Genomic DNA, 56,645 nt, shown 5'->3' with positions numbered 1-56,645 from the left:
AAGATCCCGGTCCGCGCCAAGACCGGAACCGCCGAGGTCTACGGCAAGCAGACGACGTCCTGGCTCGCGTCGTACACCGACCGGTACGCCGTGGTGATGATGATCAGCCAGGCCGGCACCGGCTCGGGCGCCTCCGGCGAGGCCGTCCGCCACATCTACGAAACTCTCTACAACATCAAGCCGCCCGCCCCACCGGCCACGAAGAAGACCCCATGAGCGCGCCGAAGGTGACCGCATGAGCCTCCTCACCATGCGCCCGGTCCGCTCCCGCACCGACCGCCGAGGCGCCCTCTGGCAAGCCGACTGGGTCCTGGTCCTCGGCGTACTGGCTCTGGCGTTCCTGGGCGCACTCCTCGTCTGGTCGGCCACCTACCAACGCACGTCCCTCACCGACGGCCACCCGAGGGCCTACCTCTTCCGCCACGCCCTCAACTTCGCCATCGGCGCAGTACTAGCAGTAGGCGCCGCAGTAACCGACCACCGCCGCCTGAGAATCCTCGCGCCCCTGCTCTACGTAGCGTCCCTCCTGGGCCTCATCCTCGTCCTGGTCCCAGGCGTAGGCGCCGTCATCAACGGCTCCCGCTCCTGGATCCAACTCCCCGGCATGTCGGTCCAACCCAGCGAGTTCGCCAAGCTGGCCGTCATCGTCGGCATGGCCCTGCTCATCGCCGAAAAAGGCGAAACCAACCACCGCGAAAACGCCCGCACCATCGACGTAGCCCAAGCCATCGCAGTCGCAGCAGTCCCAGTTCTCCTGGTCATGCTCCAACCAGACCTGGGCACAGTGATGGTCCTCGGCTCCATCGTCTTCGGCATCATCGCGGTCTCAGGCGTCCCCAAACGCTGGATGCTGGGCCTGGTCACAGCAGCGGTATTGATCGCGACCCTGGCCATCCAGTTCAACGTCCTGAAGGAATACCAACTAGCCCGCTTCACCGCCTTCGCCGACCCCTCCCAGGACCCCCAAGGCATCGGCTACAACGTCAACCAGGCCCGCATCGCCATCGGCAACGGCGGCGTCTTCGGCCAAGGCCTCTTCCACGGCTCCCAAACCCAGAACGCCTTCGTCCCCGAACAACACACCGACTTCGTCTTCACCGTCGCCGGCGAGGAGTTGGGCCTGATCGGCGCCGGCGCCATCATCGCCCTCTTCGCCCTCATCCTCTGGCGAGGCCTCAGAATCGCCGTCAACGCCAGAGACGCCTTCGACCGCCTGGTAGCCACCGGCATCGTCTGCTGGTTCGCCTTCCAGGCCTTCGAAAACATCGGCATGACCCTAGGCATCATGCCGGTAACAGGCCTACCACTCCCGTTCGTGTCGTACGGCGGTTCGTCAATGTTCGCAGGCCTGCTAGCCATAGGCCTGCTGCAAAACATTCACCTACGAACACACGAGATCTAACCCAAGCCACAACCGGTCAGCCAACAGCCAACCCCAGCCACGGCAGGCCCACCACCGAAGCCAAAGGTGTGTAGGGCTTTGGCCCACCCCAAGGTGACGCCTGCTGACTTCTCGCCCAAACAGCGCGCCTGTACCTGGTCAGCGGTGGGAGGTAGGCGAGAAGTTCACAGGTGGCACCTACCCGCACCCAACAGCAAACCCGCAGCCGGCGCCGCGAGGCTGGAACCACCCGCACCCGACCTACGTACGCCAACCCCCGCCGGTCAGCCGAAAAGCCACCCCAGCCCCCGCCGGTCACCCCACCAGCAACCTCAACCCCCGCCGGTCAGCCGAAAAGCAACCCCAGCCCCAGCCGTTCGTCGTACCGCGAACTCTCAGCGCCGCTTGAACCACCGCCGCCGCGGCTCCGGAACCGCGAGCTCGAACGACCCAGTCAAAAACACATTCGCACTGACGATCGCCCCCGGCAGCGGAGCCGCCACCCCCGCAGGAAAACACACCTCAACCTCAAACCCAGCAGTCACCACACGAGCAACCACAAAGTCCTGCCCGGTCAGCATCGTCGTCCGCCGCTCCGCGTACCGCACCCTGCCGTTCAGCAGACCCATCGGCTGCACCGCCGCCTCACCCCCGAACATCCCACTAGGTATGAACGACTCAGCAGCCATCCGAGGCGGCCACACCCACTCAGGCTCATAGTGCTCAGGCCGCGGCCCAGCATCCCCATCGGACAGCAGACTCGCATCCGAGCCCGCGAAAGCCTCAGCATCCGCAAAGATCCGCACCTCCGGAGCCAGCCCAACAACACAAGCAAGCCCAGCGTGCGTCCCCTCGCCCAGCAGCGCCAACTCCTCGACCTCGATCGCCAACCGAGTGACCGTCTCCCCACCCTCAACCACATCAGCAACCGCAGCCTCCCCACCCGCCCGCCGCAGCTCACCCAGCCGAACCACCCGCTCCCCACCGAACGAAGGCGTCACCTGCAAGATCCCGCGCTTCCTAACCGTCAGCACCAGCCGAGCCCCCGACGGGTCCTCCCACCGCCGCACCTCCAGCCCGTCCTCAGCACGCCCGACCACCGCAGCCTGCGACCCGATCCGATCGACGAGATCCGCGAACGCTTCCGGCGAATCCACCCCGAGCCCAAGGCAGTCCAAGTTCGAAGCCATGACCACGACCCTGCCAGCCACCACCCACGAACCTCCACGGCGCCACGATCAAACACCTGTTTTTTCCCGGAACTGTCACGTCCGGCCGCGCTGTCTTGTCTTCATCACGTACGCCGAACCCCCTTCCCGGCGTACGCCGGTACGCCGGTCCCCTCTGGCGTACCCCGGCCCGCCGGTCCCGGCGCCCACGGTCACGCCCCAGGCGGCACCCAGGCGCCGGGCCACCGACGACGTACCGCGAACCCGTCTCCTCGACGTACCGCGGTACGCCGCTCCTCCGGCGAGCCACCCGCCGCCGGTGCTCGGCGAGCTGACCCCGCCGGTGCGGCGGCCCCAGCTCGACCGGCGGCGGGCCCCCAAACCCAACCGCCCACCATCCGACGCTGCCCAGCGCCACGCGGATCACCGCCGCCCATCACACCGTGACGCGACCACCAGGCCCTGCTCACCGCTGCGGCAGCGGCATCACCGTGGTGCGCCGATGATGCTCGAACACCACCGAGCTCCGGATGTCCCCGATCTCCTGCCGTTTGGCCAGTTGCAGCACCAGGTCGCGCAGCGCCTGCGTGTCCTTCACCGCGACGTGCGCGAGGAAGTCCGACGCCCCCGACACCATGAACATCGCCAGCGTCTGCGGCAGGCTCTGCACGTAGTCCTGGAACGCGGTCGCGACGGCCATCGCCTGCGGGCGCAGCTTGATCGAGATGATCGCCTGCGTCGACCGGTCGATCGCCGCCAGGTCGACCGCGGCGTGGTACCCGCTGATCACCCCGCGCTCACGCAGCCCGCGGATCCGCTCCAGGCAGGTCGACGGCGCGATCCCGAGCTCGGCGGCCATGTCGCGGTTGGTGCGGCGTGCGTCGTTCTGCAGGATCCGCAGCAGCGCCGTATCAAGTTCGTCCATACCGACCAGTGTGCCGCCTGCGCCGAACATCGTTCGGTTTCCCAGCGAGTACGGCGTACGCCTGGCTAGCGTTGGCGCCGATCTGTTGGGTAGGTGAAAGGGACGGCGGCATGCTGGCGAACAAGATGGTGGTCGTGCTCGCGGCCGAAGCTCCGGTCGGGGTCGCGCTGAACACGGCGGCGCTGCTCGGCGTCGCGCTCGGCCACCATCACGACGGCGTCGTGGGCCCACCGGCGGGAGATGCCTCCGGGGCGGTGCACGAGGGGATGAGCGCTCACCCGATCCCGGTGCTGCGCGCATCGGGGGAGCAGCTCCGCGAGCTCCGCGCTCAGGCCGCCGCGCGCGAGGACATCACGGTCCATGACATGAACCAGGTCGCGCAGCGCTCGCGGACGTACGAGCAGTACACGGCGACGCTGAGCGGGACGAAGCCGGAGGACCTGGAGTACCTCGGCCTCGGGCTGTACGGCCCACGCGCGGCAGTCGACTCGCTGACGGGCGCCCTCGCGCTCTACCGCTAGCCAAGAGCCGGCTTTGAGCACCGCTCAGCCACCAAACGGGCGCGGCGACGGCTGAGCCGTGCTCAAAGTCGCGATTCAGATGGTCAGGTGGATCTCGCCGACCGGCTGACCGCCGCCGAGGACGGGGACGTGGCGCAGCTGCTCCGCGGCTGACACGTCGGCGCCGCACTTCTCCAGCAGGGTGAGCGCGAGGGCGGTGGTCGCGCGCGGGTTGCCGTCGATGACCTTCACGGCGACCGCGTGGCCGTCGGGGGTGGACATGCCGATGACGCCTTCGGCGCCGCCCTTGGCCAGTACGCCGGGCAGCAGCCGCATCGTGTCGGTGTTGAGGTGCCCGCGGCCGCCGACGTACTCGGGGTGTTCGCGCATCGCGGTGGCGACCTGGTGGTCGGGGGTGCCCGGGGCGGCGGTGGCCAGCAGGCTGAAGGCGCGGGCGAGGCCGGTCAGGGGCATGCCGAGCAGGGGAGCACCGCAGCCGTCGACGGTGACGATGCCGGTGGTTGCCTCGGTCAACCGTTCGATCTCGCGCTGGACGGCTTGCTGGACGGGGGAGGTGGGATCGAGGTAACCGGAGGTCGCGCTACCCAGCGCGACCGCACCGAGCAGCATCGCCGCATGCTTGCCCGAACAGTTCATCCGTACGGCGTCCGGCGCGACCCCCTCGGCGATCAGCCGGAAGCGAGTCTCCTCGTCCTCCGGCCGATCCACTGGGCAACCCAACGCAGACCGATCGAGCCCAGCGGCCGCCAGAATGCGATCGACCACCGCAACATGCCGGTCCTCGCCCGTGTGGCTCCCCGCAGCGATCGCCGTCGCCGGCCCGTCCAGCACAGCCCCGGCCACGAGCGTCCCGACCGCCTGCAGCGGCTTGGCGGTCGACCGCGGCAGGATCACCGCATCAACGTCGCCCGCGGCGAACAGCGTCGTACCAGCTGGTGACAGCGCGACCGCCATCCCGAAATGCCGACTCTCGACGAACCCGTTGCGAACGACAGTGGCGAGCTCGACGACACCGCTCAGACCTGGGACACCCTCAGACATGCCGCGAAAGCTAGCACCGCCCCTAAGGTGAACAGCATGCGGCTCAACCACCAGACGACCGGCCCCGACGACGCGCCCGTAGTGCTGCTGGCCTCGTCGCTGGGCACCGACCACGCGATGTGGGCGCCTCAGGCCGACACCCTCGCCAGGACCCACAAGGTGATCGCCTTCGACCACCGCGGCCACGGCGCCTCCGATGCGCCGCCCGGCCCGTACACGATCGACGACCTCGGCAACGACGTGCTAGAGCTGCTCGACGCCACGCAGACCGAGCAGGCGTCGTACGTCGGAATCTCGCTCGGCGGCGCGGTCGGCCTCTGGCTGGCCCAGAACGCCCCCGACCGCTTCCACCGCTTCGCACTCCTCTGCCCACCGGTCAACCCGGCGGCGAACGCCCAGACCTGGATCGACCGCGCCGCCCAGGTCCGCAAGGACGGCACTCAGGCGATCACCGAGGCGACCCTCGGTCGCTGGTTCCTGCCCGAGTACGCCGAGGCGCACGCCGACGAGGTCGAGACGATCCGCGGCCAGCTGCTCAACACCAGCGACGAGGGCTACGCCGCCTGCTGCGAGGCCCTCAGCACCCTCGACCTCGCCCCGAAACTGGCCGACATCACCGCGCCGACCCTGATCGTCACCGCCGAGCAGGACGCGTCCGTCCCGCCCGAGACCGTCATCCCGCTCGCGAGCACGATCCCCGGCGCCCACCTCGAGATCCTCGAGAACGCCGCCCACCTGGTCACCTACTCGCATCCGGAGAGGATCAACTCCCTCCTCCTCACACACCTGACCTGAGCGCTGCCTCCACGCCCGATATCCACAGCCTGCAACCGCCGGATGCGGGCCCAACCGGCCCCCGGCGTTAGGCTGGACGTGTTCTGTTCCCGTACGGAAGTGTCCTGATGACTGTCGAGTCGTTGTTCCCGCGCCTGGAGCCGGTGCTGCCGGGTGTGCAGAAGCCGATCCAGTACGTCGGTGGTGAGCTGAATTCGGTCAGTAAGGACTGGGACACGGCGAGTGTGCGCTGGGCGCTGATGTACCCGGACGCCTACGAGGTCGCGCTGCCGAACCAGGGTGTGCAGATCCTGTACGAGGTGCTGAACGAGCGCGAGCACATCCTCGCCGAGCGGACCTACTCGGTCTGGCCGGACATGGAGGCGGTGATGCGGGAGCACGGCATCCCGCAGTTCACGCTGGACAGCCACCGGCCGGTGCGGGCCTTCGACGTGTTCGGGCTGTCGTTCTCGACCGAGCTCGGGTACACGAACATGCTGACCGCGCTCGACCTGGCCGGGATCCCGCTGTACGCCGTCGACCGCACCGAGGACGACCCGATCGTGCTCGCCGGCGGCCACGCCGCGTTCAACCCCGAGCCGATCGCGGACTTCATCGACGCGGCGGTGCTCGGCGACGGTGAGGAGATCGTGCTCGCGGTCTCCGAGGTGATCCGGGAGTGGAAGGACGAGGGCCGCCCGGGCGGTCGCGACGAGGTGCTGCTGCGGCTGGCCAAGTCCGGCGGCGTCTACATCCCGAAGTTCTTCACCGTCGAGTACCTGCCCGACGGCCGGATCCAGCGCGTCGCCCCGAACAAGCCGGGTGTGCCGTGGCGGACGGCGAAGCACACGGTGATGGACCTCGACGCCTGGCCGTACCCGAAGAAGCCGCTGGTCCCGCTCGCCGAGACCGTGCACGAGCGCTACTCGGTGGAGATCTTCCGCGGCTGCACGCGCGGCTGCCGGTTCTGCCAGGCGGGCATGATCACCCGCCCGGTGCGCGAGCGCAGCATCACCACGATCGGCGACATGGTCGAGAACGGGCTCAAGCAGTCCGGGTTCGAGGAGGTCGGGCTGCTCAGCCTGAGCTCGGCCGACCACAGCGAGATCGCGGACGTCGCGAAGGGCCTCGGCGACCGGTACGAGGGCTCGAACGTCTCGCTGTCGTTGCCTTCGACAAGGGTCGACGCGTTCAACATCACGCTGGCCAACGAGTTCTCCCGCAACGGCCGGCGCAGCGGTCTGACCTTCGCCCCCGAGGGCGGCTCGGACCGGATGCGCAAGGTGATCAACAAGATGGTCAGCGAGGAGGACCTGATCCGCACCGTCGCGGCGGCGTACAGCCACGGCTGGCGGCAGGTGAAGCTGTACTTCATGTGCGGCCTCCCGACCGAGACCGACGAGGACGTGCTGGCGATCGCGGACCTGGCCAAGCGGGTGATCGCGACCGGCCGCGAGGTCTCCGGGCGCAACGACATCCGCTGCACGGTGTCGATCGGCGGGTTCGTGCCGAAGCCGCACACCCCGTTCCAGTGGGCGTCGCAGCTCGGCGTCGAGGAGACCGACGCGCGGCTGGCCAAGCTCGGCGCGGCGATCCGGTCGGACAAGAAGTACGCGAAGGCGATCGGTTTCCGGTACCACGACGGCAAGCCCGGCATCATCGAGGGCCTGCTGTCGCGCGGCGACCGCCGGGTCGGCCGGATCATCGAGGCGGTCTGGCGCGACGGCGGCCGCTTCGACGGGTGGAGCGAGCACTTCTCGTACGAGCGCTGGCTGGACTGCGCCGACAAGGCCCTGGCCGGCGAACCGGTCGACCTGGCCTGGTTCACCACGCGTGAGCGTGAGTACGCCGAGGTGCTGCCCTGGGACCACCTGGACTCCGGGCTGGACCGCGACTGGCTGTGGGAGGACTGGCAGGACGCGCTCGAGGAGGACGGCGCGATCGAGGTCGAGGACTGCCGCTGGACCCCGTGCTTCGACTGCGGGGTGTGCCCGCAGATGGGCACCGAGATCCAGATCGGCCCCACGGGCAAGAAGCTGCTCCCGCTGTCAGTCGTGTAGGCGGTAGATCGTCTCGCTGAGCGTCAGCTGCTCGGCGCTCGCCAGCACCAACCCATCGATGGTCGCGGGATCCACATAGGGGTTGGGGATCCCGAGGGTCCGCATGCCGGCTGCGGCCGCCGCCGCAACGCCGTGCGGGGTGTCCTCGACGGCCAGCGCAGCGCGGCCGGTCAGCGGCGCTCCCTCACCCACACCCTCGCCGAGCCGGGCCAGCGCGAGTTGGTACACCGCCGGATCCGGCTTGTGCTCATCGACCTCATCCCCGGTCGCCACCACGTCGAACAGCTCCAGCGCCCCCACCCGCTCCAGATGCCCAACCACCCACTCCCGCGCCGAGCTACTGGCGATCCCCACCCGAAGCCCCAACTCCCGGGCCTCCAGCAACCACTCCCGGATCCCCGGCCGGAAATCCATCGACGCATGCAGCCGATCCCGATGAGCAGTCCGCCGCGCATGACTCGCCGCCCGGTCGAACCCCGGCACCAGCGCCGCCAGCCGCTCGTACCGCGACTCGCTCATGTCACCCCCGTGCCCCGGCCAGAAATCATCACCGAGATCGAGCGACAGCCCGTGGTACGCCCACTCCGCCTGCCAGCTCTCGACCATCGTCGTCTCGGTGTCCATCAGCAGCCCGTCGAAGTCGAACACCACCGCCTCGATCTCCACCTCGGTCAGCAACCGCAGCCCCAACCGATGGATCTCGCGTGCGGTCAGCCCACAATGCGTCAGATAAGCCCGTACGCCGCCGTACCGCGAATCCACGTGCTCGAGCGCCGCGAAGATCGTCGAAGGCAACGACCGCCACACCACCCCCGCCGCTTCCCGTTCATCAGCAGGCAGCGCCGCGGTCCGCTCCAACGTCCCCAAGTTCGCCTCACTCAACGCGAAGTCGGCAGCGATGACCTCCCGCGGTACGCCGGCCACCTCCTGCAGCAACGCGACCAGCAGCCCGGTCCGATCCTTCCCCGACCGGCAGTGCACCACCACCGGCACCCCCAACGGCACCGCCGCGACAGCCCGATAAGCCTGCAGGATCTGCCCGACGTTCCGATCGAGACTCCCGCGATAGATGTCCGCCATCAACGGCTCGTCCTCAGCCACCCGCAACTTCTCCGCCACGGGATCGATCCACGGAATCCGCCGATACACTGCAGAGCCGTCCAACGGGTGCGCCTCGGTCATCTCCCAGTCCGACCGAAGATCCAGCACCAATCCAGCATCAACACCCCGGAACTCAGTCCACCCACGATCGTCCAACCGATGCAACGAGTCGCTCCGAATCAGCCCACCCACCGTGGTCCCGCCGTACCGCGTCGGCAACCCGGCGAGGTCCCGCGTGTTGAGGCATCCGCTCCAGCTGAGGTCCGTCACCCCTCAAAGGCTATGACACCGCCGAGAGGACCCCTCTCTCGGCGGTGCGGCAGGATCACCGGCGTTCGGCGATCACCAGCTGGAACTTCTCGAACGTCAGATGCACCGTGTTGTGCGAAGCATCGACCGTCCCCAGCGATGCCCCGGTGAACGGATCGCTCAGCCGGTAGCGCCCCCGCCCGAGCCCGCGCAGCTCGACCGTGCCGTCCCAGGAGTCGGCGTAGAACGCGTAGTGCAACGTCGAGTCCTTCGACACGACGTGCGCCTCCGGCTTGTCGAAGCCGATGTCGTACAGGTCGCCGCGGTACTCACCCGTGGGCAGCATGTGCTCCTTGTAGAGCGCGACCCACTTCTTCCACAGCACCTCCTTCTCCGGCGTGAGCACATTGCCGCGCCCAGGGCGCGTGCCGTCGGGGTCGTTCGGGTAGGTGAACTTCGTGGACAGCACCGCGCCGACGCCGTAGCTGGAGGCGAAGTCGTTGCGGCCGTCGCTGAGCTCGACGTGGTCGCCGGCGTAGCTGCTGCCGTGGCCCATCAGGGCCTTCATCGTCTTGCCCTTGTGCCGGACCTGGTACGACGACGTCGGGTCGGACGCCGGGTACTGGTCGACACCTGGCAGGTTGTGGAACGCGAACGCCGTACCGCACGGGCAGAGCTCGACGACCGCGTTGCGGTTGACCCGGTGCACGGCCTCGTGGATCGCCTTCCAGAACGTCGCGACGGCCTCGACCGACTCCTCGGGGCGGGCGTGCTTGTGCGCCGGGTTGTAGCAGGGCGCGACGGCGTTCAGGTGCTGGCCGTCGATCTTCAGACCCTCGTAGCCCCAGCTCCCGATGAAGCGACGAGCCTGGGCGACGAAGTAGTCGACGGTCGGCCGGTACGCCGGGCAGAGCGTCCACGCGTCCCACCAGGTCACCTGCTGCTTGTTGCCCTCGGCATCGAGCAGCAGCATGTCCGGCCGCTCGGCGAACAGGTTGCTGTCCGGGTCGGCAGCCAGCGGCGCCCACCACAGCCGCGGTCGCAGCCCGGCGTTCCGGATCTCCCGCGTGAAGGCCCGCATGTCCGCTTCGCCGCGCGGGAACTTGGCCAGGTTGATGTCCCAGTCGCCCTCGTTGGTCTGCCAGCCGTCGTCGAGGCCGGCCCACTTCAGCCCGACCTCGCGGACCTTCGGCAGCGTCCCGAGCACCTGCTCCACGGTGAAGTTGCGCTCGTACCCCCACGCGCACCAGATCGGCTCGTACGCCGTGTCCGCCACCCGCGGCGCGCGCAGCCCGACATCGCTCATGTAGTCGCGATACCGCTGCAGCGGCACGAAGTGGTCGCGCCGGTGCGCGGTCAGGAACGTCGTGTCGGTGGTCAGGTGCTGACCAGGCCGCAGCGTCCGCGGGGTGTCGCCCTCGATCGCGAGGCTCGCGCCGTCGGTGGTCTTGCGGACCGGCATCCGCAGGATCCGGGCCCGCGGCTCCAGGTGCCCCACCGACAGGCCGGCGCCGAGCCGCCACACCGACGCCATCGGCGTACCGCCGCCGTAGTCGGAGGCGTCCATGCCGAGCGAGTTCGCCTGGAAGAAGTCGTCGGTGACCGGCTGCACCCAGTCGCGCCGGTCCTCGTGCGTGCTGCCGGAGAAGGTGTAGAACCCACCCGGCTTCTGCAGCAGCTCGTGCGCGCCGCTGCGCCACCCCGCGACCTCGACCGCGCGGTGGGACTTGTTGGTGTACGTCACCTGCATCACGGTCATCCCGGGCAGCCGCTCGTACGACGTCAGCTCGACCGTCTTCCGGACGCCCTGCGCGGAGTCGCCGTCGACGGTGACCTGGAGGCCGGCGCCGTGCCGCGGATGGCGGATCTTGCGGGTCTTCCGCCCGCGGTAGCGGAAGTCCTCGACAGCCGTTCCGTCCTTCAGGAGCAGGGATTCGCTGGCGTCGAAGCGGGTGACGGTGGAGCCCAGGACGGTGACCCGGCTGTGCAGCCGGTCGTCGAGCTCCAGGGTGATGGACGGGTCGCCGACGCCGAGGAAGCCGGTGCCGGGGTGGTGGGGCGCGGGCGTCGCGCTCGCGCTCTCGGTCAGGGTCGGAAGGGCTGCCAGTCCGGCGCCCCCCAGGGCTATTTTCAGTACTGTTCGCCGCAACATGACCAGAAAAGTATGAATGCAAACAACTTTGGTCAAGAGCGAGCATCAAGTGCGCAACACATTGCGCACTCGCGCAGCCCCTGCTCAGACAGCGAAAACCTGGACGCCGGCCTGCCGCAGCGCCGCCAGCTGCTCGGGCTGAGCACCCCGGTCGGTGACCACGTCGGTGACGCCCGAGAGCAGGCTGATCCGCGCGAACGTGACCCTCCCGATTTTGGTGCTGTCGGCAACTACCACGCTGCGCCGGGCCCGGCTCAGGAAGGCCAGATCGGTCTGCGCCTCCATCTCGTCGTACGTCGTACAGCCCTCCTCCGGTGTCAGCCCGTCGACCCCGATGAAGGCCAGGTCGAGGTGGTAGTTCGACAGCATCGCCTCGGCCGCCGGCCCGACCAGCTCGTACGACGGTCGCGCGATCCCACCGACCACGACGAGCCGGATTCCCGCGTGCCCGGCCAGCTCGGCAGCGATGTTGATCGCGTTCGTCACCACGGTGATCCCGCGCCGTTCGGACAGCGCACGGGCGAGCTCGAGCACCGTCGTGCCGCCGGTCATCCCGACCACCGCGCCGTCGGCGATCAGCGCCGCCGCGGCCCGGCCGATGGTGCGTTTCTCGCGCTGGTGCAGCGCCGCCTTGACCCGCGTCGGGACCTCGTCGCCGGCCGAGTTGGCGGTCGCGCCGCCGTGGGTCCGGACCAGCAGCTGGCTGCGGCTCAGCGACTGCAGGTCGCGACGGATCGTCGCCCCGGAGACGCCCAGGGCGGCGGCCAGTTCGGCGACGTCCACCCGGCCCCGTTCCCCGACCTGGTCGAGGATCGAGCTCAATCGTTCTGCCTTGCGCACGACCGGCACTGTAGCAACCTCCGCCTGAGCAACTTTTGCGCACTTGATCATTTTTCTGCGCATGCATTCGAATTCCTTGACCATTTTTGATCACGGAACTACGTTCTCGTCAAATTCAGGCGCTGGGATGCGCAGATGCGCGTCGGCCGCTACCCCGTGGAGAAACCATGCTGAGGATCAAACGCCGGACCGGAACACCGATCGGCACGTCGCGACGGACTGCTCTGGTGGCGGGTCTGACCGGGTTGGCCGTCGTACTCGCGGCCTGCGGCGGTGGTGGCGGCGACAGCAAGGCCAGTGGCGGATCGACCGAGACCAGCGGCGTGACGATCACCGTCGCGCTCGCCTCGGACCCGCCGCCGAAGGCCGCGCTCGCCGACTTCACCAAGCAGACCGGCATCACGGTGAACTGGGTCAACCTCGACTGGGACAGCCTGCAGAACAAGATCTCCGCGGCTGCCACGGCGAACACCTACTTCGCCGACGCCACCAACGTGGACTGGTCGCGGGTCGGGCAGCTCGGCAAGCTCGGCTGGTACTACCCGATGGGCGACTACGTCGACACCAAGTCGATGGAGGCCGACGTCCCGCAGCTCGCGTCGTTCGTCAGCGACGGCAAGGTGGTCGGCATCCCGTACGACGCCTCGTTCATGGTGACCACGGTGAACACCGAGATGTTCACCAAGGCCGGCGCGAACCCGGCGCCGAAGACCATCGACGAGTACACCGCGGCGCTGAAGGCGATCAAGGCCAAGGGCATCGTGGAGCACCCGCTGAACATCCCGTTCGCCGCGGCCGAGGGGCTGTCGACGTACTGGTACGAGACCACCGGCGCGTTCGGCGGATCGGTGCTGGACAAGGACGGCAAGCCGCAGTTCACCACGCCCGACTCGGCCGGCTGGAAGGCCGCCCAGTGGATGGTGGACGCGCTCAAGACCGGCCTCGTCCCGCCGGGCAACATCAACGTCACCGACTCCCAGGGCCAGCAGACCCTGATGGCCAAGGGCGTCGTCGCGAGCACCTTCTCGGACTACTCCGGCACGGTCGGGACCCTGTACGGCATCAAGGACTCGTCCTCGGTGGTCGGCAAGGTCAAGTACATCCCGACCCCCGGGGCCACCGGCCCGGCCGCGAACCTGAGCAACCCCGACGGGATCGGCATCCCGAAGAAGGCCAAGTACCCGAACGCGGCGGCGAAGTTCATCGAGTGGTTCACCGCCACCGAGCAGCAGGCCGACTTCTCCGGCGTGAACGGCCCGGACAAGACGATGCCGGGCTACCCGATGCCGTCGCACCTGTCCGCGGTGAAGCAGCTGACCGCCAAGGGCAGCCTGATCGGCGGCTCCGACCTCGAGCCGATGCTGCAGGGGTCGAAGCCGGTCTTCGAGGGCGGTGCGCCGTCGTGGTACCCGAAGTTCTCCAACGCCGTCTACACCAACCTGCACGCCGCCGCGACCGGTTCGCTGTCGGTCGAGCAGGCGATGAAGGCGATCGGTGACACCGCGACCGAGCTGGCGTCCGGGTCGTGAGCTCACCGACCACGCACCCGGAGGCGACGGCGGACCGGCCGCCGTCGCCTCCGGGCCGGCCCGCGCCCGGCGTGACCCCGGTACGCCGCTCGCGCGTCGACCTGCTGCCGTACCTGCTGATCGCGCCGGTGATGGTGTTCATCGCGCTGCTGGCGCTGGTCCCGGCGGTGACGACGGTCGTCCAGTCGTTCTTCCGGGTCGACGCGCTCGACCCGCCGACCCGCTTCGACGGGTTCGGCAACTTCGTCCGGCTGGCCGGTGACAAGGCCGTCCAGGGCAGCATCGGCAACACCGTGTTCTACGTCGTGGTCGGGGTCGTGCTGTCGACGCTGATCGGGATCGGCGCGGCCGTCGTGCTGCAGAAGCCGTTCCGCGGCCGCAGCCTGGTGATCGCCGTACTGATCCTGCCGTGGGCGCTGCCCGGCGCGGTCGGTGGTGTGCTGTGGACGGGGATCTTCGACCCGAACGCCGGCCTGGTCAACAGCGTCCTGTCGACGCTGCATCTCAGCGACGGCGACGCCGTCCTGCTCGGGCAGAACCGGTTGCTCACGATCACGCTGATCGAGCTCGTCCAGGTCTGGCAGATCGCGCCGTTGTCGGTGCTGCTGATCCTGGCCGTGCTGCAACTGATCCCCGACGAGCTCTACGAGGCCGCGCAGATCGACGGCTGTACGCCGTGGACGGCGTTCCTGCGGATCACGCTCCCGCTGGCCCGGCCGGGGATCGCGGTGACCATGGTCCAGGCCGTGATCGCGACGCTGAACGTCTTCGACCAGCCGTACGTCCTGAACGGCGCGGCCAACACCGGAGCCTCGATCACGATGCAGACCTACTTCATCAGTTTCCAGGATCTCGACTTCGGTGGAGGCTACGCGTTGTCGCTGCTGATCACGATCGTCACGCTGGTCATCTCGCTGCTGGTGATCCGCCTGGTCTACCGCCGGGTGGAGATGTGAAGCGCCGGACGCGCGGGCTGCGCGGGTTCGGGGTCGCGATGATCCTGCTCTGGTCGCTGGTGCCGATCTACTGGGCGATCAAGACCAGCCTGCAGACCGAGGCCGACGCCCGGGCGAAGCCGGCCCACTACCTGCCGACCGGTGCGACGCTGAAGAACTACACCGCGCTGCTCGGCGGCGACGGCGACGTACCGGCGCAGATCAGGCGGTCCGCGGTCAACATCGTCATCGAGTGCGGCGCCGCGACAGTCCTGACCGTGCTGCTGGCCACGCTGGCGGCGTACGCGTTCGCGCGGATGCAGTTCCGCGGCAAGACCGTGCTGTTCTACGCCGTGATCGCGACGATGGCGTTCCCGGCGTACACGACGCTGATCCCGCTGTACCGGATCATGAGCACCTTCGGTCTGGTCAACACCTACACCGGGATCGTGCTCGTCTACGTCTCGGGATTCCTGCCGCTGGCCACGTGGATCCTGCACAACTACTTCGCGAGCCTGCCGAGCGGGATCGAGGAGGCCGGTCTGGTCGACGGCGCGCACCGGCTCCAGGTGCTTTGGCACCTGCTGCTGCCGCTGGCGCGTCCCGGCATCATCTCGACCGCGCTGATCACGTTCCTGTTCGCCTGGGGACAGTTCCTGTTCCCGCTGGTCCTGTCCAGCGACCTGTCCACCCAGCCGCTGACCGTGGTGATCGCCTCGCTGCAGGGCCGGCACGTGGTGCCGTCGACGCTGCTGAACGCCGCCGGCGTGCTGGCGATCGTCGTACCGGCGGTCCTGGCGCTCGCCTTCAACCGCTACATCGTCAACGGCCTGCTGGCCGGCAGCACCAAGTGACTTTCTCTGAGAGGAACCCTGAGTGAGTGAGAACTCGATCGTCCTGATCGGCGCGGGGAGCACGGTGTTCACACCGGGGCTGATGACCGATCTGGCGTCGTGCCGTACGTTCGGCGGCTGGACCGTGCACCTGGTCGACCTGAACGGTGAGGCCGCGGAGACGATGGCCCGGGTCGGCCGCCGGATCGCGGCCGAACGCGGCGCCGACCTGCGGTTCGTGCCGCACGTCGACCGCCTGGAGGCGTTGCCCGGGGCCCGGTTCGTGACGACCACGATCGCCGTCGGTGCCGCGGCCGGCTGGCGGTCCGACGTGGAGGTGCCGGCCCGGTACGGGATCGCGCAGACGGTCGGCGACAGCGTCGGTCCGGGCGGTGTGCTGCGGGCGCTGCGGCACGTCCCGGAGCTGGTCGCGATCGCCGAGGACGTGGCGGATCTGGCGCCGGAGGCGCAGCTGATCAACTACTCGAACCCGCTGACGGCGAACGTCCGTGCGATCACCGCGCAGACCGGAGTCAAGGCGGTCGGGCTCTGCCACGGCACCATGCACACGCTGTCGAAGCTGACCGCCGATCTCGGCGTACCGGCGGGGGAGGTGCACGCCGTCTTCGCGGGGCTGAACCACCTGTGCTGGCTGCTCGACCTGCGTCGGGGTGCCGAGGATCTGTACCCGTTGCTGCGCAAGGCGGTCGCCGACCGCGCCGGTGGCGCGGACGCGCCGTCCACGCGGGAGGAGGGTGTGCACCTGCCTGTCTCGGCGGACCTGATGAACACCTTCGGCCTGTACGCCGCCCCGGGGGATCGGCACGTGGCCGAGTTCTTCGGGCACTACCTGCGAGCACGCGACGGCGGGCCCGCGGACGAGAAGGACCTGCCCTGGGGTCTGCAGGGCGGGCGCGACGCGACGATGGAGTACATCGGCGAGAAGGACGATCTCTGGGAGCTGCTGCACGCGCAGGCCGACGGTACGGCGCCGCTGCCGCAGACCGACAACCAGGAGGCCGAGCGGCTGGTGGCGATCGCGGAGGCGCTGGTCACCGGACGGGACCACGTCGAGCTGGCGGTGAACCTGCCGAACCAGGGCAAGATCAGCAACCTGCCGCCGGACGCCGTCGTCGAGGTCCCGGCTGTCGTCGGGGCTGCGGGGATCACCGGGCTCGGCGTCGGCGCGTTGCCGGACGGCATCGCCGCCGTGCTGACCGCGCGGGCGCAGCAGCAGGAGATCACCGTGCAGGCGGCGCTGACGGGGGACCGGGCGCTCGCCGTACAGGCGCTGGTGCTCGACCCGCTCGTCCAAGGGCTGGAGATCGCGACGAACATTCTCGACGACGCGATCGCCGCGCACGGCGGCACGATGGAGCGGTTCGCATGACCGTCGACGAGCTCGCCACCCATCGTGAAGTGTTCCAGCAGCCGGGTGTCTGGCGAGAAGCTGCTGCGCTGCTGGCCGATCGCCGCGACGAGGTGGATGCGTTCCTTGCGCCGCTGCTGGCCCGGCCCGACCTTCGGATCGTGCTGACCGGTGCCGGTACGTCGGCCTTCGCCGGTGAGGTTCTGGCCCCCGCGTTGACCCGCGCGCTGCGGCGTCGGGTGGACGCGGTCGCGACGACCGACATCGTGTCCAACCCGCGCGAGGTCTTCGCCGAGCAGGTGCCGACGCTGCTCGTCTCGTTCGCGCGCTCCGGCGACAGCCCGGAGAGCGTCGCCGCGACGCAGCTCGCGACGAGCTGTCTCGACTCGGTGCACCAGCTGGTGATCACCTGCAACGCCGACGGCCGGCTCGCTCGGGAGCACGACGAGTCGGCGAAATCCCTCGTCCTGCTGATGCCTCCGGCAACGAACGACCGTGGTTTCGCGATGACGTCGAGCTTCACCTCGATGCTGCTCACCGCGTGGCTTGCGCTCGCGCCCGGGCAGGAGCCCGATCTCGCCGATCGGCTCGCTGCAGGCGCCGAGCAGGTGTTGAGCCGGGCCGACGATGTCGCGAAGCTGACCGCTGGTGGCTATGACCGGGTGGTCTATCTCGGCAGCGGTCCGCTGGGCGGGCTGGCCCGCGAGTCTGCGCTCAAGCTGCTCGAGCTCACTGCGGGTGAGGTCGTCAGTTACTACGACACCGCGCTCGGGTTCCGGCACGGGCCGAAGGCGGTGCTTCGGGCGGGGACGCTCGCTGTGGTCTACCTGTCCAACGACGCTTACACGCGGCAGTACGACCTGGATATCGCCGCGGAGCTGCGGAATGCGATCGGTGCCGAGAACGTGCTGGTGATCAGCGCTGGAGAGTCACCCGACGCGTGGCAGCTCGACGGGCTGGCCGGTGTCGACGACGCGGCGCTGGCGCTGCCGTTCGTGGTGATCGCGCAGCTGCTCGCGCTGCGGTTCTCACTGCGGCTGGGCCGTACGCCGGACAACCCGTTCCCGGACGGCGAGGTGAACCGCGTGGTCGAGGGCGTGACGATCCACCCGCTGCCGCGATGACGAACGCGATCGGTCAGCCGGCGCCGCCTGCCGGCGCCCCCGCGGTCTACCTCGGGGTCGACGGCGGCGGCTCAGGCACAGCACTGTGCCTGCTCTCCGGCGACGGCGAGCTGCTCGCCACCGCGGAGGCGCCCAGCTGCTACTACCTGGACGCCGCCGACGGCGAGGGCGTCGGGCTCGTCCGCCGGGTGCTGGCCGAGGCGGTCCCGAAGATCTGCGCCACCGCGGGCATTGAGCCGACCGACATCACCTCGGCGTTCTTCGGCCTCCCGGCGTACGGCGAAGTGAGCGCGGACCTCCCCGAGCTCGACGCGGCACCGCGCGCCGCGCTCGGCCACGACCGCTACAGCTGCGGCAACGACATGATCTGCGGCTGGGCGGGTTCGCTGGCGCTGGCCGACGGGATCAACGTCATCAGCGGCACCGGTTCGATGACCTACGGCCGGCGCGGTGACCACGGGATCCGCGTCGGTGGCTGGGGCGAACTCTTCGGCGACGAGGGATCGGGCTACTGGATCGGGATCGAGGGCCTGCGGGCGTTCGCGCAGATGAGCGACGGGCGGCTGCCCCAAGGCCCGCTGCTCGGCGTACTGCGCGAACATCTCGGGCTCACCGCCGACCTCGACCTGGTCGACGTGGTGCTGAACCGGTGGCGGGGGAGCCGGCGGGCGATCGCGGCGCTGTCGCGTCCTGTCGTCGAGGCGGCGCGGCTCGGCGACGAGGCCGCGGCCGGGATCGTCCGGGCCGCGGCGGCCGAGCTGGTCCGCCTGGTCGAGGCCACCCGGACGGGCCTCGGGTTTCCGGCAGCCGACAAGGTGCCGGTGTCCTACTCGGGCGGCGTACTGACCGCGCCGGAGGTGCTCGCCGAGTTCACCAGGGCGCTCGGCGACGGCTACGACCTCCGGACGCCGGTGCACAGCCCGGTGATCGGCGCCGCCCTGTACGCCGCGCTAACTGACGACACCTCCGAGGGACTCGTAGTCGCGCCAACTCGTGCCGTCCCAGGCTCGGTGGTACATCGCGTGGTCGGTGCCGACGACGAAGACGTCGAGCAGCCCGGGCCCGCGCGAAACGACTGACCCCGCCGGCCGCGGACGCGCGATCGGCGCTTCGACCTCCACCAACCACCCAGCGAGTGCCGCAGCGTTCATCCGCAGGATCTCCGCCGCCAGCGGCCAGTTCAGCGTGCTCAACGTGTCCGCGGCCGAGTGGATGTTGCCGTTGGCACTGTCCGCGCCCTCGATCGTCAGCAGCGCGGGCATCCCGGCGTTGATGAACGGCACGTGGTCGCTCGCGAACGGGTTGAACGAGGTCTCCACCTTCAACCCGGTGTACGTCGCCGCGGCCGCGGTCAGGTCCCTCATCTGGCCCGACGAGACCGACGCACCCTCGAGCAGCACGGTCGGGGTCGACGTGTTCTTCGACGCGATCATGTCCATGTTGAGCACCGCGCGCACCCGCGCCCGCTCAGCAGCCGGCAGCGCGGCGACGTACTGCTTGCTGCCGTGCAGTCCCTGCTCCTCCCCGCCGAAGAGGATCAGCCGTACGTCGTGCTGCCAGGTCCGCGTCGCCAGCACCCGACCCAGCTCCAGTACGCCGGCCGAGCCGCTGCCGTTGTCGTCCGCACCGGGTGCTGACGCGGCGGGACCGCCGGAGTGGTTGATCGAGTCGAGGTGCGCCGTGATCAGCACCAGCGAACGCGGCCCCGGGCCGACGCCTGGGCGGTCGCCGACCAGGTTCTCCGAGTGACCGGCGCCGACCGTGATCGGCAGCCGCGTCGTGGTGTAGCCGAGGGCCACCATCTTCGCCGCGGCGAAGTCGACGGCCTGCGTGTACGTCGTACTCAGCGAGTGCCGGGTCGGCAGGCTCGCGAGCCAGGTCAGGTCCGCCTGGTACGCCGCGGGGGAGAGCTCGGCGAGCAGGTCGGTGACGGTCCGCTCGACCCGTTGCGCCCCGAGGGGAGGGACGTCGACGACGACCCCGGGACGCAACGGTTCGACGCGCCAGTGGTGGTTCGACCTCCGGCGCGGCTTGTCGGCGGCGGAGATCACCAACTGACGGCCGTGATCGAGCAGCGGCACCACGTCGGGGTGGTCGTCCTGGAACGACCGCCCGACCTGGGTCACCAGCAGCAGACCGGGTACGGTCCGCGAGGCGCGGCCGAGCCGCTGCGCGGCGGCGCACCACAGGATGGTGCGGTCGCCGAGCCGGGCGGCCCGCTGCGCGTCCGCGGCCTCGGCCGCGGGTACGACGAGGTAACGCACGGGTTCACTCACGACATCCCCCAAACTCCTTCGATGGTCCTCGGGCCGGCATCGACCCGGCCGACGGTGCCGGCCCGGGATCGGCGCCGGCTCCGGCCCGGCATCGGTCCGGCCCGGCGCCCGCACCGGCCCCGCCGCCCTCACTGCCAAGCGAGCTCCAGCCGGTCGCCGGTGACCGCGACCACCAGCGCCGAACCCGTCGCGCCCCGGGCGATCACCCCCGACGGCTCCCACTGACCCAGGTGCTCCTCGGGCGCGTCCCCGCGACCGATCAGGCGCTCGACGAAGGTCCCGTCGGCGCGGAACTCCACCCCCCGCCGGCCACGGGCCGGCGGGAAGGCGAAGTCGTCGCGGCGGTAGACGCTGATCCCGTCGTGGTCCTCCTCGAAGGAGTGCGTCCACCGCCCGAGCAGCGGTTCGGTGCTCAGCTCGTCACCACCTCCGCGATGGTTGCCTTCGGCATCATCGCGGGCGCGGCGCCGGGCGCCGGGGCGGGCAGCGTCACCTTGAAGTCGCTGATGATCCCGCCGAGCGGCTCGTACCCGGTGACCGACGGTCCCCAGGCCGATCCGTCCCACCACTTGTGGTAGAGCCCGCCGTCGGTACCGACCACGAACACGTCCAGCCGGTCGCTGTCCCACGCGGTCACCCGCGGGTCGTCGACGCAGATCCCGCCCAGGTACTCGAAACCGGACCACGCCGTCCCGTCGTACCACTGGTGGTAGAGCGCCGAGTCGGTGCCGAGAACGAACACGTCCAGCCGGTCCTCGCCCCACGAGACCGCCGTCGGGGCGCTCGCGCAGATCCCGCCGAGCGACGCCCAGCCCGACCACGCCGTACCGTTCCAGGACTGGTGGTAGAGCGCCGAGTCGGTGCCGAGCACGAACAGGTCGATCCGGTCCGGGCCCCACGAGACCACGGTCGGCGGGCTGGTGCAGATGCCGCCGAGCGACTCGAAGCCCGACCAGGCCGAGCCGTCCCACCACTTGTGCCAGACCGCGTTGTCGGTGCCGAGCACGAACACGTCGAGCCGGTTCTCACCCCACGACACGACCTGCGGCGGGCTCATGCAGATGCCGCCGAGGTACTCGTAGCCATCGACCGACGGTCCCCAGGCCGATCCGTCCCACCACTTGTGGTAGATCGCGCGGTCGGTGCCGAGCACGAACAGGTCCAGCCGGTCCGGTCCCCAGGTCGCGACCCGCGGCGGGCTCATGCAGATCCCGCCGAGTGCCTCGTAGCCGGTGGCCGACGGCTGCCAGGACGAGCCGTCCCACGCCTTGTGGTAGACGCCGTGGTCCGTGCCGAGGACGAACGCGTCCAGCCGGTCGGGTCCCCAGGACGCCACTTCCGGAGCACTCATGCAGACACCACCCATGTACTCGTACCCGCCGACCGACGGTCCCCAGGCCGATCCGTCCCACCACTTGTGGTACATCGCCCGGTCGGTGCCGAGCACGAACGCGTCCAGCCGGTCACCACTCCACGAGACCACCGGCCCGGCCGGCGTCGGCGCGCCGGCTTCGGCGTACGAGGAGATGAGGTCGGTCCGGACCGTGTCCAGGCAGGCCTCCATCCGGGCCACCTGGTCGTTGCTGAACATCACCATGCCGCGGTCGTCGGTGTAGTCCATGTAGTTCACGAACAGGTCGCCGTTCGGCCCGTTGCTGCACGAGACCTTCGGGAACGCCGGTACGCCGAAGTTCGGGCCGCCCTGGTTCGGGGTGTCGGCGACCTCGTCGCTGCCGGAGCAGCCCGACCCGTCGTCGCCCCAGATGTGGAACAGGTTCAGGTAGTGGCCGATCTCGTGCGTCGTGGTCCGGCCGAGGTCGAACGGCGCGGCCGCCGTACCGGTGGTGCCGAACCCGCTGTGCAGGATGACGACGCCGTCGGTGTCGGCCGGTCCGCCCGGGAACTGGGCGTAGCCGAGCAGGCCGCCGCTGAGCTGCGCGACCCAGACGTTCAGGTACCGGTCGGTCGGCCACGGGTCGACACCGCCGGTCGCCGACGACTTGATCTGGTCGTCGTGCGTGAACGAGGTCTTGCTGGTCTGCGTCCGGGTGACGCCGGTGGTCGGGTTGCCGCCCGGGTCCTCGGTGGCCAGGAAGAACTCGATCCGCGCGTCGGCGACCAGTCCGGTGAACGGCGCCGGCACGAACCCGAGGTCGGTGTTGGTGGCGCGGAAGTCGCGGTTCAGGACGTCGATCTGGCTGTCGATCTGCGCCTGCGAGACGTTCTGCACCGGCGTGTTCCAGACGACGTGCACGACCACCGGGATCTTCGCGACGCCGGTGAAACGGTGCTCGCGGGCCACGTACTGCGTCGTCGCGTTCTCCAGGGCCGACCGCGCGGCGGCGTACGCCGGGTCGCTGGACAGCAGCCGGCGGTGCACGTCCATGACGCCGCAGTTGCGCCGCGAGGGCCGCTCGACGTCCCCGCCGGAGCCGCTGTTGGTACCGCTCATCCCACCGCTTCCGCTGGGCCCGCTCGACATGCCGCCGGGCATCCCGCCGGACCCGCCGGCGCTGGATGCTTCCGGCATCCCCGGTCCGGACGCGGGCCCGCTCGTGCTGCCGGGACCGGAGGCCCCAGGCATCCCGGCACCGCCACCCCCACCCGCGACCTCGCCCGGCATGCTCATCCGCGCGGCGCCGGTGGTCCCGTTGTGGTGCGGCTCGCCGGGCATCCCCGGCATCCGGTCGGGATCGTTCCCGTGGATCTTGTCCGCTCTCCCGTTGGCCTTTCTCGGCATTGCTCCCCCTAGGTGCACAGGGGCGACAGGCAGGACGGCACCCGCCACCGCGCTCCCCGAGCGCGCACCGACGGTCCCGGACCAACGACGCTTCCCAGATCCCCCAGACCCACGCATCAGCTGAAGCCGGGCTCTGACCCGGCCTCCCCTACGGACAGGCGGCCCCCACGTCACTGTCCGTTTCTCACCATGCGCCGTACGCCCGTACAGCACAAGACCTCAGCGCCTGGTAACCAGATTCACCGAAACCCCAGCAAACGTTGGAGAATTGCTTGAAACCTCAAGGGGGAGGCCGCCCGATGCGCCGTGAACTGTCCGTCCCGTTCGAGACCCGTGGTGAGCGCGGCCTCGTCAACGTCCGCGTCCTGGCCAACGACGACCCGTGGGCGTCGGGGCACCAGCTGGTCGTGCCCGACCTGGACGCCGAGACGTTCCGCGGCTTCCCGATCTGTACGGCGACGCTGCGGTACCACGGGCAGGGCCTGAACGCGGTGATGGGCTGGATCCAGGTGGTCAGCCGCAGCTTCGACGCGTCCACGACCGTCGACGCCCTCCCGTACTTCGCCGGCGCCGCGCCGTTCTCCGGCTACGGCCACCTGCCGACGTTCTTCGACGCCCCGGCGAACCCCGACCACCCGGACGGCGTCTGGACCGCGACCACGTTCCTCACCGTCGTCCCCGACGTGATCCGCACCCACCACGTCGTCCCGGTCGCCGCGTTCACCTGGGGCTACCGCCTGGTCGGCGGTCATCCGTCGACCCTCGACCCCGAACGCCGCGACCACACCGACTGGTCCGGGCACCGCGGGGTCCTCGAACGCGACTACCCCAACTGGACGTTCAGCTGAGCTCGCGCTCGAACGCGACGCGGTGATCGCTGGCCCGGAACCCGAGCTTCGCGTTCACCGCGATCATCGGCGCGTTCTCCGGCGCGTTCCAGGTATGCACCACCGCCGGCTGCTCCAACGACGCCTGCAAGGCCTTCAAGTTGGGAATCTTGACCGCAATCCCCAACCCACGCCCACGATGCTCACGCCGTACGAAGGTGTCGTTCTGGAACAACCGCTCCGGCGCCGCCCGGTTCCCACTCATCTGCGTGTACGCCGCCAGCCGCCCGTCGGCGTCGACCGCCACGGTCGTCTGCGTGAACCGCCCCTGCTCGACCCGCCAGGCCTCCCGCGCGGCGAGCCGCTCCGGCGTCCACACCTGCACCTCGACGCTCCGATCGCCGTGCGGCACGTCGCGGCTCATCGTCGTGTACGCGTCGGCGAACTCCTCCAGCCACGCGTCCGGCGTCCGGTCCGTCCACTGCACCAGCTCGTACCCCGGAACCGCGCGCTCGAGCCCGTCGATCACCGAGTCGTCCAGCGGCAGCTCGATCACCTGATGCAGCTCGGTGTGCTTCTGCACGAACCCACGCGCCTCCGCGAACGCCGTACCGGAGCTGGCGCCGGTCGCCGCCTCCGCGATCACCGAGCCGGTCAGCAACGTCCGCCCGTCGGCGTGTGCCCGCTTGATGACCTCCTCCAGCAAGCGTGAGCCGACGCCCTGCCGACGGAACCGCGGGTCGACCGCGATCTCGACGTCGAGCGCGTGCGTGTTCTCGCTCAGCCACCAGTCGAGCCAGACCATCCCGAGCCAGGTGTCGCCGTCCACGAGCCCGAGCCCGTTCGACCGCTCGTCCGGGCTGTCCGCGGTGAACAGCCCGCGCGCCTCCGGCATCGCGAGCCCGACCGGGAACTCCTGCTCGGTACGGCGTACCTGGTCCCGGACCGCGAAGAACTTCTCGAACACGACCGGGTCGCGCCCGTCCACCTCGACGATCTGCATCCGCCGACCCTATGTGGAGCTGTTGGCGGCCCGCGCATGCTTTTTCGCCGCGGACGAAACGAAGGTGGTCCCGGCCGGACATGTGTGAGGTGAAGGCCGACCCGTCGAAGGAGCACCGCGTGCGCAAGAGACCCTGGACGATCCTGCTGCTGACCACCCTGATGTTGCTGACCCTCACTCCGGTCGCGGCCGAATCTGCTCCGCCCCCGACGCGGTCGATCACTCTGATCACCGGCGACAAGGTCGTCCTCGGAGCCGGCGACCAACTCTCGGTCGTGCAGGCGTCCGGCCGGGAGAAGATCGGCTACGAGAGCCGCCGCACCGCCGGCGGCTGGACAGTCATCCCGTACGACGTCCGCTCAGCCGTCGAGTCAGGCCGCCTGGACCGGCGCCTGTTCGACATCGATCTCCTCCTACGAGACGGCTACGACGACACCGCCCGCACCGACATCCCGCTGATCATCACCGGCGCTTCCCGTCAGGCGACGACCTCCGGCACCGCACTGTCCGTCCCGAAGAAAAGCGCAGCCGCCTTCCTCAGCCAGCAGTTCGCCCAGACTGCCCAGCCGAGCGGGGACGCGCGCAGCGAGCAGCCCGCCGGGCCGACCAGCCGAAATGCGCGCGGCGTGAAGATCTGGCTCGACGGCAAACTCCACCCCTCGCTCGACCACAGCGTCCCCCAGATCGGCGCCCCCGCCGCCTGGCAAGCCGGCTACACCGGCAAGGGCGTCACCGTCGCCGTCCTCGACACCGGCATCGACGCCACCCACCCCGACCTCACCGGTCAGATCGTCGCCGCCAAGAACTTCACCACCGACCCGTCAGCCGACGTCGTCGGCCACGGCACCCACGTCGCCTCGACCATCGCCGGCAAGGGCGCCGCTCCAGACGCCGGCCTCCCGGCCGCGAAGGGTGTCGCCCCCGACGCGAAGCTGCTCGACGGCAAGGTCTGCGACGACTTCGGCGGCTGCGCCGAGTCCGACGTACTGGCCGGCATCGACTGGGCCGTCGCCCAGAAGGCCAAGGTCGTCAACCTCAGCCTCGGCGGATCCAGCCAGGAGGGCGGCCTGCTCGACCAGGCCGTCAACCGCCTCACCCGAGACACCGGCACCCTCTTCGTAGTTGCCGCAGGCAACAACGGCCGCGCCGTCGAGTCACCCGGTACGGCGGCCGCCGCCCTCACCGTCGGCGCCGTCGACCGCGACGAGAACCTCGCCGGCTTCTCCGCCCCCGGCCCGGTCGCCGGCGGCGCGATCAAGCCCGACGTCACCGCCCCCGGCGTCGGCATCGTCGCCGCCCGCTCGTCGGCCTCGCACCCGCAGGACCCGGTCGGCGACCGCCACGCCCGGATGTCCGGCACCTCCATGGCCACCCCGCACGTCTCCGGCGCGGCCGCCCTGCTCGCCCAGCAACACCCCGCCTGGAAAGCCACTGAGCTCAAGGCCACCCTGACCTCGACCGCCCGCGCCAACCCCGCGCTCACGCCGTACCAGCAGGGTTCCGGCCGCATCGACGTCGCCCGAGCGATCACGCAAACCGTCGTCGCGACCACGACAAGCGTCTCCTTCGGTACCACCGCCTGGCCGCACACCGACGACAAGCCAGTCACGAAGCAGGTCAGCTTCCAAAATCTCAGCCTTAACCCAGTGACCTTGAACCTGGCCGCGGCCTTGAAGCAGGGCAACAACCCAGCGCCGCTGACCCTGAGCACCAACCACCTGACCCTGCCCGCCAACGGCCAGGCCGCGGTCGAGCTGACCTCCAACACCAACCACCAAGGCCCCGACGGTCTCTACGCCGGCACCCTCACCGCCACCGCGGGCAACCAAAAGCTCACCGTCCCCCTGGTCGCCGACAAGGAAGTCGAGAGCTACAACCTCACCCTCACCACGCTCGGCCCCGACGGCAAACCCCTCCCGGCAGCCCAGGTCTACCCAGGCCTCGTCGACCTGAACACTCTCGAAAGCCGCGACCCAGGCCGAGTCCCCAAGGGCAGCTACGCCCTCGACGTCACAGCCTTCGGCCCAGCCGGCGAGCACTACCGCATGGTCCAGCCCGCGCTCACCGTCGACCGCGATCTGCACCTGACGGTCGACCTCCGCAAAGCCAAGCCGGTCAAGCTCACCGTCCCGCGCACCGACGCCCGCACCTTCGTCGTCTTCTTCGGCTACGAGCTCCGCAGCCCGTCAGGCGCCAAGGCCCTCACCTTCAACCTGCAACCCGAAGGCGACAAGCTCTACCTCGGCCGCCTCGGCAAACCCACGGCACCCGACCGCTTCCAGAGCTTCGTCTCCTCGTACGTCGGCAAGCTCGCCGCCGATGGATCGCTCTCCGGTACGCCGTACCTCTACGGCCTGGTCGACACCCGCCGAGGCCAGTTCTTCGACGGCCTGCAACGCCGCATCTTCACCGACCGCCAACTGGCCCACGTCGTCACCCGCTACCAGGGCACGGGCGAGTCAACCTGGGCCCTGGTCGGCCGCCGCCCAGGCATCGACACCCTCCCGATCGCCGCGTCGGTGCACCTGCCGTCGACGGTCCACCAGTTCCTGGAGCCGCACACGGACTGGCAACAGATGCTCGGCGAAACCCAGCACGACCCCCGCCAGTACAAGCTCGGCACCACGACGTACGAGACCCTGACGACCGGACAGCGATGATAATCTCGAAACCGCAGGCGCGGGGTGACCCCCGGTCGTAGGGCGCAACGGCAGATCCGCCGAAAGGGCAAGGCCCACCTACTTCACCACCGAAGAGGGAGCGCCATGCCCAAACTGGAAACCTACAAGAAGCACGCGAAACTGCTCGTCCGCCGACACCGCGAGGGAAACCACTCGATCGGCGGCCGAATCCGGCAACTCGAGCGCTACCGCGAACTGTCGGACCGCGAAGCGCTCGCGCTGAAGTTCCCACTCACCGAGGCCCAGGAAATCATCGCCCTCGAAGCAGGCTTCACCACCTGGGCCGAACTCAAGGCAAGCACTGAAGGCGCGTCAGCTGCCGCCGAGCAATCGGCGGCTCTGAACCTCGCAGTCGCGAATGCCAACCCGGTGCTGTTCGTCGCCGACGTCGAGGCGTCGGCGACGTTCTACCGAGACCTACTCGGCTTCCGGATCGACTTCCTGCACGGCAGTCCGCCGTTCTACGGCTCGGTGTCCCGCGACGGCGCGACCCTGCACCTGAAGTTCGTCCACGAGCCGGTGTTTGCGCCCGGAGTCGCAGAGCGGGAAGGGCTGATCATGGCGTTCGTCGAGACGCCGTCCGTCCGCGACCTTTACGCCGAGTACCTGGGCGCCGGTGCCGAGATCGTGCAGAAGCTGACCAAGCAGCTCTGGGGCGGCACCGACTTCATCGTGCGCGACCCGGACGGGAACGCGATCGCGTTCGTCGGCCTTGCCCGCCCCCTGCCTCTTCCTTGCTGAGTTTACAAGCGGAGGTGGCGGGATCGGCGGGGTTGTCCACAGGTTCAGTGGTGCGGTCGCAGGGCCCGGTTCGCCGCGGGCTCTGCGATCTGCGCCCGGAACGGGTGCGCGGGGTAGACCCCGAGCAGCCGGACCTCGACCGAGAAGAACGCGAGCTCCTCCAGCGCCAGCGCGACGTTCGGGTCCTCGGGGTGGCCCTCGACGTCGGCGTAGAACTGGGTGGCGAAGAAGGTGCCGCCGAGTTGGTAGCTCTCCAGCTTGGTCATGTTGACGCCGTTGGTGGCGAAACCGCCGAGGGCCTTGTAGAGCGCCGCCGAAACGTTCCGGACCCGGTAGATGAAGCTGGTGATCACCGGGCCCGAGCCGACCGGCGGGACCTCCGGCTCGCGGGACAGGACCAGGAAGCGCGTCGTGTTGTGGTGCTCGTCCTCGACGTCCGTGGCGAGCACGTCCAGCCCGTACAGGCCGGCGGCGGCCCGCGGCGACAGCGCCGCGACGGTCGGGTCGCCGAGCTCGGCGACCTCGCGGGCGGCGCCGGCGGTGTCGTCGGCGACGACCGTGGACCAGCCGTGCTCGCGGATGATCTTGCGGCACTGGCCGAGCGCGTGGACGTGGCTGCGGACGGTCGTGATCGTGTCCACGGTGGCGCCCGGCACGGCCATCAGCTGGAAGTGGATCGGCAGGAAGTGCTCGCCGATGATGTGCAGCCCGGACTCCGGGAGCAGGTGGTGGATGTCGGCGACCCGGCCGGCGATCGAGTTGTCGACCGGGATCATCGCCAGCGCGGCGCGCCCGGTGCTGACCGCCTCCAGCGCGTCCTCGAACGTGGTGCAGGGCAGCTGCTCCCGGCCGGGGAACATCTCGGTGCACGCCATCGCCGAGTTGGCGCCTGGCTCACCCTGATAAGCGATCGGTCCGTCCACGATCATCCAGGCTACGCCCCGGTGATCTCAGACTGCGGATCAGGTGTCCGACTTGCGGACCTTCTTGGGGGCGCCGGTGGTCGCCCGGCCCTCCAGCTGCTTGGCCTTGGTCGCGTACATGTCGACGTACTCCTGGCCGGACAGCTCCATGATCTTGTACATGATCTCGTCGGTGACCGCGCGCAGGATCAGCCGGTCGCCCTCCATCCCGTCGTACCGGGAGAAGTCCAGCGGCTCACCGAACCTGACCGTCGGGGAGGCCAGCGACGCCACCACCTTGCCGGGCGGTGCGACCACGTCGGTGCCGATCACGCCGACCGGGATCACCGGGACCTTCGCCTCCAGCGCCAGCCGGGCGACGCCGGTGCGGCCCTTGTAGAGCTTGCCGTCGTGCGAGCGGGTGCCCTCGGGGTAGATGCCGAACAGCTCGCCGCGCTCCAGCACCTTCATTCCGGCCCGGATCGCGCCCTCGGACGCCGAACCGCCGGAGCGGTCGATCGGCACCTGGCCGGTGCCCTTGAAGAACCCGCGCTGGAACCGGCCCTTGATCCCGGCGCCCGTGAAGTAGTCGGACTTGGCCACGAAGGTGATCCGGCGGCGGACCGCGAGCGGCATGAAGATCCAGTCGGCGTACGACAGGTGGTTGCTGGCGATGATCGCCGCGCCGACGTCCGGGATGTTGTCCGCCCCTTCGACCTTGGGCCGGAAGATCCGCTTCACCGGCGGCCCGAGCAGGACGTTCTTCAGGACCCAGTAGATGCCCTTGCCGTCACCGTCGCCAGTGTCGTCGACCTGCTGGTCGCGGTCCGGTTCGGGCCGCGGCGACTGTGCCGGTTGCGTCATCGATGTCCTCTCCTCACGATCCCCGAGCCCTCATGATGCCGTACGACGCCTGAACATGCGGTACGACGCCGTCGCACAGCGTCGTCGCGGTGGTGAAATCCGGCGGGCCGACACCCACCACTGATCAACCTCACCGCCCCTCCGGTCCCCACGCCTGGCGCAGCGTCGGAGGCCGGCCGTGGCGGGGGTTGATCAGTGGTGGGTGTCGGCAGGCGGCGCGCGGCAACCAATGACAAGCCCGCCCGCTGCTTCGTAGGCTTCTCACGGCGGGCTCGGCACGGGCCGCCGGGGGCGCCCGAGCAGGAGGGCAGCGGTTGTGAGGACTGCTTCAAAGGTTCGCCGGCTGACGGCGGTGGTGGGAGTGGCGGCGGCGGTGTTCGCCGGGCTGCCGCTCGCGGCGGCGACGGCGTCGGAGAGCACGACAGCGGCCCCAACGGCGGTCGAGGCGAAGGTGGTGCCGCTGCAGGTGACCGGGCCGGCGGCGTCCCGGTTCAACCTGGTGGTGATGGGCGACGGCTACACCGCCGCCGAGCTGCCGAAGTTCCGCGAGCAGGTCGACAAGCACCTGAACATCCTGTGGAGCATCGAGCCGTTCAAGTCGTACCGCAACTACCTGAACGTCTACGCGATCGAGATCCCGTCCCCGCAGAGCGGCGTCGACTGCGACCCGAACCTGACCTCCCCGAAGGTCGACACCCCGCTCAGCATGGGCTTCTGGGGCGGCTGCAACCCGGCCAGCGTCCAGCGGCTGCTCACGGTCAGCTCGAGCGCCGCCGCCCAGTACGCCGACCTGGTCGCCGGCACCACCTCCGCGAACCGCCAGATCCTTGCCATCGGCAACAGCAACACGTACGGCGGCGCCGGCGGCAGCTACGCGACCGCGTCCGGCGGCAACGCGCTCTCGGCGCTGATCACGCCGCACGAGCTCGGCCACTCGCTCGGCGGGCTGCAGGACGAGTACGACTACTACGCCCGCGGTGAGCGCGGCGCGCCGTACGAGGGTGGTGAGCCGAGCTCGATCCACCACACGCTGCTGACCGAGCAGCAGATGCTCGCCGAGCAGAAGAAGTGGTGGCGCTGGCTCGGCGACGACTCCGAGAGCGGCGGCAAGATCGGCCGCTTCGAGGCCGGCCAGTACGCCGGGTCGGGGATCTGGCGGCCGAGCAAGCACTCGATGATGAAGGTGCTCGGCTACTACTTCGACCAGGTCTCCCGGGAGCGGATGACGCAGCGGATCTCCTCGCGCGCGACGCTCTTCCAGGCCAGTACGCCGGCCGGCACGGTCGCCGGCGACCAGGTCGTCTGGCTGCAGACGCTGCACCCCGCGAGCCACGAGCTCGACGTCACCTGGACGCTCGACGGCACCGAGCTGGAGACGGACAACGCCCGCGCGCTCGACCTCGGCACGCTCGACCTGGCGCCGGGTACGCACACGCTGACCGCGAAGATCGTCGACCCGACCGACTTCGTGCGCGACCCGGCGGTTCGAGCGTCGAGCGCCCTGACGGCGACGCGCACCTGGACGGTCGACACGAGCAAGCGCGCTCCCGCCCCGGCCGGCGAAGCCGCGCCGGCGGCGTCCGGGGCCGACTCCACCCCCGCCTTCACCACCTCCACCTCCACCGACCACCCGGTGAACGCCGACGAGGTCGTCTACGTCGAGACCACCCAGTCCGACACCGCGCAGCCGCCGGTCAGCTGGCAGCTCGACGGCGCCGACGTACCGAATCCTGGCAACGACCGCGACTTCGCCCTCTCCGGACTGCAGCTGTCCGGCCGCCACACGCTGACCGCGACCGTCGGCACCGACACGCTGACCTGGACCGTCGACGCCGCCCAGGCCGAGGTCACCTCGACGCTGTCCAAGCCGCTGCTCACGGTGCAGAAGCCGACCGGCCCGGAGTACGTCTACAACGACGCGTTCACGATGAAGCTGACCGCGACCGACGACAGCCCCGGGTACGTCGTCCCGGAGTTCCGCGTCGACGGCGACGGTTGGTACAACTACTACGGCTGGCCGACCGACGCGAACGCGCCGTTCAAGTTCACCGCCGAGGGCACCGAGATCGACCAGCTCGTCTACGGCAAGCTCGGCGTTCCGCGGGTGGTGCCGTGGGACGACGTCCCGTCCGGCTACGGCCGGCACCAGGTCGAGTACCGCGCGATCGATGCCTCCGGCAACATCGGTACGGCGAACCGCTTCGCGGTCACGCTGCTGAAGCCCGCTCCGGACTGTACGACGACGATCACCGGCGTCCGGAACGGCCCGCTGATGGTCGCGAACGGCGTCACCTGCTTGCAGGGGGCAACGGTCAACGGCCCGGTCAGCGTCGCCGCCGGGGCATCGCTGGTCGCCACCGACAGCCGGATCTCGGGTCCGGTCCGCGCCGTTCGCGCGGCGCAGGTCCACCTGCTTCGGACGACGGTCAACGGTCCGGTCGCGCTCGAGGCGACCACCGGCGCCGCGGTCGTCGTCGGCAGCACGGTCAGTGGCCCGGTCTCGGTGACCGGCGCACGGACTGCGGAGCCCGTCGTACTGGCGGGCAACACGGTCAACGGCCCGCTGAGCTGCTCCGGCAACACCGCGTCGCCGAGCAACCTGCAGGCCCCGAACAAGGTCGCCGGCCCCCGATCGGGGCAGTGCTCGGCGCTCTGATGCGAGGGGAGGGGGGCGAGCGGCCCACCGGCTCGGGCGGGGCAGCTCGCCCTTCTCCACCCCCCCCCGATGACAGGTCGATGGCAGCCCCGCACCGGTACGTTGCCGGTGCGGGGCTCACTGTCGAGCTGGGGAGGGCTGGGATGGACGGACTACGGGTGGCGGCGCTGCTGGCCGCCACGCTGACCACGGGAATGGTCGCCGGGGTGTTCGGGATCTACGCGAACGCGATCATGCCGGGACTGGCCAAGACCGACGACAGGACCTTCGTCGGCGCCTTCCAGGCGATGGACCGGGCGATCATCAACCCGATCTTCCTCGGCCTGGGCTTCGTCGGCTCGCTGGTCCTCACGCTGCTGGCCGGCATCCTGCACCTCGGCGAGGACGTCTTCGCCTGGATCGCGGCCGCCTTCGTGCTCTACCTGATCACCTTCGTGGTCACGATCGCGGTCAACGTCCCGATGAACGACGCTCTCAAGGCGGCCGGTGACCCGGACACGATCGACGTCGCCGCCGCCCGGGCCGCCTTCGACGAGGCCCGCTGGCGCTCGTTCAACCTCCTCCGGGTCGCGCTGAACACCGTCGCCTTCGGCTTGCTGGCCTGGGCGCTGTACCTGACCGGGAAGAGTCACGCACCGTAGTACCGGCAACGGACCGTGAGGATGTGAGTCTGCGGCGCCGGGCTGTCAGAATGCGGTCGTGGCACCTGTACAAGCTCCGCCGTCCCAGCAGCTCCCCGCGGTCCAGAAGTTGCGCGTGCGCTTCGCCAAGCGCGGGCGCCTGCGCTTCACCTCGCACCGCGACTTCCAGCGCGCCTTCGAGCGGGCGGTCCGGCGCGCGGAGCTGCCGGTCGCGTTCTCGCACGGGTTCAGCCCGCACCCCAAGATCTCGTACGCCGGCGCCGCGCCGACCGGCGCCGCCTCCGAGGCGGAGTACTTGGAGATCTCGCTCACACACGAGCGCGAGCCGGACGCCGTCCGGGCCGCCCTCGACGAGGCGCTCCCGCCCGGTCTGGACGTGCTCGACGTGGTGACCGCCACCGGCGGGTCGCTGGCCGAGCAGCTGGAGGCCAGCGAGTGGGTGATCGCGTTGCCCGGTGTGGATCCGGCCGAGGCGGCCACCGCGGTCGAGGCGTTCCTGGCCCGGGAGGAAATTCTGGTCGAGCGCATGACCAAACGGGGGCTTCGCTCGTTCGACTGTCGGGAGGCCGTTCTCCGACTCACCGTCGGTAGTGAACCGGTTGCGGTTGCCACGTGTGCGATACTGCAAGTGGTGTTACGGCACGGAACCCCGGCCGTGAGACCCGACGACGTTCTCGCCGGTGTGCTCGAAGTAGCGACGCTCCAGGTGACGGGCCCAGCTCTGCTGACCAGGCTCGCCCAGGGCCCGCTCATCGCGGCCAGCGGCACAGTGGACGATCCGCTCGCTCGAGACCGCGACGCCAACCAGGCGACCGCGACCGGCCAGGCGGTAGACCATGAGACGCATCCAGCGGAGGGCGACGTCGCCGCTCCGACTGCGCCCTGAAGCGTGGGGGAGCGGGACCCAGCAGGCTTCCGCCGTGCCGGCCACCCGCCGGAAACGGCGAGACCGTGACCGCCTTCTGGGCGCGCCGGACCCGTGACAGGGGTCGCAGGATGCGCCGGAGGGCCTGAGGAGACCCGCACTGCATGCTCGACAACGAGCCGAACACCACTGAGGCCGACACGTCGGCCGCGACCCCGCCGGCCCGCAAGGCCGCCGCTCGCAAGACCGCTGCGAAGAAGACAGCGGCCAAGACCACCACCACCCGCAAGCGCACGGTCAAGAAGACCGCCGCGCCCGCCGAGGTGAGCACCCAGTCCGACGCCGAGAGCGCCGACCCGGCCCCGGCGCCGGTCAAGAAGACCGCGGCCCGCAAGACCGCCGCCAAGGCGCCCGCCAAGAAGGCCACCGCCAAGCGCACGGTCAAGAAGGCCGCCGCCGCTGCCGAGCCGGCCGCCGACGAGGCCACCCCGACCGCCGACGGCGGCCCGGTCGTCGAGACCCCGGCCCCGGCGAAGAAGACCACCCGCCGCCGCACCACGAAGAAGACCGCGGCGCCTGAGCCCGACCTGCTCACCCCCGACTCCCCGCTCACCGACGGCCCGGTCACCGACGCGGAGGAGGACGAGGAGGCGCTCGCAGCAGCCGCCGCCCTGGCCGGCTCCGCAGCGGCCACCACCCCCGGATCAGCTGCCGACTCCACGGCTACTACTTCCAGCGCCGCAGCGGCCTCAGCCACAGGCAACGCTTCCGGCGCCACCCAGGTTGCCGGCACCACCGCCGAGCAGGCTCCCAAGTCGGTCACCACCACCGGCACCTCGTACGTCACCGTCGGCGGCGGCGCCCCGGCGGCTCCGGCCGCCGAGACCCCGGCCGACGAGCCCGAGGCTCCCCGCCGTACGCGCCGTCGTGCCCCCGCCGCCGCGCCGCTGTTCCAGGCGCCGGTCGAGGTCGCCCCGCAGGCCGCGGCGACCAGCCCGGTCGAGGCGACCCCCGAGGCCGAGGCGCCGCGCAAGCGGACCCGCAGCCGCCGCGGCGCCGCCGCTGAGGTTGCCCCCGAGACGGCGACCGTCGACGTACAGGCCGAAGAGGCCGACGAGCCCGGTACGACGCGCCGCCGCCGTTCGCGCCGTGGACGCGACGCCGAGGAGGTCGCGGCCGACCGCGCCGAGCCGGTGCTCGAGGCCGCGCAGGACATCAGCGCCGAGGACGCCGCGGCCGACGCCGACGACGACGGTGACGACGAGAACGGTGAGGGCACCCGCCGGCGCCGCCGCCGTCGCGGTGGCCGTCGCCGCCGCAAGTCCGGCGAGGGCGCGGACGACAACGCCGACGACTCCTCCGACGAGGACGACAGCGACGACGACACCTCCGCTGACGCCGAGGCCGAGGACGACACCGAGCAGTCCGACGACGAGGGCGCCGGCAGCTCGTCGCGGCGCCGCCGTCGCCGTCGTCGCCGTAAGGGCGAGGAAGGCTCCGGCTCCGCCGACGACCCCGACGAGACCGTCGTCCGGGTCCGCGAGCCGCGCAGCAAGAACACCGCGAACGAGATCACCGCGGTCGAGGGCTCGACCCGCCTGGAGGCGAAGAAGCAGCGCCGCCGCGAAGGTCGCGCCGCCGGCCGCCGCCGGGCGCCGATCGTCACCGAGGCCGAGTTCCTGGCCCGCCGCGAGTCGGTCGAGCGGGCGATGGTGATCCGCGCCCGCGGCGACCTGACCCAGATCGCGGTCAGCGAGGACAACGTCCTGGTCGAGCACTACGTCGCCCAGGAGGAGCAGGTCTCGCTGATCGGCAACGTGTACCTCGGCCGGGTGCAGAACGTGCTGCCCAGCATGGAGGCCGCGTTCATCGACATCGGCAAGGGCCGCAACGCCGTCCTGTACGCCGGTGAGGTCGACTGGGCCACGCTCGGCGCCGGCAACGGCCCGCGCAAGATCGAGTCGGTGCTCAAGTCCGGTCAGGCGGTCCTGGTCCAGGTGACCAAGGACCCGATCGGCCACAAGGGCGCCCGCCTCACCAACCAGATCAGCCTGCCCGGCCGGTACGTCGTGTACGTGCCGCGCGGCGGCAACGGTGGCATCAGCCGCAAGCTGCCCGACACCGAGCGGAACCGGCTCAAGTCGATCCTCAAGGACATCGTCCCCGACGAGGCCGGCGTGATCGTCCGGACCGCGGCCGAGGGCGCGACCGAGGAGGAGCTGACCGCCGACGTCAGCCGCCTGCAGTCGTACTGGACCGAGATCGACAAGAAGTCGAAGTCGGGCCAGGCGCCGCAGCTGCTGCACGGCGAGCCGGACCTGCTGATCCGGGTCGTCCGCGACCTGTTCACCGAGGACTTCACCAAGCTGGTGATCTCCGGTGACGACGCCTACGACCAGGTCCGCGAGTACGTCGAGCACGTCGCGCCGCACCTGGCCGACCGGGTCGAGAAGTGGAGCGGCGACGGCGACGTCTTCGCCAACTTCCGGATCGACGAGCAGATCAAGAAGGCGCTCGACCGCAAGGTCTGGCTGCCGTCCGGTGGCTCGCTGATCATCGACCGCACCGAGGCGATGACCGTCGTCGACGTCAACACCGGCAAGTTCACCGGCTCCGGGGGCAACCTCGAGGAGACCGTCACCAAGAACAACCTGGAAGCGGCCGAGGAGATCGTCCGCCAGCTCCGGCTGCGCGACATCGGCGGCATCATCGTGATCGACTTCATCGACATGGTGCTGGAGTCCAACCGCGACCTCGTACTGCGCCGCCTGGTGGAGTGCCTGGGCCGCGACCGGACCAAGCACCAGGTCGCCGAGGTGACCTCGCTGGGGCTGGTCCAGATGACCCGCAAGCGGATCGGTACCGGGCTGCTCGAGGCGTTCAGCGAGAACTGCGACCACTGCGGTGGCCGCGGCCTGATCCTGCACGACGAGCCGAAGGAGTCCCGCCGTGGCGGGGGCCGCGGCCAGCAGCAGGAGCAGAAGAACGGTCACGACCACGGCAAGCCGGCCGCTTCCGACGGTGAGGGCCGCAAGAGCTCGCGCCGGAACCGGGGCAAGGGCCGGCGTGACGACGAGCCGGCCGAGGCTGCTGAGGCGGCGCCGCACAACGGCGACGCGGCGCAGCGGCTGGCCCAGATCGCGGCCGCTTCGGCGGGGGCGAACGGGCACGGCGAGGACCAGGCGCCGTCGCAGGGCGACGCGCCGGCGGCTCAGGTCGACGCGCAGGCTCCTGACGCGGAGCAGGCGGCCGGCGTACCGGCGGACGGCGTACAGGCTGAGGCGGGCGTGGAGGCGGCTGCCGACGCGGACGCCGAGTCGAACGGCTCCACCCGGAGCCGGCGTCGCCGGAGCAGCCGGAGCCGGTCGAAGGCGGCCGAATCCGACGCGGACAGCGCTGCGGAGCTGGTCACGACCGCTCCCTAGGCCGTTTTGAAGTTTGCGACGCGTCCGTAGTAAACTTCCCTTTCGGCGCGCATCCTGCGTGCCTCCTTTGTGTGGGCCGGTCGCTTGACTCCATCAGCGGCCCGGCTCGGTAAGTCTTCCGAACAAACAGAGAGTGAGATCCACGGTGTACGCGATCGTGCGCAGTGGCGGCACCCAGCAGAAGGTCGCCGTCGGCGATGTCATCGAGATCGACAGCCTGACGGACCAGGTCGGCGACACGGTTTCGCTGCCCGCAGTCCTCGTCGTCGATGGCGACACCGTGACGACCGATGCCGCCGCTTTGTCCAAGGTGGCCGTGTCGGCCGAGGTGCTGGGCCGCAGCAAGGGCCCGAAGATCACCATCCTCAAGTACAAGAACAAGACCGGTTACCGCAAGCGCCAGGGGCACCGCCAGCACTACACCCAGGTCAAGGTCACCGCGATCGACGCGAAGAAGAAGTGAGCTGATCCAGAGATGGCACACAAGAAGGGCGCGGCGTCCACCCGTAACGGGCGCGACTCGAACGCGCAGCGGCTCGGCGTCAAGCGGTACGGCGGCCAGCTGGTCAACGCCGGCGAGATCATCGTCCGGCAGCGCGGCACGCACTTCCACCCGGGCACGCTGGTCGGCCGTGGTGGCGACGACACGCTGTTCGCGCTGGCCGAGGGGCGGGTCGAGTTCGGCACCCGTCGCGGCCGTCGCGTCGTCAACATCGTCCCGGCCCCGGCGGAGTAACACCGCCACCCGGCACGATTGCAAGCTCTGAGAAGGGCGGGTCGCGGAATACCGCGAGCCGCCCTTTTCGCTGTTCATGGAACCACCCCCTGCAGGAAGTAGAGAACACCGATGGCGATCCCCAGCTTTGTCGACCGGGTCACGGTGCACGTCACCGGTGGCAACGGCGGAAACGGCTGCGCCTCGGTGCACAGCGAGAAGTTCAAGCCGCTCGGCGGCCCGGACGGTGGCAACGGCGGTGACGGCGGCAGCATCATCCTGCGCGTCGACCCCGACCAGACCACCCTCGTCGACTACCACCGCGCCAGCCACCGCTCCGCGACGAACGGTGCCCAGGGCAAGGGTGACCACCAGAACGGCAGCAAGGGCGGCGACGTCGTCCTGCCGGTGCCCGACGGCACCGTGATCAGTACGCCGGACGGCGAGCAGCTCGCCGACCTGGTCGGGCCGGGCGCGGAGTACGTCGCCGCCGCCGGCGGCAAGGGCGGTCTGGGCAACGCGGCGCTGGCCAGCTCCACCCGCAAGGCGCCCGGTTTCGCCCTGCTCGGTGAGGACGGCGAAGAGCGCACCATCGTGCTCGAGCTCAAGGTCGTCGCCGACATCGGTCTGGTCGGCTTCCCGAGCGCGGGCAAGTCGTCGCTGATCGCCTCGATCAGCCGGGCCCGCCCGAAGATCGCGGACTACCCGTTCACGACCCTGATCCCCAACCTGGGTGTCGTCGTCGCCGGGGAGAACATCTTCACCGTGGCCGACGTACCGGGCCTGATCGAGGGCGCGAGCGAGGGACGCGGTCTCGGTCACGACTTCCTGCGGCACGTCGAGCGCTGCGCCGCGCTGGTGCACGTGATCGACTGCGCGACGTACGAGCCGGGTCGTGACCCGCTCAGCGATCTCGACACGATCGAGGCCGAGCTGACCGCGCACGGGGGCCTGGAGGACCGGCCGCGGCTGGTCGCGCTGAACAAGATCGACGTCCCGGACGCCCGCGAGATCGCGGAGATGGTGACCGCGGAGCTCGAGGAGCGCGGGATGCCGGTGTTCTCGATCTCGACCGCCAGCCACGAGGGGCTGGACGCGCTGAAGTTCGCGATGGCCGAGATCGTCACCAAGCGCCGGGCCGAGGTCGAGAAGCCGAGCGCGAACCGGATCATCATCCGGCCGCAGGCGACCGGCGGCGTCGAGTTCAAGGTGAAGAAGCTGCCCGACGGCGGCTGGCTGGTGCAGGGCGACAAGCCCGAGCGCTGGGTGCGGCAGACCGACTTCGCCAACGCCGAAGCGACCGGGTATCTGGCTGACCGGCTGAACCGGCTGGGTGTCGAGAAGACGCTGCTCGAGCGCGGCGCGCTGGCCGGGGACGCCGTGGTCATCGGTGACGGGCCGAACGCGGTCGTCTTCGACTTCGCGCCCGAGGTGCAGGCCGGTGCCGAGATCCTGGCCCGCCGCGGCGAGGACCACCGCCTCGAGGAGGACCGTCCGGCGGCCCAGCGCAAGAAGGCCAAGGACGAGCTGTACCACGCCCGCCGTTCCGGCGAGGTCCCGGCGTCGCCCGACCTTTCGGAGTACGGTGCGGGCTGGACCGACGACGAGGTCGACCTGTCCCCGGCCGAGGCGAAGGCGGCCCAGAAGGCCGCCGAGAAGCTGGCCCGCAAGCAGGCCCGTGAGCTGGAGGCCGAGCAGGAACTGCAGGCCGAGCTCGCGTTCGCCGCCGGCCAGGACATCGACGTCGAAGCGGAAGACCGTTTGAAGTAGTTGCCCTGAGCCCGCAATGGCGCGGGCCGGGGCCGCTGCACCCCTGGTGGGAGAGCTGATGAAACGCCGCGCGGAGGTCGTCCAGGCGACCCGAATCGTCGTGAAGGTCGGATCGTCGTCCCTGACCCAGCGAGGCCGGATCGACCTCGACCGCGTCCGCCAACTCGTCGACGCCCTCGCGGCCCGGCGCGTCGGCGGCACCGAGGTCGTCCTCGTCTCGTCGGGCGCGATCGCCGCCGGCCTGGCACCAATGGGCCTACGCTCCCGCCCCCGCGACCTCGCCACCCAGCAGGCCGCCGCGTCGGTCGGCCAGGGCCTCCTGATGGCCCGCTACAACGACGCCTTCGCCGCCCACGGACTTCGCGTCGGGCAGGTGTTGCTGACAGTCGACGACGTCACCCGCCGCTCCCACTACCGCAACGCCTACCGCACCTTCGCGCGCTTGCTGGAGCTGGGCGTAGTCCCGATCGTCAACGAGAACGACACGGTGGCCACCACCGAAATCCGCTTCGGCGACAACGACCGCCTGGCCGCGCTCACCAGCCACCTGGTCCATACGGATCTCCTGGTCCTCCTCTCGGACGTCGACGGCCTCTACAACGGCGACCCCCGCAAACCCGGCACCGTCATGCTCCCCGACGTCCGAGGCCCCGAAGACCTGGCTTCCCTCCAGATCGGCCGCACAGGATCGTCCGGCGTAGGCACCGGCGGCATGCAAACCAAGGTCGAAGCCGCCGCCATCGCCACCGCAGCAGGCATCCCGGTAGTCCTCACCTCAGCCGCCCGAGTCTCCGAAGCCCTCCAAGGTGATCCGGTGGGCACCCTCTTCCACCCCACCGGCCGCCGCCGCAAGACCCGCTTGTTGTGGCTCCAGCACGCGACCTCCGGCCAAGGCCGCCTCCAGCTCGACGAAGGCGCCGTCCGAGCCGTCACGGAACGCCGCACGTCGCTTCTCCCCGCCGGCATCCTCACGGTAGAAGGCACCTTCTCAGCAGGCGACCCTGTAGACCTGGTGAGCCCCTCAGGCACGGTGATCGCCCGAGGCTTGGTCAACTACGACGCAGCAGAACTTCCTGATCTGTTAGGCCGCAGCACTCGCGATCTGGCGAAGGAACTGGGCCCGACGTACGAACGAGAGGTTGTCCACCGCGACGACCTCGTCCTCCTGTAACAAGAGCAAAGAACAAGAGCAAAGAACAAGAGCAAAGAACAAGAGCAAAGAACAAGAGCAAAGAACAAGAGCAAAGAACAAGAGCAAAGAACAAGGATAATATAGGCGTTGGGCTGAGGTTGCGCGAAAAGTTGAGGCCTTGCAGTTGGCGCGAGGCCGCGATTGCCCCCCGCCGGGGCGAGGGCTGGACCTCTGCGGGCTGCTCGGCCAACATGAGTACGTGTCAGAGCCAACGACGAGATTTCCCGTCGGCAGGTGGGAGCGTGAGGTCGCCTCACAGTGGGCCGGATGGCGGGCCTCTGGCGAGAGCAGCAGACTCCAAGACCTTGAACGCCTCGCCATGGCGACCGGTGATCTTCTGGCGATGTATCTCAGTCATCCGGCAGAGGCTGTGATCAGAGTTCTGCCTAGGACTCTGACCAGTCGCGACTACCTCGACTTCGAAGATCCGGCAGAGGTCATCGCCTACACGATCCTGCATCTGTGTGACAGATGCGGCCGGATTCAGCAGGTGCTGGACCAGGTCTTCGCTGCAGGTCATCTGCCGCTGCGGAAGCAAGGGCCGACTGTGCTCGAAGTCGGAGCGGGACCGGCTCCGGCTGGGTACGCGATTCGAGACTATTACGACGACCTCCGGAGCTGGTCTATTGCGACCGACCAGCCGGTTGCAGTGGCTGGCCTGCGAAGACTATCCACGATCGATCGTGGAGCAGCATGGCAACAACTCGTTCATTGGCTGTCCGAGTTTCTGCTGGCGCGGGGACTGCGCCCTGATGGCGGGCCTGTTCCGTTCGACATCACGTATCCGGACTTGTCCGGGTACTCCGTACACAAGGTTCATCACGAGTCTGTTGCCGCCTCGGCACGTTGGATCCAGTACGAGGCGGAGTCCTGGGACGAGTACATCTCGCCGACCGAGGCGCGCCGTGAGGCCTACCGGTCGGTTGCGGGGCCTCCCAGCGCGTACGACTTGATCGTCCTGTGCAACTTTCTGACCAACAGCGCGATGACTGAGCAACTCGCGAAGGAGATCGCGGAGCTGGCATGTTCGCTGACCCCAGGCGGCATCTTTCTCGTACTCGGTGCTGTGGGCGGACCGTACCCAGGTGTGTACAGGCAACTGGACGACTTGTTTTCTGGTGTGCGCCCGCGGATTCACAAGCTCATCGATGCGACCATGCGAGCGCAGTCGGATCACGTTGTCAGGGATCTGGTAGCGGCACAGATTCGGGCTGCTACCGGTACCCTTCGCGACCTTGCGCCGGCAGAGTTTGCCGCAGTGGCGAGGTCGCTTGACGACGCGGTGCCGATCGATGAGCCGATGACCTTCCCCATGTTTCGAGTACTCGGATGGAAGAACGAAGGAAAACACCTGGCCTGAACAGCCCGGTGCTGAGTTGGAAGGCGGAGCCGGCGCGGATGCAGGGTCGGCGCGTCGGCTCCGCCGGTCTAGTCGTCGAGCCACTCGGTTCCGGTGGGGTCTCGGTGGTAGCCGTGGTGGTGGCCGAGGGTGCAGGGGTGGCCGGTCAGGGGGTGAGTGCCGTCGCAGGGGGAGGACGGTGAAGGGGTGAGGATCGGCCAGGTGGGCTGCTCCGGTTTCGAGGGCCCCGTGTCTGCTTGCATGGGGACAGCGTGGTGGTGACGGAGCGTCGCTTCTACGGTTCCTGTGTATCCCTGGTGTTCGGGATGCAGGGATACAACTGGGTGGGTGACACTGGTGGGCATGAGCTTCGGGAGTCGGCTGCGGGAGTATCGCGAGCACCGGGAATGGTCGCTGGCGGAGCTGGCGCGGGCTACGCACTACAGCCGGAGTTATCTGTCGAACGTGGAGAACGGGCGGAAGCCTGCGAACGGTGAGCTGGCTCGGGTGTGTGACGAGGCGTTGCGGGCCAAGGGAGAGTTGATCGCCGCCGCGAAGGCTGACGCTGTTGGGCGGCTGGATCAGACTCCTTGGCAGACGGCGGAGTTGGTGCAGCGGTTGCAGGGCAGCGACACGAGTGCGCGGACGTTGGAGTCGCTGGGGGCGACGATCGAGGAGCTGTGCTGTCAGTACAACCGCCGGGACGCGCTGGAGCTGCGGCAGGAGGCGCATGCGTGGTTGCAGCATGTCGGGGGTCTGCTGGAGCGGCCGGTGGGGTTGAAGGTTCACCAGGAGTTGCTGGTCGCCGGCGGGTGGCTCGCGTTGCTGGCGGGGTGTGTGGAGTACGACCTGGGAATGGGGTCGGCGGCTGAGGCGACGCGGGTGGCCGCGATGCAGCTCGGGCTCGAGGCGGGGCATCCGGAGATCGTCGGGTGGGGGCATGAGATGACGGCGTGGTTCGCGCTGACGCAGGGCCGGTACCGGCAAGCGGCGGACGCGGCACGGCGCGGTCAGGCTGTCGCGCGGGGGACCAGCGTGCAGGTGCAGCTGATCGCGCAGGAGGCGAAGGCTCGGGCGCGAATGGGAGAGAGCGGGCTGCACACGCTGCTGGAGTCAGGGCGTGAGCTGCTCGACCGGTTGCCCTACCCGGATCGGCCGGACAACCACTTCCGGATCGACCCCGCCAAGTGGGACTACTACGCGATGGACGTGCACCGGATGGCCGGTGACGACGCCCTCGCGCGGCAGTACGCCGACGCGGTGATCCGCGACAACGTCACGCCTGGCGGGGTCGAGCTGAGCCCGATGAGAGTCTCCGAGTGCCGGCTCACTCTCGGATTCCTGGCGGGTCGTGCGGGGGATCTGGAAGAGGCGGTCGAGCTGGGGAAGACCGGGTTGCGGGACGGGCGGCAGAGCCGGATGCACTTGCGAATGATCGGTGGGGAGCTGGACCGGGAACTGCGGGAGCGCTTCCCGGCCGAGGGGCTGGTCGACGACTTCGAGGACGTTCTGCAGACGTTTAGGGAGCCTTGACCGCGAGCACCGGGCACTCGGCTTCGAGCAGGATGGATTGGGCTTGGCTGCCGAGGATCAGCTTGCCTACCGGGGTACGGCGGCGGAGGCCTATGACGATCAGGTCGGCGTTCAACTCTTTGGCCAGGCGAAGGATTTGGTCGGCGGCGTCTTTGGAGTCGACTAGTTGGGTGAGTTCGTGGTCTACGCCGGAGGACGTCAGGCGGTCTTCTACCGACTGCCAGGTTTCTCCGGAGGCGAAGCGTTTGTCGACCAGGGACTCCCCCCGGGTGGAGTTGATCACGACGAGCCGCTGCGAGCGGAGCTGGGCTTCGGCGATGGCGGCTTCGAGGGCCGCGACGCCTTCGGGGGTGGGGACGTAGCCGACGATGATGGGCATTCAGACTCCTACGGGAGTGCGGGTGCGGCGGCGGGCTACCAGCGGCGGGACGATCAGGACGAGCAGGATGACCGCGTAGACGAGCTTGGCGAACCAGGTGTTCCAGAGGCCGCTGATGTGGCCGTCGCTGATCTGGAGGGCTCGGCGGAGTTGTTCCTCGGCGGTGGGGCCGAGGATGATGCCGATGATGGCCGGGACGACGGGGAGGCCGAAGCGGCGCATCGCGAAGCCCAACGCGCCGAGCAGGAGCAGGAGCCACAGGTCGAAGGTGGACAGGTTGGCGGCGTAGGCGCCGATGCTGGCAAAGAAGAGGATGCCGGCGTAGAGGTACGGCCTGGGGATTCTCAGGAGTTTGGCCCACATGGGGGCGAGGGGCAGGTTCAGGGCGAGCAGGATGACGTTGCCGATGAAGAGGCTGGCGACGAGGCCCCAGACGAGCTCCGGCTGGGTTTCCAGCAGGCGCGGGCCGGGCTGGATGCCGTAGCCCTGGAAGGCGCCGAGCATCACCGCGGCGGTCGCGGTGGTCGGGATCCCCAGCGTGAGCAGCGGAACCAGACCACCGGCGGCCGACGCGTTGTTCGTCGCCTCGGGACCGGCGACGCCCTCGATCGCACCCTGGCCGAACTCCTCGGGGTGCTTGCTCAGTTTCTTCTCGGTGACGTACGACAGGAAGGTCGGGATCTCCGCGCCGCCGGCGGGAATCGCGCCGAAGGGGAAGCCGATCGCGGTCCCGCGCAGCCACGGTTTCCAGGAGCGGCGCCAGTCCTCGCGGGTCATTCGGGCCGCCCCGACGCCGATGATCTCGGCCGGCGTACGGCGTAGGTGCGCGGCGATCCACAGTGCCTCGCCGACCGCGAAGAGGCCGACGGCAACCACCACGACGTCGATGCCGTCGGCAAGCTCCGGCAGGCCGAGGGTGAGTCGTTGCTGCCCGGACGTCGGGTCGATGCCGATCAGCCCGATCAGCAGCCCGATGCCGAGCGCGGCCAGGCCGCGGACCTTCGACGAGCCGAGCACGGTGGTGACGGCGATGAACGCGAGCACCATCACCGCGAAGTAGTCCGGGGCGCCCATCTTCACCGCGAGCTGGACGATGCTCGGGGCAAGCAGCGCCAGGCACAGCGTCCCGATCGTGCCCGCGATGAACGACCCGATCGCGGCCGTCGCGAGAGCGGCGGCGGCGCGACCGCGCCGGGCCATCTTGTTGCCCTCGATCGCGGTCACGACGGACGCGCTCTCGCCGGGGGTGTTCAGCAGGATCGAGGTCGTCGACCCGCCGTACATGCCGCCGTAGTAGATGCCGGCGAACATGATGAACGCCTGCGTCGGTTCGAGCGAGTACGTGATCGGCAGCAGCAGCGCGATCGTCATCGCCGGGCCGATCCCGGGCAGCACGCCGATCGCCGTTCCGAGCAGGACGCCGACGAACGCGTACAGCAGGTTGGTCGGGTGCGCGGCGGTGGCGAAGCCGTTGAGCAGTTCGGTGAGCGCGTCCATCACAGGATTCCCTTGAGGATCCCGACCGGCAGCGCGATGCCGAGGCCGAGGTTGAACAGGTACCAGGTGCCGACCGACAGCGCGACCGAGATCACCGCGTTGCGGACCAGGTGCCGGCTGCCGAGCGCGTACGTCGTACCGAAGAACAGCACCGCGCCGGAGACCGGCCAGCCGAGCCGCTCGATCAGCAGGATGTTGGCGACGAACGCGACCACCAGCAGCCCGAGCGTCTTCCAGTCGCTGCCGTGGGTCAGGTCGACGTCCTCGCCGGCCTCCTGCTCGCCGCGGCCGCCGCGGAGCACGTCGACGGCGAGCAGCACCGCCGTACCGATCAGCAGTACGCCGACGCCGATCGGCACCGTGCGCGCGTCGACCGGCCCGCGGGTCTGCAGGGTCTGCAGCTGCAGCGCGTCGATCACCGCCCAGCCGCCGAGGAGCAGGAGGAGGAGGGCCACCCCGAGCTCGGAGCGGCCCTGCTTCACGGTGCTCATCAGGCGACGAGCCCCAGCTCGCGCAGTACGCCGGCCACCCGGTCGTTCTCCGAGGTCAGGAAGGTCTTGAACTCGTCACCGGTCTGGAACGCGTCGGTCCAGCCCTGGTCGGCCAGCGTCTTCTTCCACTCCGGCGAGTCGTGCATCTTGGTCAGCAGCTCGACGTACTGCTGCTTCTTCTCGTCCGACAGCCCGGGCGGGCCGACGATGCCGCGCCAGTTGGTGAACACCAGATCCACGTTCAGGCTCTTCAGTGTCGGCGCGTCGACCTCGGCGACCGGCTGCTCGGTGGTGACCGCGAGGATCTTCACGTCACCGGACTTGGCCTGCTCGACGACCTCGCCGATCCCGGTCGCGGCGAAGGCCAGTTTCTTGCCCAGGATCGCGGTCAGCAGCTCGCCGCCACCGTCGTACGGGACGTAGTTGACGTCGGTCGGCTTCACGCCGACGGCCTTGGCGAGCAGCATCGGGGTCAGGTGGTCCGGCCCGCCGGCGTTCGACGCGCCGCCGACCGGGACCTTGCCCGGGTCGGCCTTCCAGGCCGCGACCAGCTGGTCCAGGGTCGTGTACGGCGAACCCTTCGGCACCACGATCGCCTCGGCCTCCGCGATCATCTTCGCGATCGGGACGGTGTCGTTCAGCGTCGCCTTCGACTTGTTGGTGAAGACGGCCCCGACGACACCGAGGCCCATCTGCATCAGGATGTCGTCCTTGCCCTTCTCGTTGACCAGGCGCTGCAGGCCGACCGTGCCGCCGGCGCCGGCGGTGTTGAACACCTCGACAGTGCCGGTCAGCTTGGCGTCCTGCATCGCCTTGGCCGCGGCCCGGGCGGTGGTGTCGTAGCCGGAGCCGGGCGAGTTGGGGACGAGAATGCGCAGGCCCTTGACCGGGCCGTCGGAGCTGCCGCCGGAGGCGTTGTCGTCGGCGCTGACGCCGCACGCGGACGCCGTCAGAGCGACCGTGAGTACGGCGGTGATGCTGGTGAACCAGGTCCGTGCTCTCACGGCGGTCTCCTTCGTCGGTGGTGCGGGTTGCCCGTCAGCGTGGCCGGGCGCCGTACCGCTGTCACCGTTACGAACGCAAACTCAGTTGTGTTCATTGTGCTCACGCGACCATGGCCAGATCCGGCCCCGGCAAGCACAATCAGTCCCGTGAAGGCTAGATGGCGGGTTCTCCTGGGCAGGCGTCGGTGGACGCTCGCCGGGCGGATGCTGGCCGTCCAGCTGCTGATCGTGCTCGTCGTCCTGATCGGTGTCGCCGCGGCGTCGGTGGCCCAGTCGAACTCGCGGTTCCGCGAGACCGAGGGGCGGCGAGCACTCGCGATCGCCGAGAATCTGGCCGTGACCACCGGCGTACGGCAGGCGGCGGCGACGAAGTCCCCGGCGCTGATCAGCCAGGCGCAGTCGCAGGTCGAGTCGGGCCGGACGTGGTCGGGTTCGACATACGTGAAGGTCGCGACGGCGGACCGCCGGATCATCGTGTCGACCGATCCGTTGCCGGTGACATCGGTGCTGTACGCGCAGGCGACCGACGCGTTCCTCGGCCGCGGCTGGGTTGGCCGCGACGACGAGACCGGCGCCGCGCTGGCGATGGCGCCGATCATCAACGTCGAGACCCGGCAGACCGACGGCGTCGTGATGGTCGGCCGCCAGTACCCGTCGCTGCTTGCGAACCTGGCCGCCGCGCGGCCGAACCTGCTCACCTACCTCGGGATCGCCAGCCTGCTCGGCGTCCTCGGTTCGTTGCTGCTGGCAAGAACGGTGAAGCGGCAGACGCTCGGGCTGGAGCCGCGCGAGATCACCGGCCTGGTCGAGCAGCGGGAGGCGTTGCTGCACGGCATCAAGGAGGGTGTGCTGGCGGTCGACCTGGAGCGTCGGGTGACGATGGTGAACGACGAGGCCGCGCACCTGCTCGGCGTACCGCTGACTGCGGCCGGGCAGGCGTTGTCCGCTGTGGACGACACCGGGCGGCTGGTCGAGATCTTCGACGGCACCGACACCGCGACCGACCGGATTCTGCCGCTGCACGGACGCGTGCTGACGCTGAACCGGATGCCGGTACGCAGCCACGGCCGGCACATCGGCTGGGTCGCGACGTTCCGGGACCGAACCGAGCTGCTGGAGCTGCAGCGCGAGCTCGATCTGACCCGGAACACGACCGACACGCTGCGGGCGCAGGCCCACGAGTTCAGCAACCGGATGCACATCGTCAGCGGGCTGATCGAGCTCGGCGAGTACGACGACGTCCGCCGCTACATCCAGCGCGTCGCCGCCGATCAGACCGAGCTGACCGCCGGGATCACCGCGCGGGTCGCGGATCCGGCCGTCGCGGCGTTGCTGATCGCGAAATCCAGTCAGGCGGCCGAGCGCGGGGTCAGCTTTGTGGTCAGCGTGGCCACGTGGTTGCCGCGGCTCGACGAGCGGCTGGCGACGGATGTGTCGACGGTGCTGGGGAACCTGGTCGACAACGCGCTGGACGCCGCGACGGGATCGCCGGATCCGGCGGTGACGGTCGAGGTGCTGGAGGCTTCGGGCGCCGTACGGATCGAGGTCAGGGATTCGGGGCCGGGGGTGGACAGTGCGATGCAGCACCGGGTGTTCGCGCACGGGTTCAGTACGAAGGACGGCGCCGGGGACGACCGGGGGATCGGGCTGGCGCTGGTGCGGGTGATCTGCCGCAAGCGCGGCGGGGACGTGACGGTGCACAACGACGCCGGCGCGGTGTTCGTGGCGACGCTGCCGGTGGAAGCGCGAGTTCGCACATGATCCGCGTGCTGGTGGTGGACGACGACTTCATGGTCGCGCGGTTGCACTCGAGCGTGGTCGCTTCGCAGCCCGGCTTCGAGGTCGTCGGGGCGGCGCGGACCGGCGCGGACGCGTTGTCCGCCGTACGAACGCTGCGTCCCGAGCTCGTGCTGCTCGACATCTACCTGCCCGACATGAGCGGCCTCGAAGTCCTCCGCCGCTTCCGCGAGTCCGCGGCCGACTACCCGGTCGACGTGATCGTGATCAGCGCCGCGCGCGACCTGGAGACGCTGCGGCAATCGCTGCGCAGCGGCGTCTTCCAGTACCTCGTGAAGCCGTTCGAGGTCGAGTCGCTGCGCGCCCGCCTGGAGGACTATGCCGCCCACCAGGCCGAGCTGCGCCGCCTGACCGAGGTCGGGCAGGAGGAGGCCGACCGCGTCTTCCGGACCGCGAGCGGCCGGATGCAGGCGCCCAAGGGGATCAGCCCCGAGACCACCGATCTCGTCCTGCAGGCGCTCGGTGACGCGCCCGACACGGACCTGTCGGCGACCGAGTGCGCTGAGGCGACCGGCCTCTCGCGCAGCAGCACCCGCCGGTACCTGGAGCACCTGGTCACCATCGGCCGCGCGGAAATGCGACCCCGGTACGGCGTCGCCGGGCGGCCCGAGCGCCGCTACAAGATCGTTCCCAGATAGGAGACTGTATGGATCGGGCTGCTTCTCCGGCCGCGTTGCTCGGCTTCGCCGAGGGGGTGCTGCGGGCCGAAGGGGTTCCGGCCGATCACGCGCACCTGCTCGCCGACACGCTCGTGAAGGCCGAGCTGTGGGGGCACGCGTCGCACGGCCTGCTCCGCCTGCCCTGGTACGTCGAACGGCTGCGCAGCGGCGCGATGCGGCGGGTGACGTCGGCGAAGGTCGTCCGCGACGGCGGCGCGCTCGTCGTACTGGACGGTTGCGACGGGATCGGGCAGGTGGTCGCCGACCAGGCGACGACGCTCGGGATCGAGCGGGCGAAGGTGCACGGGGTGAGCGCGGTCGGGATCCGCCGGTCGGGGCACTTCGGGACGGCTGCGTACTACACGCGACGGGCGGCCGAGGCGGGCTGCGTCGCGTTCCTGTGCACGAACGCGAGCCCGGCGATGGCGCCGTGGGGGGGCCGGGAGAAGAGCATCGGGACCAACCCGTGGTCGATCGCGGCGCCGGCCGGGCGGCACGGCGTACTGGTGATGGATCTGGCCAACACGGCCGTTGCCCGCGGCAAGGTGTATCTCGCGGCCGAGCACGGGACGCCGATCCCGGCGGACTGGGCGGCCGATGCTTCGGGGAACCCGACGACCGATCCACGGGCGGCGATCGAGGGGCTGATCCTGCCGATGGCCGGGCCCAAGGGGTACGTGATGTCGTTCATGATGGACGTGCTGGCCGGGGTGCTGACGGGGAGTGCTTTCGGCGACGCGGTCGGTGGGCCGTACCAGGCCGATGCGGCCAGCGGGGCGGGGCATTTCCTGCTCGTCGTGGATGTGGCGGCAATGGCGGATCCCGGTGAGTACACCGAGCGCGTCGAGGCGCTGGTCGATGCAACGCGGGCGGCTCCGAAGGCGGCGTGGGCGGACGAGATCCTGGTGCCGGGGGAGTTGGAGGATCGCAACGCTGCGCGGAACGCTGGGGGAATCGTTTTGGCCGCTGCGACCTGGACGAGCCTCGGCGAGCTCGCGGCGGAGACCGGGGTGGAGCTGCCGTGATCACGTTGACGGTGTCGATGCAGGTACTGCCGGGTGAGCTGCCGGGCTTCGTGGAGGCGATCCGGGTCAACGCGGAGGCGTCGGCGCGCGAGCCGGGGTGCCGGTTCTTCGACGTGTGCCAGGGGCTGGAGGACGACCACCATTTCGTGCTGCACGAGCACTACGTGGACGAGGCCGCGGTGGAGGCGCATCGGAGTGCGCCGCACTTCAAGGTGTGGCGGGCGGCGGTCGCGGCGTACGTCGTACCGGGGAGTCAGGTGAACACGCTCGGGCGGCGGCTGTTCGTCTAGGTTGGGGACGTGAAGGGGATCGCGTGGGGGTTGCTGGCGGCGTGGGTCGTGCACGACCTGGAGGAGCTGGCGACGATGGCGTCCTGGTCGCAGGAGGCGCCTGAGCAGGTGCGGGCGGTTTGGCCCGGGGTGCCGGACGCGGTGGTGGAGCAGTTGCCGATGTCGCGGGCTGAGGCTGGTGTGGCGATCGGGCTGACCGGGGTGGTGATGGCGGCTGCGTCGGCCTCCGGGGTGCGGAGTGCGTTCTTTCAGTCGGCGCTGACTGGCTTCGGCGCGCATGCGGTGACGCATGTCGCTCAGTCGGTGGCGTTACGGCGCTACACGCCTGGGTTGGTGACGACGCCGTTGGTGGTGGTGCCGTTCAGCGTCTGGGCCTGGCGGCGGCTGCGGGCCGCGGAGGTTCCGCCGGCGTCTGATCGGCGGATCGCTGTGGCGCTGGCGGCGGTGGTGCCACTGTCGCACGTGGTGGCACGGGTGCTGATGAGACGCGGAGGCGGCCGTGTGGGCAGGCGCCCTACGATTGGTGGATGAGCGAGATCATCCAGTTGTGCCGGCAGGCGCGCGAGGCGTCGTACGCGCTGGCGGCGGCTTCCCGGGCAGCCAAGGACGCGGCGCTGCACGCGATGGCCGCGGCGCTGCGCGCCAACACCGACCGGATCGTGGCGGCCAACGCGAAGGACGTCGCGGCGGCCCGTGAGGCCGGTACGGCGGATTCGACGGTCGACCGGCTCGCGCTCGACCCGGGCCGCGTGGACGCGATGGCGGCTGGGCTTGAGCAGCTGGCCGGGCTGGTGGACCCGGTGGGCGAGGTCGTCCGCGGGTACAACCTGCCGAACGGGCTGGAGCTCAAGCAGGTCCGGGTGCCGTTCGGCGTTGTCGGGATCATCTACGAGGCGCGGCCGAACGTGACCGCGGACGCGGCGGGGATCTGCCTGAAGTCGGGCAACGCGGTGCTGCTGCGCGGCTCGTCCTCGGCGGCCTCCTCGAACGCGGAGATCATCGCCGTACTGCGGGACGCCGTCGTCGAGGCCGGGCTGCCGGCCGACGTGATCCAGGGTGTGCCGGGGGACCGGGCCGCGGTCAAGGAGCTGATGCAGGCGCGCGGGCTGGTCGACGTACTGATTCCGCGCGGTGGGGCCGGGCTGATCCAGACGGTCGTGACGGAGTCGACGGTGCCGGTGATCGAGACCGGCGTCGGGAACTGTCACGTGTACGTCGATGCGGACGCGGATCTGGATCTGGCGCTGACGATCCTGCTGAACGCGAAGACGCAGCGCCCGAGCGTGTGCAACGCGGCGGAGTCGTTGCTGGTGCATGCTGCGGTGGCTGAGGAGTTCTTGGCTAAGGCTCTGCCGGCGCTGGCTGCGGCTGGGGTGACGGTGCACGGGGATTCGGCTGTTGTTGCGGTGGGCAAGGACATTCAGCCGGCGACGGAGGAGGACTACGCGGCGGAATACCACGGGCTGGAGATTTCGGCGGCCGTGGTGGAGTCGCTGGAGGCTGCGGTCGAGCACATCCGGAAGTACAGCTCGAGTCACACGGATGCGATCATCACGCGGTCGCAGGCGGCGTCGCGGCGGTTCGTACAGGCGGTGGATTCGGCGGCTGTCGTGGTGAACGCTAGTACTCGGTTCACCGATGGCGGTGAGTACGGTTTTGGTGCGGAGATCGGGATTTCCACGCAGAAGCTGCACGCACGGGGGCCGATGGGGCTGCCGGAGATGACGTCGACGAAGTACGTGGTGATCGGCGAGGGGCAGATCAGGACCTGAGCAGCTCCGCGGCTTCCCGGTCGACTGTTTCGATTTCCTCGTCGGTCAGCGCTGCGATCGCAGCTCTGTGGTTGGGCGCTGACTCGACGTCGAGGAGCTGGATCGGGCCGTCGTGGCCCGGCCAGCTGAGGAGTGCGGCTGGCTGGTCCGGCGGGCTGACCACGAGCTTGGTGAGGTCTGCGCCGATGCCTTCGCCGGTCGCCTTCACGACGGCTTCCTTGCGGGTCCAGTACGTCGTGAACGCGGCGGGCTGATCGTCGGCTTTCAGCAGTTCCTCGGTTTCTGCCGGGGCGAGGCTCACCCGGGCGAGGGCCACGGCGTCCAGGGCGGGGTTGATCAGCTCGACGTCCAGGCCGACCGGGGTCATCGGGTGGAACGCGACGCCGACCAGGTCGCCCGAGTGGCTGATCGACAGCTCGGCGCCCTCCGCGCGCACCTTGCCGTGCGGGCGCCCGCAGTCCGGGCAGGTGCGATCCAGCCGGATATTTGCTGGAGGCAACTGCCGCTGCCGCGCGAGTAGGCGTCGTACGATCGTGCAGCCGAGCAGGAAGCGGTCCTGGTCCTCGACCCGCCGGTACGCCGCCAGGCGCTCGCGCTCGACGCCGTTGAGGTCGTCGATCCACGCCCGGTCGATCGGCTGCGTGCTGAGGCGCGCCCACCAGATCTCGATCATCGCAGCGCCCATTCGACGGCCTCGGGGATGTCGGTGACCGGGTAGCGGACGGCGCGCACGACGCGGTCGGCGCCGACGACGAGCACGAAGCGCTTGAGGCGTTCGAGGCCGCCCGAGCGGAACGTCGGCAGGCGGAGCGCGGCGGTCAGCCGGAGGTCGGTGTCGGAGAGCAGCGGGTGCTTGATCTGCTCCAGGTCGGCGAAGGTGCGTTGCTCGTCGGGGCGTTGGGTGCTCACGCCGTGGACGGCGATGCCGGCGGCGCGGAAGTCGTCGTACCGCTCGGTGAAGAGTTTGTTCTCGAGGGTGCAGCCGACGGTGCCGGCGATGTCGGCCCACTCGTCGGGGAGGCGGGTCGGGCGGCCGGTTGCGGGGAAGCCGAAGATGACGGTCGACCTTGCTTGGTCGTCGACAACGTCGTGGACTGATCCGTCTGTTGACGGCAGCAGCAAGCCTTCCGGAACCCGACGCCCGACCAACTCGTGCACCCGCTGCGCAGGCGCCTCCGCCGGCTCGTTCGTCCCGGTCAGCTCGCCGTCGCCGAGCACCCAGCGATCGCCCCAGTCCTGCAGCGCGACCAGCACCGGCAGCAGTGCCTGGCCGCGCGCAGTCAGCCGGTACGCGTACCGCGTCGGCCGCTCCTGGTACGCCGTACGCTCCACAACCCCGCTGTCCATCAGCCCGACCAGCCGCTCGGTCAGCACCTTGCGCGAGATCCGCAGCGACTCCGCGAGCAGGTCGAACCGGTCCAGCCCGCGCGCGAGGTCGCGGACGATCAGCAGCTCCCACGGGTCGCCCACGACCGCGAGGGACTGCGCGACCGCGCAGTCCGGCTCGGGCGAGAAGCTGCTCCGCCGCACCTGTCGTCCTCCTCGAAACTGGTTGCGCCCAACCTAGCCGGGCTATTAAGTTCCCGCCAGGAACTCTATACACCTGGGGGACTCGATGGGCTTCTGGCGCCGGATCGCCGACCTCCCAGGCTGGCTCAAGGCCGTGATGGCGGGGCAGCTGGTCAGCTCCGCGGGCGCGCTGGCCTGGATCTACCTGACCCTCTACCTGGTCGACGACCGCGGTATGAGCGCCCAGCAGGCCGGGTTCGCGGCAGCGGCGTACGGCGTGGGGCTGCTCGGCGGCAACCTCGGCGGCGGCTGGATCGGCGACCGCTTCGGCCTCCGGACCGCTGCGATCGGTAGCCAGCTCACCTGGGCTGTGGCGTGTCTGGCGATGCCGGTGGTCCCCACTGCCGGGCTGGCGGCGCTGGCTGCTGTCGCTGGGCTGTGCGGGGGAGCTAGCCGGCCCAACCTGAGCGCCCTGGTGGCTACAGCGATGCCTGCCGATCGCCGCCGGGAGGGGATCGCGCTGTCGCGCACTGCGAGCAACGCCGGGTTCACCATCGGGCCGCCGCTGGGTGGGCTGCTGGCGGCGTACGACTTCTCGCTGGTGTTCGTGGTTGATGCGGTGAGCAGTCTGGTGCTGGCTGTGGTGGTGTGGCGGTGGGTGCCTGCAGCGAAGCGTACTGTGGTGCAGCAGGCGCATGGCGTCTGGGCTGCGCTTCGGAGGGATCGCGCGACTCTGGTGCTGTTGGGCGCGATCGTGGTGGTCGACACGGCGTACCGGCAGCTGTTCGCGACCATGCCGCTGCTGCTGCGCGACGCCGGCTCACCGGCGGTGACGTACGGCGTACTGATCGGGTTGAGCTCGGTAGTGATCGTGCTGCTGGAGGCGCCGATCGCCGTACGGCTGGCTGGGCACAGCGCGCTCCGGGTGGTCGCAGTGGGCTTCGTGCTCGTCGGAGTGGGGCTGGGCGTGCTGGGGGTGTGGCCGGCGGTTGCTGGTGCCGCTGTGGCGGTTGCGGTGATCACTGTGGGGGAGATGCTCTACAAGCCGACAGCTACCGCTCACGTCGCCGACGCCGCACCTGAGGGGATGGTGGGGCGCTACAGCAGCCTCTACGCGGCTGCGTCGATCAGCGGGATGTTCCTGGCGCCGGCACTCGGCGGTACGGCGTACGAGCATGTGCCGGCGCTCCTGTACCCAGCGGCCGCCGTACTGGCGTTGGCAGCCGCTGCTGCGCTCACTGCGGCAGGGGAGCGGGCCGTGCTTCCCAGCGAGTCGACAGGACAACCGTCGTCCGGGTCCTGACAACGCCGTTCACCCGGCGGAGCTGACCGACCACTGCCTCCAGCTGGGTCACGTCGGCGACCCGGACCTTCACCACGAGCTCCTGGTCCCCGGCGACGAACCAGCAGTCCTCCACCGCCTCGATCTCGCGGACGCCGTCGACGATGTCGTCGGTCTCCACGTCGTCGCGCTGGAACAGGCCGATCAGCGCGCTGGTGCCCAGCCCGACCTGGTCCGGCGCCACCACCGCGCGGTAGCCGAGCAGCACGCCACGCTCCTCCAGCCGCTTCACCCGCTCCTGGACGCTCGGTCCGGACAGCCCGACGACCCGGCCGAGCTCGGCCCAGCTGGACCGCCCGTTCGCCCGCAGCGCCTCGACCAGCTGTCGATCGATAACGTCCATGAATCCTCCCGTTCACCGCAGATTCGTAGGGAGATCGTCTGATCTGCCTTTAATTCGTTTGTGTTCACTCAGCGTACGACGTACAATTTCAACGAGCTGGAGATGCCCCTCCAGCGCCACCACAACCCTGTGAAGGAATCATGATCACCCCCGAAGTCGCCCGTGCCCACATCTACGAGCTGCGTCGCGTCGCCGAGCTGCACAACCGTGCCGCCGGCCGCCCGTCCGCTCTGCGCCGGCTGCTCACCCGCAAGCGCTGACCCACTCCGCGGGGGGGGGGGGGGGGGGGGGGGGGGGGGGGGGGGGGGGGTGGGGGGGGGGGGGGGGGGGGGGGGGGCGGGGGGCTTTCCACCCCCTCCCCACC

Annotated in this window: 50 protein-coding genes and 1 pseudogene (1 of these 51 only partly in view); 31 read left to right on the top strand and 20 right to left on the bottom strand. The window is 69.8% G+C overall.

What is annotated here, in order from left to right; all coding sequences use genetic code 11:
- A protein-coding gene (gene mrdA / locus ACZ6Z4_RS34050) for a penicillin-binding protein 2 (protein WP_465574438.1) crosses the window boundary here: on the top strand, positions 1-216 show its 3' portion. The gene continues 1,839 nt to the left of window position 1, outside the view; only the last 216 of its 2,055 coding nucleotides appear in the window; its start codon lies beyond the left edge, outside the window; the stop codon is at positions 214-216.
- Between the two features lie 19 nt (positions 217-235).
- Positions 236-1,402 carry a rod shape-determining protein RodA gene (rodA, locus tag ACZ6Z4_RS34045; protein WP_465574435.1) on the top strand — a complete coding sequence of 389 codons (1,167 nt, stop codon included), beginning with the start codon at positions 236-238 and terminating at the stop codon, positions 1,400-1,402.
- A gap of 374 nt (positions 1,403-1,776) precedes the next feature.
- On the opposite strand, the gene ACZ6Z4_RS34040 is transcribed toward rodA, so the two are convergent.
- The 3 genes from ACZ6Z4_RS34040 to ACZ6Z4_RS34030 form a co-directional block, all read right to left on the bottom strand.
- Positions 1,777-2,571: a hypothetical protein gene (locus tag ACZ6Z4_RS34040; protein ID WP_465574432.1), complete on the bottom strand. Its 795-nt coding sequence runs from the start codon at positions 2,569-2,571 to the stop codon at positions 1,777-1,779.
- Between the two features lie 75 nt (positions 2,572-2,646).
- Positions 2,647-2,937 (bottom strand): hypothetical protein, encoded by a 291-nt coding sequence (locus ACZ6Z4_RS34035; RefSeq protein ID WP_465574429.1) that lies wholly within the window; start codon positions 2,935-2,937, stop codon positions 2,647-2,649.
- 79 nt (positions 2,938-3,016) lie between these two features.
- Positions 3,017-3,475, bottom strand: coding sequence for an Lrp/AsnC family transcriptional regulator (locus ACZ6Z4_RS34030; protein WP_363676112.1), 459 nt, complete (start codon positions 3,473-3,475; stop codon positions 3,017-3,019).
- 110 nt (positions 3,476-3,585) lie between these two features.
- Between ACZ6Z4_RS34030 and ACZ6Z4_RS34025 the strand changes: the two genes are divergently transcribed.
- Positions 3,586-3,996, top strand: a complete 411-nt coding sequence (locus tag ACZ6Z4_RS34025) for a DUF2000 domain-containing protein (protein WP_465574425.1) — start codon at positions 3,586-3,588, stop codon at positions 3,994-3,996.
- Between the two features lie 75 nt (positions 3,997-4,071).
- Here ACZ6Z4_RS34025 and ACZ6Z4_RS34020 read toward each other — a convergent pair whose 3' ends face one another.
- Positions 4,072-5,037 carry an asparaginase gene (locus tag ACZ6Z4_RS34020; RefSeq protein WP_465574422.1) on the bottom strand — a complete coding sequence of 322 codons (966 nt, stop codon included), beginning with the start codon at positions 5,035-5,037 and terminating at the stop codon, positions 4,072-4,074.
- Between the two features lie 36 nt (positions 5,038-5,073).
- Here ACZ6Z4_RS34020 and pcaD point away from each other — a divergent pair, with 36 nt between their 5' ends.
- Together pcaD and ACZ6Z4_RS34010 are read left to right on the top strand one after the other, a co-directional pair.
- The gene (gene pcaD, locus ACZ6Z4_RS34015) at positions 5,074-5,832 is read left to right on the top strand and encodes a 3-oxoadipate enol-lactonase (protein ID WP_465574419.1); all 759 of its coding nucleotides are present in this window, start codon (positions 5,074-5,076) and stop codon (positions 5,830-5,832) included.
- Positions 5,833-5,939: 107 nt separating this feature from the next.
- Entirely contained in the window at positions 5,940-7,871 is a 1,932-nt protein-coding gene (locus tag ACZ6Z4_RS34010; RefSeq protein WP_465574416.1) for a TIGR03960 family B12-binding radical SAM protein, read from the top strand.
- Here the strand turns inward: ACZ6Z4_RS34010 and ACZ6Z4_RS34005 are convergent.
- From ACZ6Z4_RS34005 to ACZ6Z4_RS33995, 3 genes are all read right to left on the bottom strand, one after another.
- Complete coding sequence (locus ACZ6Z4_RS34005) at positions 7,860-9,242, bottom strand: HAD-IA family hydrolase (protein ID WP_465574413.1); 1,383 nt, start codon at positions 9,240-9,242, stop codon at positions 7,860-7,862. The genes ACZ6Z4_RS34010 and ACZ6Z4_RS34005 overlap by 12 nt on opposite strands.
- Positions 9,243-9,297: 55 nt before the next feature.
- Positions 9,298-11,373, bottom strand: a complete 2,076-nt coding sequence (locus ACZ6Z4_RS34000) for a glycoside hydrolase family 36 protein (protein ID WP_465574410.1) — start codon at positions 11,371-11,373, stop codon at positions 9,298-9,300.
- Positions 11,374-11,457: 84 nt separating this feature from the next.
- On the bottom strand, positions 11,458-12,213 hold the full coding sequence (locus tag ACZ6Z4_RS33995) for a DeoR/GlpR family DNA-binding transcription regulator (RefSeq protein WP_363676098.1): 756 nt from the start codon (positions 12,211-12,213) through the stop codon (positions 11,458-11,460).
- A 167-nt stretch (positions 12,214-12,380) separates the two neighbouring features.
- On the opposite strand from ACZ6Z4_RS33995, the gene ACZ6Z4_RS33990 reads away from it, so the two are divergent.
- From ACZ6Z4_RS33990 to ACZ6Z4_RS33965, 6 genes are read left to right on the top strand one after another with little or no spacing between them, the layout of a single operon-like run.
- Positions 12,381-13,742, top strand: coding sequence for an ABC transporter substrate-binding protein (locus tag ACZ6Z4_RS33990; RefSeq protein WP_465574405.1), 1,362 nt, complete (start codon positions 12,381-12,383; stop codon positions 13,740-13,742).
- On the top strand, positions 13,739-14,698 hold the full coding sequence (locus ACZ6Z4_RS33985) for a carbohydrate ABC transporter permease (RefSeq protein WP_465574400.1): 960 nt from the start codon (positions 13,739-13,741) through the stop codon (positions 14,696-14,698). Before ACZ6Z4_RS33990 ends, ACZ6Z4_RS33985 begins: the two co-directional genes overlap by 4 nt.
- Positions 14,695-15,531, top strand: coding sequence for a carbohydrate ABC transporter permease (locus tag ACZ6Z4_RS33980; protein WP_465574398.1), 837 nt, complete (start codon positions 14,695-14,697; stop codon positions 15,529-15,531). The genes ACZ6Z4_RS33985 and ACZ6Z4_RS33980 overlap by 4 nt, the downstream gene beginning before the upstream one ends.
- Positions 15,532-15,553: 22 nt before the next feature.
- Complete coding sequence (locus ACZ6Z4_RS33975; protein ID WP_465574396.1) at positions 15,554-16,900, top strand: family 4 glycosyl hydrolase; 1,347 nt, start codon at positions 15,554-15,556, stop codon at positions 16,898-16,900.
- A complete protein-coding gene (locus ACZ6Z4_RS33970; protein ID WP_465574392.1) occupies positions 16,897-18,003 on the top strand; it encodes an SIS domain-containing protein in 1,107 nt (368 codons plus the stop codon). The genes ACZ6Z4_RS33975 and ACZ6Z4_RS33970 overlap by 4 nt, the downstream gene beginning before the upstream one ends.
- The gene (locus tag ACZ6Z4_RS33965; RefSeq protein ID WP_465574389.1) at positions 18,000-19,082 is read left to right on the top strand and encodes an N-acetylglucosamine kinase; all 1,083 of its coding nucleotides are present in this window, start codon (positions 18,000-18,002) and stop codon (positions 19,080-19,082) included. The genes ACZ6Z4_RS33970 and ACZ6Z4_RS33965 overlap by 4 nt, the downstream gene beginning before the upstream one ends.
- A gap of 72 nt (positions 19,083-19,154) precedes the next feature.
- On the opposite strand, the pseudogene ACZ6Z4_RS33960 reads toward ACZ6Z4_RS33965, so the two are convergent.
- The 3 genes and pseudogenes from ACZ6Z4_RS33960 to ACZ6Z4_RS33950 form a co-directional block, all read right to left on the bottom strand.
- Positions 19,155-19,805 (bottom strand): annotated as a pseudogene (locus ACZ6Z4_RS33960) (M28 family metallopeptidase); the annotation flags it as partial.
- A 602-nt stretch (positions 19,806-20,407) separates the two neighbouring features.
- The gene (locus ACZ6Z4_RS33955) at positions 20,408-20,578 is read right to left on the bottom strand and encodes a hypothetical protein (RefSeq protein ID WP_465574387.1); all 171 of its coding nucleotides are present in this window, start codon (positions 20,576-20,578) and stop codon (positions 20,408-20,410) included.
- Between the two features lie 113 nt (positions 20,579-20,691).
- Positions 20,692-23,019: a DUF8189 domain-containing protein gene (locus tag ACZ6Z4_RS33950; protein WP_465574385.1), complete on the bottom strand. Its 2,328-nt coding sequence runs from the start codon at positions 23,017-23,019 to the stop codon at positions 20,692-20,694.
- A gap of 299 nt (positions 23,020-23,318) precedes the next feature.
- Here ACZ6Z4_RS33950 and ACZ6Z4_RS33945 point away from each other — a divergent pair, with 299 nt between their 5' ends.
- Positions 23,319-23,867 (top strand): hypothetical protein, encoded by a 549-nt coding sequence (locus ACZ6Z4_RS33945; protein WP_465574381.1) that lies wholly within the window; start codon positions 23,319-23,321, stop codon positions 23,865-23,867.
- Here the strand turns inward: ACZ6Z4_RS33945 and ACZ6Z4_RS33940 are convergent.
- Positions 23,860-24,849 (bottom strand): GNAT family N-acetyltransferase, encoded by a 990-nt coding sequence (locus ACZ6Z4_RS33940; protein ID WP_465574379.1) that lies wholly within the window; start codon positions 24,847-24,849, stop codon positions 23,860-23,862. The genes ACZ6Z4_RS33945 and ACZ6Z4_RS33940 overlap by 8 nt on opposite strands.
- A 119-nt stretch (positions 24,850-24,968) precedes the next feature.
- Here ACZ6Z4_RS33940 and ACZ6Z4_RS33935 point away from each other — a divergent pair, with 119 nt between their 5' ends.
- Both ACZ6Z4_RS33935 and ACZ6Z4_RS33930 read left to right on the top strand, forming a co-directional pair.
- The gene (locus ACZ6Z4_RS33935; protein ID WP_465574377.1) at positions 24,969-27,509 is read left to right on the top strand and encodes a S8 family peptidase; all 2,541 of its coding nucleotides are present in this window, start codon (positions 24,969-24,971) and stop codon (positions 27,507-27,509) included.
- A gap of 105 nt (positions 27,510-27,614) precedes the next feature.
- Positions 27,615-28,271 carry a glyoxalase superfamily protein gene (locus ACZ6Z4_RS33930; protein WP_465574375.1) on the top strand — a complete coding sequence of 219 codons (657 nt, stop codon included), beginning with the start codon at positions 27,615-27,617 and terminating at the stop codon, positions 28,269-28,271.
- Between the two features lie 44 nt (positions 28,272-28,315).
- Here the strand turns inward: ACZ6Z4_RS33930 and ACZ6Z4_RS33925 are convergent, their stop codons facing one another.
- Together ACZ6Z4_RS33925 and ACZ6Z4_RS33920 are read right to left on the bottom strand one after the other, a co-directional pair.
- Entirely contained in the window at positions 28,316-29,194 is an 879-nt protein-coding gene (locus tag ACZ6Z4_RS33925) for a prephenate dehydratase (protein ID WP_363676072.1), read from the bottom strand.
- Between the two features lie 39 nt (positions 29,195-29,233).
- Positions 29,234-30,037, bottom strand: coding sequence for a lysophospholipid acyltransferase family protein (locus tag ACZ6Z4_RS33920; RefSeq protein WP_465574369.1), 804 nt, complete (start codon positions 30,035-30,037; stop codon positions 29,234-29,236).
- A gap of 316 nt (positions 30,038-30,353) precedes the next feature.
- On the opposite strand from ACZ6Z4_RS33920, the gene ACZ6Z4_RS33915 reads away from it, so the two are divergent.
- From ACZ6Z4_RS33915 to ACZ6Z4_RS33870, 10 genes are all read left to right on the top strand, one after another.
- Positions 30,354-32,693, top strand: a complete 2,340-nt coding sequence (locus ACZ6Z4_RS33915) for a M64 family metallopeptidase (protein ID WP_465574363.1) — start codon at positions 30,354-30,356, stop codon at positions 32,691-32,693.
- Between the two features lie 143 nt (positions 32,694-32,836).
- The gene (locus ACZ6Z4_RS33910; RefSeq protein WP_465574360.1) at positions 32,837-33,334 is read left to right on the top strand and encodes an anthrone oxygenase family protein; all 498 of its coding nucleotides are present in this window, start codon (positions 32,837-32,839) and stop codon (positions 33,332-33,334) included.
- A 58-nt stretch (positions 33,335-33,392) separates the two neighbouring features.
- A complete protein-coding gene (locus ACZ6Z4_RS33905; RefSeq protein WP_465574358.1) occupies positions 33,393-34,220 on the top strand; it encodes a TIGR03936 family radical SAM-associated protein in 828 nt (275 codons plus the stop codon).
- 143 nt (positions 34,221-34,363) lie between these two features.
- Positions 34,364-37,624, top strand: a complete 3,261-nt coding sequence (locus tag ACZ6Z4_RS33900) for an Rne/Rng family ribonuclease (RefSeq protein ID WP_465574356.1) — start codon at positions 34,364-34,366, stop codon at positions 37,622-37,624.
- A gap of 145 nt (positions 37,625-37,769) precedes the next feature.
- On the top strand, positions 37,770-38,087 hold the full coding sequence (gene rplU / locus ACZ6Z4_RS33895; protein WP_344173618.1) for a 50S ribosomal protein L21: 318 nt from the start codon (positions 37,770-37,772) through the stop codon (positions 38,085-38,087).
- Between the two features lie 12 nt (positions 38,088-38,099).
- Complete coding sequence (gene rpmA, locus ACZ6Z4_RS33890; protein ID WP_363676060.1) at positions 38,100-38,360, top strand: 50S ribosomal protein L27; 261 nt, start codon at positions 38,100-38,102, stop codon at positions 38,358-38,360.
- A gap of 111 nt (positions 38,361-38,471) precedes the next feature.
- Positions 38,472-40,109 (top strand): GTPase ObgE, encoded by a 1,638-nt coding sequence (obgE, locus tag ACZ6Z4_RS33885; protein ID WP_465574353.1) that lies wholly within the window; start codon positions 38,472-38,474, stop codon positions 40,107-40,109.
- Between the two features lie 58 nt (positions 40,110-40,167).
- Positions 40,168-41,280, top strand: coding sequence for a glutamate 5-kinase (proB, locus tag ACZ6Z4_RS33880; protein ID WP_465574351.1), 1,113 nt, complete (start codon positions 40,168-40,170; stop codon positions 41,278-41,280).
- A 340-nt stretch (positions 41,281-41,620) separates the two neighbouring features.
- Positions 41,621-42,661, top strand: a complete 1,041-nt coding sequence (locus ACZ6Z4_RS33875; RefSeq protein WP_465574348.1) for a hypothetical protein — start codon at positions 41,621-41,623, stop codon at positions 42,659-42,661.
- Positions 42,662-43,003: 342 nt separating this feature from the next.
- The gene (locus tag ACZ6Z4_RS33870) at positions 43,004-44,173 is read left to right on the top strand and encodes a helix-turn-helix domain-containing protein (protein ID WP_465574346.1); all 1,170 of its coding nucleotides are present in this window, start codon (positions 43,004-43,006) and stop codon (positions 44,171-44,173) included.
- On the opposite strand, the gene ACZ6Z4_RS33865 is transcribed toward ACZ6Z4_RS33870, so the two are convergent.
- The 4 genes from ACZ6Z4_RS33865 to ACZ6Z4_RS33850 are packed head-to-tail and all read right to left on the bottom strand — an operon-like array spanning position 44,160 to position 47,544.
- Positions 44,160-44,552, bottom strand: coding sequence for a universal stress protein (locus ACZ6Z4_RS33865; protein WP_465574343.1), 393 nt, complete (start codon positions 44,550-44,552; stop codon positions 44,160-44,162). The genes ACZ6Z4_RS33870 and ACZ6Z4_RS33865 overlap by 14 nt on opposite strands.
- Positions 44,553-46,049, bottom strand: coding sequence for a tripartite tricarboxylate transporter permease (locus ACZ6Z4_RS33860; protein ID WP_465574341.1), 1,497 nt, complete (start codon positions 46,047-46,049; stop codon positions 44,553-44,555).
- The gene (locus ACZ6Z4_RS33855; protein WP_465574337.1) at positions 46,049-46,540 is read right to left on the bottom strand and encodes a tripartite tricarboxylate transporter TctB family protein; all 492 of its coding nucleotides are present in this window, start codon (positions 46,538-46,540) and stop codon (positions 46,049-46,051) included. The genes ACZ6Z4_RS33860 and ACZ6Z4_RS33855 overlap by 1 nt, the downstream gene beginning before the upstream one ends.
- Positions 46,540-47,544, bottom strand: coding sequence for a Bug family tripartite tricarboxylate transporter substrate binding protein (locus ACZ6Z4_RS33850; RefSeq protein WP_465574332.1), 1,005 nt, complete (start codon positions 47,542-47,544; stop codon positions 46,540-46,542). Before ACZ6Z4_RS33850 ends, ACZ6Z4_RS33855 begins: the two co-directional genes overlap by 1 nt.
- Positions 47,545-47,691: 147 nt before the next feature.
- Here ACZ6Z4_RS33850 and ACZ6Z4_RS33845 point away from each other — a divergent pair, with 147 nt between their 5' ends.
- The 6 genes from ACZ6Z4_RS33845 to ACZ6Z4_RS33820 are packed head-to-tail and all read left to right on the top strand — an operon-like array spanning position 47,692 to position 53,087.
- Positions 47,692-49,305, top strand: a complete 1,614-nt coding sequence (locus ACZ6Z4_RS33845) for a sensor histidine kinase (RefSeq protein ID WP_465574329.1) — start codon at positions 47,692-47,694, stop codon at positions 49,303-49,305.
- On the top strand, positions 49,302-49,979 hold the full coding sequence (locus tag ACZ6Z4_RS33840; RefSeq protein ID WP_465574324.1) for a response regulator transcription factor: 678 nt from the start codon (positions 49,302-49,304) through the stop codon (positions 49,977-49,979). Before ACZ6Z4_RS33845 ends, ACZ6Z4_RS33840 begins: the two co-directional genes overlap by 4 nt.
- Positions 49,980-49,987: 8 nt before the next feature.
- Positions 49,988-51,025: an Ldh family oxidoreductase gene (locus tag ACZ6Z4_RS33835; protein ID WP_465574321.1), complete on the top strand. Its 1,038-nt coding sequence runs from the start codon at positions 49,988-49,990 to the stop codon at positions 51,023-51,025.
- Positions 51,022-51,315 (top strand): putative quinol monooxygenase, encoded by a 294-nt coding sequence (locus ACZ6Z4_RS33830; protein WP_465574318.1) that lies wholly within the window; start codon positions 51,022-51,024, stop codon positions 51,313-51,315. The genes ACZ6Z4_RS33835 and ACZ6Z4_RS33830 overlap by 4 nt, the downstream gene beginning before the upstream one ends.
- Positions 51,316-51,324: 9 nt before the next feature.
- Positions 51,325-51,846 carry an HXXEE domain-containing protein gene (locus tag ACZ6Z4_RS33825; RefSeq protein ID WP_465574315.1) on the top strand — a complete coding sequence of 174 codons (522 nt, stop codon included), beginning with the start codon at positions 51,325-51,327 and terminating at the stop codon, positions 51,844-51,846.
- A complete protein-coding gene (locus tag ACZ6Z4_RS33820) occupies positions 51,843-53,087 on the top strand; it encodes a glutamate-5-semialdehyde dehydrogenase (protein ID WP_465574311.1) in 1,245 nt (414 codons plus the stop codon). Before ACZ6Z4_RS33825 ends, ACZ6Z4_RS33820 begins: the two co-directional genes overlap by 4 nt.
- Here ACZ6Z4_RS33820 and ACZ6Z4_RS33815 read toward each other — a convergent pair.
- Together ACZ6Z4_RS33815 and ACZ6Z4_RS33810 are read right to left on the bottom strand one after the other, a co-directional pair.
- On the bottom strand, positions 53,077-53,760 hold the full coding sequence (locus ACZ6Z4_RS33815; RefSeq protein WP_465574309.1) for a 4'-phosphopantetheinyl transferase family protein: 684 nt from the start codon (positions 53,758-53,760) through the stop codon (positions 53,077-53,079). The two genes, ACZ6Z4_RS33820 and ACZ6Z4_RS33815, sit on opposite strands and share 11 nt — an antisense overlap.
- On the bottom strand, positions 53,757-54,617 hold the full coding sequence (locus ACZ6Z4_RS33810) for a winged helix-turn-helix transcriptional regulator (RefSeq protein WP_465574306.1): 861 nt from the start codon (positions 54,615-54,617) through the stop codon (positions 53,757-53,759). Before ACZ6Z4_RS33810 ends, ACZ6Z4_RS33815 begins: the two co-directional genes overlap by 4 nt.
- 85 nt (positions 54,618-54,702) lie before the next feature.
- On the opposite strand from ACZ6Z4_RS33810, the gene ACZ6Z4_RS33805 reads away from it, so the two are divergent.
- Positions 54,703-55,899: an MFS transporter gene (locus tag ACZ6Z4_RS33805; protein ID WP_465574302.1), complete on the top strand. Its 1,197-nt coding sequence runs from the start codon at positions 54,703-54,705 to the stop codon at positions 55,897-55,899.
- Here the strand turns inward: ACZ6Z4_RS33805 and ACZ6Z4_RS33800 are convergent.
- Positions 55,832-56,281 carry an Lrp/AsnC family transcriptional regulator gene (locus ACZ6Z4_RS33800; protein WP_363676032.1) on the bottom strand — a complete coding sequence of 150 codons (450 nt, stop codon included), beginning with the start codon at positions 56,279-56,281 and terminating at the stop codon, positions 55,832-55,834. The two genes, ACZ6Z4_RS33805 and ACZ6Z4_RS33800, sit on opposite strands and share 68 nt — an antisense overlap.
- Between the last annotated feature and the right edge of the window lie 364 nt (positions 56,282-56,645).

This window comes from Kribbella sp. NPDC104740, assembly GCF_055583505.1.
This window is presented reverse-complemented; position numbering and strand designations above follow the sequence as displayed.

Excerpts from the sequence above, each read along its gene's own strand:
- rodA (WP_465574435.1), top strand. The coding sequence starts at position 236 with ATGAGCCTCCTCACCATGCGCCCGGTCCGCTCCCGCACCGACCGCCGA.
- ACZ6Z4_RS34040 (WP_465574432.1), bottom strand. The coding sequence starts at position 2,571 with ATGGCTTCGAACTTGGACTGCCTTGGGCTCGGGGTGGATTCGCCGGAA.
- ACZ6Z4_RS34030 (WP_363676112.1), bottom strand. The coding sequence starts at position 3,475 with ATGGACGAACTTGATACGGCGCTGCTGCGGATCCTGCAGAACGACGCA.
- ACZ6Z4_RS34025 (WP_465574425.1), top strand. The coding sequence starts at position 3,586 with ATGCTGGCGAACAAGATGGTGGTCGTGCTCGCGGCCGAAGCTCCGGTC.
- ACZ6Z4_RS34020 (WP_465574422.1), bottom strand. The coding sequence starts at position 5,037 with ATGTCTGAGGGTGTCCCAGGTCTGAGCGGTGTCGTCGAGCTCGCCACT.
- pcaD (WP_465574419.1), top strand. The coding sequence starts at position 5,074 with ATGCGGCTCAACCACCAGACGACCGGCCCCGACGACGCGCCCGTAGTG.
- ACZ6Z4_RS34010 (WP_465574416.1), top strand. The coding sequence starts at position 5,940 with ATGACTGTCGAGTCGTTGTTCCCGCGCCTGGAGCCGGTGCTGCCGGGT.
- ACZ6Z4_RS34000 (WP_465574410.1), bottom strand. The coding sequence starts at position 11,373 with ATGTTGCGGCGAACAGTACTGAAAATAGCCCTGGGGGGCGCCGGACTG.
- ACZ6Z4_RS33990 (WP_465574405.1), top strand. The coding sequence starts at position 12,381 with ATGCTGAGGATCAAACGCCGGACCGGAACACCGATCGGCACGTCGCGA.
- ACZ6Z4_RS33970 (WP_465574392.1), top strand. The coding sequence starts at position 16,897 with ATGACCGTCGACGAGCTCGCCACCCATCGTGAAGTGTTCCAGCAGCCG.
- ACZ6Z4_RS33965 (WP_465574389.1), top strand. The coding sequence starts at position 18,000 with ATGACGAACGCGATCGGTCAGCCGGCGCCGCCTGCCGGCGCCCCCGCG.
- ACZ6Z4_RS33950 (WP_465574385.1), bottom strand. The coding sequence starts at position 23,019 with ATGCCGAGAAAGGCCAACGGGAGAGCGGACAAGATCCACGGGAACGAT.
- ACZ6Z4_RS33945 (WP_465574381.1), top strand. The coding sequence starts at position 23,319 with ATGCGCCGTGAACTGTCCGTCCCGTTCGAGACCCGTGGTGAGCGCGGC.
- ACZ6Z4_RS33940 (WP_465574379.1), bottom strand. The coding sequence starts at position 24,849 with ATGCAGATCGTCGAGGTGGACGGGCGCGACCCGGTCGTGTTCGAGAAG.
- ACZ6Z4_RS33930 (WP_465574375.1), top strand. The coding sequence starts at position 27,615 with ATGCCCAAACTGGAAACCTACAAGAAGCACGCGAAACTGCTCGTCCGC.
- ACZ6Z4_RS33920 (WP_465574369.1), bottom strand. The coding sequence starts at position 30,037 with ATGACGCAACCGGCACAGTCGCCGCGGCCCGAACCGGACCGCGACCAG.
- ACZ6Z4_RS33910 (WP_465574360.1), top strand. The coding sequence starts at position 32,837 with ATGGACGGACTACGGGTGGCGGCGCTGCTGGCCGCCACGCTGACCACG.
- ACZ6Z4_RS33900 (WP_465574356.1), top strand. The coding sequence starts at position 34,364 with ATGCTCGACAACGAGCCGAACACCACTGAGGCCGACACGTCGGCCGCG.
- rpmA (WP_363676060.1), top strand. The coding sequence starts at position 38,100 with ATGGCACACAAGAAGGGCGCGGCGTCCACCCGTAACGGGCGCGACTCG.
- obgE (WP_465574353.1), top strand. The coding sequence starts at position 38,472 with ATGGCGATCCCCAGCTTTGTCGACCGGGTCACGGTGCACGTCACCGGT.
- proB (WP_465574351.1), top strand. The coding sequence starts at position 40,168 with ATGAAACGCCGCGCGGAGGTCGTCCAGGCGACCCGAATCGTCGTGAAG.
- ACZ6Z4_RS33875 (WP_465574348.1), top strand. The coding sequence starts at position 41,621 with ATGGCGACCGGTGATCTTCTGGCGATGTATCTCAGTCATCCGGCAGAG.
- ACZ6Z4_RS33870 (WP_465574346.1), top strand. The coding sequence starts at position 43,004 with ATGAGCTTCGGGAGTCGGCTGCGGGAGTATCGCGAGCACCGGGAATGG.
- ACZ6Z4_RS33865 (WP_465574343.1), bottom strand. The coding sequence starts at position 44,552 with ATGCCCATCATCGTCGGCTACGTCCCCACCCCCGAAGGCGTCGCGGCC.
- ACZ6Z4_RS33860 (WP_465574341.1), bottom strand. The coding sequence starts at position 46,049 with ATGGACGCGCTCACCGAACTGCTCAACGGCTTCGCCACCGCCGCGCAC.
- ACZ6Z4_RS33855 (WP_465574337.1), bottom strand. The coding sequence starts at position 46,540 with ATGAGCACCGTGAAGCAGGGCCGCTCCGAGCTCGGGGTGGCCCTCCTC.
- ACZ6Z4_RS33840 (WP_465574324.1), top strand. The coding sequence starts at position 49,302 with ATGATCCGCGTGCTGGTGGTGGACGACGACTTCATGGTCGCGCGGTTG.
- ACZ6Z4_RS33835 (WP_465574321.1), top strand. The coding sequence starts at position 49,988 with ATGGATCGGGCTGCTTCTCCGGCCGCGTTGCTCGGCTTCGCCGAGGGG.
- ACZ6Z4_RS33820 (WP_465574311.1), top strand. The coding sequence starts at position 51,843 with ATGAGCGAGATCATCCAGTTGTGCCGGCAGGCGCGCGAGGCGTCGTAC.
- ACZ6Z4_RS33815 (WP_465574309.1), bottom strand. The coding sequence starts at position 53,760 with ATGATCGAGATCTGGTGGGCGCGCCTCAGCACGCAGCCGATCGACCGG.
- ACZ6Z4_RS33805 (WP_465574302.1), top strand. The coding sequence starts at position 54,703 with ATGGGCTTCTGGCGCCGGATCGCCGACCTCCCAGGCTGGCTCAAGGCC.
- ACZ6Z4_RS33800 (WP_363676032.1), bottom strand. The coding sequence starts at position 56,281 with ATGGACGTTATCGATCGACAGCTGGTCGAGGCGCTGCGGGCGAACGGG.